Raw genomic sequence first — 57,671 nt, forward strand, 5'->3', positions numbered from 1 at the left:
GCCCGCGTCGAGCAACTGATTGATCAGCGCATCGTTGTTGCCCAGCAGGCCGGAGGTATGACCGCCCAGTGCAACCACGCATGCGCCCGTCAGGGTGGCAATATCGATAACGGCCTGTGGTTTGAAACGCTCGGCGTAGGTCAGCGCGTCGCACAGCACCAGACGGCCTTCGGCGTCGGTGTTGAGGATTTCGACGGTCTGGCCGCTCATGGTAGTGACGATGTCGCCAGGGCGCGTGGCGGTGCCGCTCGGCATGTTTTCGGCGCAGGCCAGAATGCACACCAGGTTGATCGGCAGTTTCAATTCCAGCACGGCGCGCAGGGTGCCGAACACGCTGGCAGCGCCGCACATGTCGAACTTCATCTCGTCCATGCCTGCGGCCGGCTTGATGCTGATGCCGCCGGTGTCAAAGGTGATGCCTTTGCCGACCAGTACGTACGGTTTGTCGCCTTTCTTCGCGCCCTGATAATTCATCACGATCAGGCGCGGCGGCTGGGCGCTGCCCTGTGCTACGGCGAGAAACGACCCCATGCCCAGTTCAGCGAGTTTCTTCTCGTCGTGAATCTCTACCTTCAGATTCTTGTGTGCCTTGCCCAGCGCCTTGGCTTCTTCGCCCAGGTAGGTCGGGTGGCAGATGTTCGGTGGCAGATTGCCCAGGTCGCGGGTCAGTGCCATGCCGGTGGCGATCGCTTGCGCGTGAGCAGAAGCGCGCTCGACGTCGGCCACGCTGAGTTTGTCGGTCAGCAGGGTGATTTTCTTCAGCGGGCGCGCTTCGGCCTTCTGGGTCTTGAAGCGGTCGAAGACGTATTCGCCATCGGCCAGTGCCTCGACCAGCAGGCGAGCCTTGCCGTAGGTATCGCGGTTCTTCACGGACAGGTCATCAAGAACAATCGCTGCATCGCTGCCGCCCAGGCCCTTCAGGCACGTGAGAACGCCGCCGACGAGCTTCTTCAATTGACGGTCCGACAGCTCGCCGTCCTTACCGGTGCCGACCAGCAGAACGCGCTCGGCCTTGATATTGGGCAGGTTGGTCAGCAGCAGGCTCTGGCCTGACTTGCCTGCCAGGTCGCCACGTTTCAGCACGGCGGAAAGCGCGCCGCCGCTCAGGGAGTCGACCACTTGGGCAGCGCCGGCCAGCATGCGGCTTTCGCTGACGGTGACCACCAGCGTTGCGATTTTCAAGGTTTCTGGGCTTACGCTTTTAACAACCAATTCCATGTGGGGTCCCCGAATAGGCGATGAGAGTCGCAATATGAATGATGTGCGCGGCAGGGCCTGTGTGTTTTCAAGGGCGATGGCCGCGATAAGCCTTGCAGTTTGACCCCGCTGCACGACTGCTGACAACCCCGTAAAGCCGTCTGCCTGACCGGTATGTGCGATCTATCCCCGGTGTGCAGTGACAGAAACGCACAATCACAGGATAATGCCGCATATTTTTTGATGCCCACGCCTTTTGCAGGCGTGAATTTCCGGTTGCCGTGGCTCACAATTTTCCCTGTTTGGCTGCCTGAGCCTGACAACTCTGGAGTGTCTGGTTTGATTGTCTTTCGTTATCTTTCTCGAGAAGTACTGCTTACCCTGAGCGCGGTCAGCGCCGTGCTGCTGGTGTTCATCATGAGCGGACGGTTCATCAAGTACCTGGCGCAGGCCGCTTCCGGGGCGCTTGATCCGGGCGTGCTGTTCATGATCATGGGCTTCCGCCTGCCGGGCTTTTTGCAGGTGATTCTGCCACTGGGGCTGTTTCTCGGCATTCTGATGGCATACGGCCGTCTGTATCTGGAAAGTGAAATGACCGTGCTGGCCGCGACCGGCATGAGCCAGCAGCGTTTGCTCGCCATCACCATGGGCCCGGCGGCGCTGGTCGGGCTGGTGGTCGCCTGGCTGAGTTTCAGCCTCGCTCCACAGGGGGCTGCGCAGTTTTCGCAGCTGATCAACCAGCAGGATGCGATGACCGAGTTCGACACGCTGGTGCCGGGTCGCTTCCAGGCATTGCGTGACGGTACGCGTATCACCTACACCAAGGAGCTTTCCGATGATCGCTCGCAACTGACCGGCGTCTTCATTTCCGAAAAGCGCATGTCCAGCGACAAGAGCAAGGACAACGGTATTACCGTGCTGGTGGCCGAGAAGGGGCATCAGGAGGTCCAGCCCAATGGCAGCCGCTTCCTGATTCTGGAAAACGGCTATCGCTATGACGGTAATCCGGGGGCTGCCGATTACCGCGTGATCAAGTACGACACCTATGGTGCGGCATTGCCCAAGCCGGAAATCAGTGAAGAGGTCACCGACCGCGAAGCCATCCCGACCAGCGAGCTGTTCGGTAATCGCACCGCGCGTTCCGTTGCCGAGCTGCAATGGCGTATCTCTCTGCCGCTGTCGGTGTTCATCGTGACCTTGATGGCCATTCCGCTGTCGCGCGTCAACCCTCTCCAGGGCCGCTACCTGAAGCTGCTGCCGGCGATCCTGTTGTACATGTCGTACCTGGCCATTCTGATCTCGGTGCGCAGTTCGCTGGAGAAAGGCAAGCTGCCGCTCAGTCTGGGCATGTGGTGGGTGCATGCCATCTACTTGGCCATCGGCCTTGTGCTGTTCTACTGGGAGCCTATACGTTTGAAAATGGCGAGTCGTCGTAGCGTCACGGAGGTGACTCGTGGTCAAGCTTGATCGTTACATCGGTAAAAGCGTGCTGCTGGCGATCCTGGCGGTGCTGGGGATCATTCTGGGGCTGGTTTCGCTGTTCGCGTTCATCGACGAGATGGGCGATATCAGCGACACCTACACGCTGCCGGATGCCCTCAGCTACGTCATGATGACCGCGCCGCGCAGGGTCTACGACACCTTGCCGATGGCTGCCCTGATCGGCTGTCTGATCGGTCTGGGTTCGCTGGCCAGCAGCAGCGAGCTGACCATCATGCGTGCCGCCGGTGTGTCCATCGGGCGGATCGTCTGGGCGGTCATGAAGCCGATGCTGTTGCTGATGATCGCTGGCGTGCTGGTCGGTGAATACGTCGCGCCTTACGCCGAGAACAAGGCTCAGGCGGCACGTTCGCTGGCGCAGGGGCTGGGTGATGCGCAAAGCGCCAAACACGGTCTGTGGCATCGGCAGGGCGAGGAATTCATTCACATCAACACGGTGCAGCCTAACGGGCTGATGCTGGGTGTCACGCGTTATCGCTTCGACGACCAGCGCCACATGCTGACGTCCAGTTTTGCCAAGGAAGCCCACTTCAAGACCGATTACTGGGAATTGAAGGACGTGACTACCACGCATTTCAATGACGGCCGTACCGAAGTCATCAATACGCCGGACGAGCGCTGGGATGTGTCGCTCAGCCCGCAACTGCTCAGCACCGTCATCATGCCGCCCGAGTCGCTGTCGATCAGCGGTCTCTGGAGCTACGCGCACTATCTGGCCGATCAGGGCCTGAGCAACGGCCGTTACTGGCTGGCGTTCTGGACCAAAGTATTGCAACCCGCCGTAACCGTGGCACTGGTGTTGATGGCCATTTCCTTCATCTTTGGTCCGCTGCGTTCTGTAACGCTGGGGCAGCGGGTGTTCACAGGGGTTGTGGTCGGTTTCACCTTCCGCATCATTCAGGACCTGCTGGGCCCGTCGAGCCTGCTGTTTGGCTTCCCGCCGCTGCTGGCTGTGCTGCTGCCTGCCGGGGTGTGTGCGCTGGCAGGTGTGCTGTTGCTGCGTCGCGCGGGGTAACGCGTCACAACGTCACTGAAAAAGCCGACCTCGTGTCGGCTTTTTCATGCGCAATGGTCCGCACCGCACGACGCAGAAGTTCGCTGTTTACCGGATCACAGATGCACAAAAGCCTCTGACATCGCTGCCAGAGGCTTTTGTGTAAGTGTTGCTTAGCCTTCTGCCTGAACTTCGTCAGCCTGCAGACCTTTCTGGCCCTGTACCGAAACGAAGGTAACTTTCTGGCCTTCTTTCAGGCTCTTGAAGCCGTTACCCTGAATCGCGCGGAAGTGTACGAACAGATCCGGCCCGCTCTCAGGAGTGATAAAACCAAAACCTTTCTCGTCATTGAACCACTTGACGGTACCGCTCTGACGTTCAGCCATTTTCTTATTTCCTTTGACGCTTGAATTAATGACAGCCTCTTTCACAGGAAAGAGTACTGGGGCTGGTTGCAGGAAGTAAGAAACGTAGAGCGGGTTGTAGCAACCTAGAGCTACTGCCCAGGTCCAGATTCAGCGACCCATGCAAACACAGTTCAGAAACTCTACGCCAACTCTCATTACAAAAACAAGCCCCTGTGTTTGCAGGCTTTTGCACCCGTTTTACGGGGCTTCGACGAGGGCGTACGGGTGTTCACTGATTAAGTGCAAGCGCAGGCGCCTTATAATATTTTGCACTTTATAGGTGCGTTTCGGGCATAACCCGTTCACTGTTCCCGAAAGGTTGAAGTCTTCGGGAACAGCAGTTTGGGTGCGAAACCTGTCGGTGTTTTTTTGACGCCTTTATTTAGCCACGGAAGTAACGTTGTGCAACGAAAGGCATTTTAGTTACACGCATCGGGACTTTCTTGCCACGTACCATGGCCCAGACCGGGGTATCCAGCGCTGTGTACTGGCTTTCCAGATAACCCATTGCCAATGGACCGCCCAGGCTAGGGCCGAAGCCGCCGCTGCACACGGTGCCGATGACCGAATCCTGCTCATCGACGATCTGCGTGCCTTCCCGCACCGGAGTGCGTTCCTGTGACAACAGGCCGACGCGCTTCTTGTTCACGCCTTTTTGCTGTTGCGCGAAGACCTGTTCGGCACCTGGAAAACCGCCCGCGCGGGCGCCGTCAGCGCGGCGCACTTTGGAGATCGCCCACAGCAGGCTGGCTTGAATCGGTGAGGTCTCGGTGTCCATGTCATGCCCGTACAGGCACAGGCCTGCTTCCAGACGCAGCGAGTCACGCGCGCCAAGGCCGATAGGGGCGACTTCAGGCTCTTCCAGCAGACGACGCGCCAAGGCTTCTGCCTGCTCGGCCGGGACCGAGATTTCATAGCCGTCTTCACCGGTGTAGCCCGAGCGACTGACGTAGCACTGAACGCCCAGCAGCGTGACACTGGCGAATTGCATGAACGTCATGCTCGCTACCTCGGGTGCAAGGCGCGCCAGTACCGTTACGGCCTGCGGACCTTGCAGCGCAAGCAGGGCGCGTTCTTCGAACAGCGGTTCGATCGTGCATTGACCGGACAGGTGCTGGCGAAGGTGGGCGAGGTCCTGTTCCTTGCAGGCGGCGTTTACAACCAGCATCAATTGCCCGTTACCAAGGTTGGCGACCATCAGGTCGTCGAGGATGCCGCCGGACTCATTGGTGAACATCGCATAGCGCTGCATACCGACTGGCAGATCGATGATGTCGACGGGCACCAGCGTTTCCAGCGCCTTGGCGGCACCGGCACCGCCGAGGCGGATCTGCCCCATGTGCGAGACATCGAACAGCCCCGCCTGAGCGCGGGTGTGCAGGTGTTCCTTCATCACACCGGCCGGGTATTGCACGGGCATGTCGTAGCCGGCGAAAGGCACCATCTTCGCGCCCAGCGCGCGGTGAAGGGCGTGCAAAGGGGTGATCAGCAGCTTCTCTGTGGACATTTTGATTCCTCGTAAGGCAAGCCATGCGCCTGCGCCCTGACCAACGGCGCAGGCTGGCAGCAGGCGATCAGGCTTCCTGATAGCTCTCGATGGACGGGCAGGCGCAGACCAGATTGCGGTCGCCGAATACGTTGTCGACGCGTCCGACCGGAGGCCAGTACTTGTTTTCGATCAACGAATCGACCGGATACACCGCTTGCTCGCGGCTGTAAGGGTGACTCCACTGGCCGACGATTTCCGCAGCGGTGTGCGGTGCGTTTTTCAGTGGATTGTCGTCCTTGTCCAGCGTGCCTTCTTCAACCGCACGGATTTCTTCGCGGATCTTGATCATGGCGTCGCAGAAGCGGTCCAGTTCTTCTCTGGATTCACTTTCGGTCGGCTCGATCATCAGCGTTCCGGCCACCGGGAACGACATGGTCGGTGCGTGGAAGCCGAAGTCGATCAGGCGCTTGGCCACGTCATCGACGCTGATGCCGCTGCTGTCCTTGATCGGGCGCAGGTCAAGGATGCACTCATGCGCAACCAGACCGTTGGCGCCGGTGTACAGCACCGGGTAATGCTCTTCCAGGCGCCGCGAAATGTAGTTGGCATTGAGGATCGCCAGTTGCGAGGCGCGCTTGAGGCCTTCGCCGCCCATCATGCGGATGTACATCCAGGTGATCGGCAGGATGCTGGCGCTGCCGAATGGCGCTGCGCAGACCGCGCCTTCCTTGCGTTCCATGCGTGCGTGCCCCGGCATGAACGGCGCGAGGTGAGACTTGACGCCAATCGGGCCGACGCCCGGGCCACCGCCGCCGTGCGGAATGCAGAAGGTCTTGTGCAGGTTGAGGTGCGAGACGTCGCCGCCGAACTTGCCCGGCGCGCACAAGCCGACCATCGCGTTCATGTTGGCGCCATCGATGTAAACCTGGCCGCCGTTGTCATGAACGATGCCGCAGATTTCGCGAATGCCTTCTTCGAACACGCCGTGGGTCGACGGGTAGGTGATCATCAGCGCTGCAAGCTGGTCGCGGTGCTGAACGGCCTTGGCGCGCAGGTCTTCGATGTCGACGTTGCCGCGCGCATCACAGGCGGTCACCACGACGCGCATGCCGGCCATGTTGGCGGTCGCCGGGTTGGTGCCGTGCGCCGATGACGGGATCAGGCAGATGTCACGGTGCTCGTCGCCACGGCTCTGATGATAAGCGCGGATCGCCAGCAGGCCGGCGTATTCACCCTGGGAGCCCGCGTTCGGTTGCAGCGAAATCGCGTCATAGCCAGTGGCCGCGCAGAGCATGGTCTCCAGTTCGTCGGTCAGTTGCTGGTAGCCAGCGCTCTGCTCGGCAGGGGCGAAGGGGTGGAGATTGCCGAACTCGGCCCAGGTCACCGGGATCATTTCGCTGGCGGCGTTGAGCTTCATGGTGCACGAGCCCAGCGGGATCATGGTGCGGTCCAGTGCCAGGTCCTTGTCGGCCAGCTTGCGCAGGTAGCGCATCAGCTCGGTTTCAGAGTGATAGCGGTTGAATACCGGATGGCTGAGGATGGCCGATTGGCGCTGCAGAGCAGCGGGCAGACGCGACTGAACGCTGTCTGCCAGTGCGGCGAAATCCGGAAGGCTCTGACCATCGCTGGCGAAGATTTCCCACAGCGTTTCGACCGCCGACTGTGACGTGGTTTCGTCGAGTGACAGGCCCAGACGCTGATCGTCGATTTCGCGCAGGTTGATGTGACGCGAGCGGGCGGCAGCATGCAGTGCGGCGGTCTGGCTGCCGGTGACCAGCGTCAGGGTGTCGAAAAAGAACGCTTGTTCGGCTTTCAGGCCCAGTTGGCTCAAGCCTTCGGCCAGGATCGCGGTCAGGTGGTGCACGCGGTTGGCGATCTGTGTCAGGCCGCGCGGGCCGTGATACACCGCGTACATGCTGGCGATATTGGCCAGCAATACCTGTGCGGTGCAAATGTTGCTGGTCGCCTTTTCGCGGCGGATATGCTGTTCGCGGGTTTGCATGGCCAGGCGCAGGGCCTGCTTGCCGTGGCGATCCACCGACACGCCGACCAGACGGCCCGGCATGTCACGCTTGAACGCGTCGCGCGTCGAGAAATAGGCCGCATGCGGGCCGCCGAAGCCCAACGGCACACCGAAGCGTTGCGCACTGCCGATAGCCACGTCTGCGCCGAACTCGCCCGGCGGGGTCAGCAGGGTCAGGGCCAGCAGATCGGCCGCCACCGCTACCAGCGCGTTGGCAGCGTGGAAGCGCTCGACCAGTTCGCGGTAATCGAACACGTCACCATTGCTGGCCGGGTATTGCAGCAGCGCACCGAAGTAATCGCTGACATCGCCCAGCTCGGTCTCATCGGCAACCACGACCGTGATCCCCAGCGGTTCGGCACGGGTGCGCAATACATCGAGGGTCTGCGGGTGGCAGTGGCTGGAGGCGAAGAACTGCTGACTGCTTTTGTTCTTGCTCAGGCGCTTGCAGAACGTCATCGCTTCCGCCGCTGCGGTGGCTTCGTCCAGCAGCGAGGCGTTGGCAATCGGCAGGCCGGTCAGGTCGCTGATCAGGGTCTGGAAATTGAGCAGCGACTCCAGACGGCCTTGGGAGATTTCCGGTTGATACGGGGTATAAGCGGTGTACCAGGCCGGGTTTTCCAGCAGGTTGCGCAGGATTGGCGCAGGTGTATGGGTGTTGTAGTAACCCTGGCCGATGTAGGTTTTGAACAGCTGGTTCTTGCTGGCGATGGCTTTGATGGACGCCAGCGCATCGGCTTCGCTCTGTCCGGCAGGCAGATCGAGCACGCTGGTGCCCTTGATGCTTTCCGGGATCACGCTTTCGCTCAATGCTTCGATGGAGTCAAAACCCAACGTTTGCAACATGGCCAGCTCGTCGTCGGCGCGCGGGCCGATGTGACGGGCGATAAATTCGTTGGCGGTGCTCAGTTGAATACGGTCAGTCATGGCGTGCTCCTCAGGCTTCGGCGTTGGCTTTGATCAGGCGGTCGTAGGCGTCCTGATCCAGCAGGCCGTGGATCGCGTCGGCATTTTGCGGGATGAAGCGAAAGAACCAACCGGCGCCAAGGGCGTCTGCATTGACCAGCTCCGGCGTGGCGTCGAGCGCTGCGTTGACCTCGACCACTTCACCGTCCAGCGGCATGTTGATGCTGCTGGCGGCTTTGACAGATTCCACCACCGATACCTCGGCGTGTTGAGTGTAGGCCTGCAATTCCGGAAGCTGCACAAAGACCACGTCACCGAGCGATTCTTGCGCGTAGGGGGTAATGCCAACCGTCACGCTGCCGTCGGTTTCGGCTCGCAGCCATTCGTGGTCAACGGTGAATCGCAAATCGCTCATACAGGCTCCTTAAAGAACTGGCCTCGCGTCAGGCGCGAGCATATGAGAAGGCACTTAGCAATTTCACGGCCATTTTTTATTTATTCAATAAAATCAGTTGGTTAGGCTGTTCAGACGGCATCAATCGAAGGTGCTCTGTAGCGAAAACGCTACAGTCGGTGGGCACCTTGAAATGGCTGAACGATCAAGGCCTTGAAACGAAGGGCTGTACGCGATTTGTAGCGAAATCATTCCAATGGAATGATTTCGTGACGGGTAAGGCGGCGCCCTTGACCTTCAGCGCCGCCGTGCACGGTTTCAACCGCTAGCCGACCTGCTTTTCGGAGGCGCGCAAAAACCTTTCCAGCTCTGCAAGCGGCAACGGTTTGCTGATCAGATAGCCTTGAATCTGATCGCAATGGCTTTCACGCAGGAACGCCAGTTGCTCGGGCGTCTCTACGCCTTCGGCGATCACTTTGAGACCCAGGCTGTGGGCCAGTTCGATGATTGCCCGGGCGATGGCGGCATCCTGCGGATTGCTAGTCACCTCGCGAACGAAAGCAATGTCGATCTTGAGCTTGTGAATCGGGAAGCGGCGCAGGTACGCGAGGCTTGAATAGCCGGTGCCGAAGTCGTCGATTGAAATACTCACGCCTGCTGACTTGAGCGTTTCCAGCGTCGCGATGGTGTGCGAGGTGTTTTCCATCAACGAGCTTTCCGTCAGCTCGACTTCCAGCCAGCGCGGTTCGACCCGGTGCTTGGTCAGGGCCTGACGGATGTCGGCGACCAGACTGCTGTTGGAAATCTGCTGGCCAGACACGTTGACCGCGACTTGAAACAGTCCCAGCCCAGAGCGCTGCCAGCGGGCAATCTGCGCGCAAACGCTGTCGACCACCCAGTTACCGACCTCACCGATCAGGCCAAGGCTTTCCAGGACCGGCACGAACACCGCCGGCGAAACACCTGGCTGACCGGGACGCGGCCAGCGCAGCAATGCTTCCAGCCCGCAAATCCGGTTATCGTCCAGGTTGAGCTTGGGCTGATAGACAATCTCGAATGCCTGTTTCTCTACTGCATCGCGCAAGGCGGTTTCGAGCTCCAGGCGCGCCGAAACGTCGGCGTTCATCTGCGCGGTATAGAACCGATAGCTGTCGATGCCGAATTTCTTCGCGCTGTTCATGGCGGTGTAGGCGTGCCTGATCAACTCGCGCGCGTCTTCGCCGTCTTCCGGATAAAGGGCGATGCCGATGCTGGCAGTCATGACGATGCTTTGGCCTTCGACATGAAAAGGCACCCGCAACGCCTTGCGGATACGTTCCAGCGTCTTGCGCGTGTCGGCCTGGCCGTCGCGGATCATCAGAATCAGGGCAAATTCGTCGCCGTCCACGCGTCCGAGCGTGTCGCTGGCGTTGAGGCACTCCGAGAGGCGATGGCTGACTTCCAGCAAAACCTGATCGCCCAGGACGTGGCCCCAGGTTTCGTTGATGTTCTTGAAGCCATCCAGGTTGACCGTCAGCGCCGCCAGCTTCCAGCGACTGATGGCCGCTTGAGTGAGGCCCATCTGCAGGCTGGTGAAAAACAGGTCACGGTTCGGCAGCCCGGTCAGCGTGTCGTAGTGGGCCATGGTCAGCAGACGTTGATCGCTTTCCTTGCGCCGGGTGATGTCGCGCACGATACCGACGATGACCCAGTCTTCACCGGTGCGATACGCCTGGCGATGGATTTCGACTTCAACATCATTGCCGCTCTTGTCGCGAATCTGCGTCTCGAGCGGTTCGCTGGGGCCTTTGCCGGCGATGATCTGGTCATACACGACTTCCAGGTTTTCCATGGACGTCTCGCCCAGCTCGGCCGGCGTCTTGTGTGACAGTTCCTCGGCGGTGTAACCCAGCAACTGACAGGCCCTGCGGTTGAACTCGATCAGGCTCATGGTGTTGCGATTGATCAGGAAGATCGCGTCTTCCGAGGCGTCCATCACGGTGCGGAAGCGCTCCAGATCGATAGTGCGCTGTTGCAACTGCTCTTCGAGAATCATGCTGTGGCTTTTCAGGTAATCGCCAAATGATTTGAGCCGCAACAGGTTGCGCACCCGTAGCCACAGTTCAGAGCTGTCCACGGGTTTATTGAGGTATTCCTCGGCACCGGCCTCAAGCCCGGACAGGCGCGCGCTTTGCTGATCGAGTGCGGAAAGCATGATGATCGGGATGTTGGCGGTGCTTTTATTGGCTTTCAGCTGGCTGGCCACTTCGTAGCCGTCCATGCCGGGCATCATGATATCCAGCAGGATCAGGTCCGGCGCGTGGAGTTCGACCATCTCCAGTGCGACTTCCCCCGACTCTGCTGTCAGCGTCCGATAGTTCTGATTCTGTAACAGCACTTCCAGCAGGTCCCGGACATGGACATCGTCATCGACAATCAGGATCGTTGAGGCGCTCTGGGTCATGACATGTGCTCAGGTAAGGGGCTGTTGAGCCGGGCTTTTGTCGAGGAGGGAATCGATAACCCGGTACAACTCCTGGTAGCGCAAAGGCTTGATGATGTAGGCATTGCAGCCTGCCAGGCGGATTTTCTCTTCATCTTCTTTCATCGCCATTGCGGTCAGTGCGACTACAGGAATCGCTGCGGTGCTGGCGTCTTTTTTCAACAATGAGGTGGCTTTCAGGCCATCCATTTCCGGCAACTGAATGTCCATGAGGATCAGGTCAGGCTGATGCTCGCGTGCCAGTTTCAGGCCGGTTTCGGCGTCCGTTGCGCAGAGCACGACGTGCCCGGCGCTGGTCAGTAACAGTTGCGCCAGACGCATGTTGGCCGCGTTGTCTTCGACGATCATGATCTGGGCCACTGCGCCTCCCCGGTTTCGAGCGTGCGGATCGGCAGCCAGACCACGAAGCGCGCGCCGAGGTCTTTGACGCTCGCCACCGCCACGCTACCGCCATGCAGCTCGGCCAGTTGCTTGACCATCGCCAGGCCCAGCCCCGTGCCTTCGAATTTACGTGCCAGGCCACTGTCGATCTGGCTGAACGCTTTGAACAGCTTGTTCATGTCGCTCTGGGCGATGCCTATGCCGGTGTCGCTGACGCTCAGTTCCAGAAACTGCTCGTAGTCACCAGGCGGTACCGGGAAGACATGCGTCGGCCAGTCACCCTCGAGTACGCCAGCCTGCGCGCTTGGAACCTGACGCACCGAGAGCGTGACCCAGCCTCCCGGGGCGCTGAACTTCACCGCATTGGCCAGCAGGTTGTAGACGATCTGTTTGGTCTTGCGTCGGTCCAGCTCCAGCAGGCCGAAGTCGGCGTCGGTTTCCAGCTTCAGTTGAATGCGTTGCAGCGCTGCCTGCTCGCGGACGATCAGCAGGCTGTTGCTCAACAGTTCGTCCAGATCGACCGGTTCCAGCTCCAGCGTCATCATGCCGGCCTCGACCTTGGACAGGTCGAGAATGTCGTTGATCAGCGAGAGCAAATGCTGGCCACTGTTGAAGATGTCGCCGATGTAACCACGCTGGGCGTCGCTCATGTCGCCGACCATTCCGTCCTTGAGGGCTTCGGAGAAGCCGATGATCGCGTTCAAGGGCGTGCGCAGTTCATGGGACATGGTCGCCAGAAACTCGGACTTCATGTGGCTGGCATGCTCCAGCTCGATGTTTTTCTCTTCCAGCGTCCGTTCGAAGCGCTTGCGCTCGGTGACATCGCGAGCCGCGGCAAATACACCCTTTAGCTTGCGATCCCGGTCATGGAAGGTGGCGGCGTTGTATGACACGACGGTTTCCGTGCCGTCGTAGGCGCGCACGGTCAGTTCGTAATCACTGACCTTGTGTTCGCTGATCACGCGTTTGATCGCCGCATCGGCGCTCGCCGGGTCGGTGAAGAAATTCTTGCAGGGGGCACCGATCAGTTCGTCGCGGGTGCGCCCGGTTAGCGCCATCATCTGCTTGTTGACGTCGGAAATAATGCCCTGCGGGTCGGTCATCATCAGCGCATCGATGTTCGATTCGATCAACGAGCGGGTGTAGAACTGCTGATCCCGCAGCCGCTGATCGAGCAACGCTTGGGCTTCTTCTTCCTGCTTGCGGGCCGTGTTATCGGTGCCGATGAGCAGGTAGCCGATGATGGTTTCGGTGCTGTCACGCAGCGAGGTCACCGAGACCATCGCGGACAGGCGGCTGCCGTCCTTGCGGATGTAGGTCAGCTCGTAAATGTCTTCGATACCGCGTGAGGCCTTGAACACCAAGGCTTCAAAGCCCGGTGTGATAGGCGTATTCAGCTCATGGCTGAGTGCTGCGGCGCGAATGATCAGCTCGGCAGGGTCGGAAATATCGGCCGGGGTGATTTTATCGACCACATCTTCGGAGTGATAACCGAGCATGCGTTCGGCGCCGACGTTGAAAATCTGTATGACGCCGTGCTCATCGGTGGCGATGCTGGAGAAATAGGCGCTGTTGAAAATGGCGTCCTGAAGCGCGCCGGTTTTCAGCAGGATTTTCTGCCGGCGGGATTCGACTATCGTTTCGGCACGAGACTGTGGCTCGGCGGCTTGGCGGTCTACTGGCGGGGTTTGCATGATTCTTTCCCGTTACTACGTGACCCTGTCTGCCATTACGGCCGTAATACAAACTTACGGACACCCATTCAAATGGGTGATAAGAGGTTTGTCGAACATACCAGACGCTATCGGCAGTTTATTTATTTAATGAAGCTTTTCTGAATGTTTTTTAGACAAATCTTGCTGGCAAGCTAGGGCTTGGCAGAGATTCCGTACTTTCGCAGGCGGTGCGCGATTGCGGTATGCGAGGTGTGCAGGCGGGCCGCCAACTGGCGAGTGGAGGGGAAATCGGCGTAAAGTTTTTCCAGAAGTTGCTTTTCAAACACGGCTACAGCGTTCTCGAGGCTGTCGACCGGAGCGTCGTTCTGGCGCGCCACTGCCGTACCTGCGATGTCCAGGTCGCCTATATCCACATGGGTGGCTTCGCAGATGGCGGCAGCGCGAAATATCACGTTTTGCAATTGGCGCACATTGCCCGGCCAGCGGTTGCCCAGCAGGGCAGGGTAGGTGGCGTGTGCCAGTCTGCAGACCGGGCGCTGGATCTGCGCGCAGGCCTGCTCCATGAAATAACGCGCCAGCAATAAAATGTCCTGACCACGCTCGCGCAGGGGCGGCACGTGCAGGTTGAGCACGTTGAGGCGATAGAACAGGTCTTCGCGAAAGGAGCCTTCGCTGACCATTTTTTCCAGATCGCGATGGGTTGCGCTCAAAATCCGCACATTGACCCTGATTTCCCGATCCCCGCCAACGCGTCGAAAGCTGCCGTCATTGAGAAAACGCAGCAGTTTCGCTTGCAGGTACGGCGACATTTCGCCGATCTCGTCAAGGAATACGGTGCCCTTGTTAGCCAGTTCCATCAGCCCTGGCTTACCGCCGCGCGCGGCACCGGTAAATGCGCCGGGTGCGTAACCGAACAGCTCGCTTTCCGCCAGATTTTCCGGGAGCGCTGCACAGTTCAAGGCCAGAAAGGGCTCGCCATGGCGCGCGCTGCTGGCATGGCAGGCTCTGGCAACGAGTTCTTTGCCGGTCCCGGTCTCACCCTGAATCAGCAACGGAGCGTCCAGCGTTGCGACCCGTTGTGCCCGGGCCTTGAGTGTGCGGATTGCCGCCGAGTCGCCCAGCAAGGCATCAAAACCTTCGGCGTGATCATGGTGCAGCGCCGACAGACGCTCGCCGATCCGGCTGGGCAGGTACAGCGTGATCAGCGCGCCCGCTTCGGTTATCGGGGTCGCATCGAGCAACAAGGCTTCACCGTTCAAGGTGATTTCCCGCAGCGGCAAGCGAAAGCCGTTTTCCAGCAGGGTTGTCTGCAGGCCGGGTGCGACCAGCAGTTCATCGATGGATTCACCGGCCGGCTCACGACCGATCAGCGCAATCAGCGCAGGATTGGCCAGCAGTACATGCCCGGCACTGTCCAGCGCCAGCACCGGGTCGGTCATGGCGGCGAGCAGCGCGTCCAGTTGCAGATGGCGGCGTTGACCGGGAAGAATGTCCACCACTGTGATTGCTTCCACGCCCCGAACCCGGAATAGCGCGTCCTTGAGCTCTTCGAGCATCTGATGGCTGAGGGTGGGCGCATCGATGTACACGTTGGGCGGCACCATCTCCACAGCATCCAGATTCAGGTTGCGCCCACCCAGAATCGCCAGCACTTCCTGGGTGATGCCAACGCGGTCGATGAAACTGACGTGGATACGCATGGGGCCCTGACGGTTCGCAACGAAGAGGGCGGCAAGTATGCCTTGTGGTGACGGGTTTGGTGAAATCCGGTGGCATACAGTGTGTCAGGCACAATCAATGTGGCCTGTTTCAGGTCCGCTTCGCAGCCCTTCGCTTGTCAGCGATCTGTTGGATGTGGTAGCGGACTTGTCCGCGAACTGCCGGGAACCGGCAGCGAAACCGACCGCCTCGGTGTGCCAGACACAACCAAGGCAGCTGAATTCAGGGCCGCTCCGCAGCCCTTCGCTTGTTGTGGGAGCGGACTTGTCCGCGAACTGCCGGGAACCGGCAGCAAAACCGACCGCCTCGGTGTGCCAGACACAACCAAGGCAGCTGAATTCAGGGCCGCTCCGCAGCCCTTCGCGGACAAACGAAACGTCGCCCGGTCCGCTCCCACGCCCTACGGGCAGAAGCCCGATTTTCGGGCTCATCGAGATGAGCGTCCAGTGTGGGCATGACAATCTTGGCTTGAAGCTTACCGCTCAAGCCTATTCCAGATGCTCCGGCTTGACCGGATCGCCTGATTTGACGTTCAGTTTATTGCGAATGTCGTCGAACATCTGGTCGTAGTCTTTATGTTGGGCGATGGGCAGAGCAGCGGAATTGGGCAGACCGTGTCTGATGGCAATGCGGCTGGCATCGTGAGCGAAGTTGAAGGCCTGATCGCGTGTCAGCTGGAACTGCTCTTCGAACGGTTTGCCAGCGATTTCACCTTGCATGGTGAAATGCATGGAGGTGCCTTCCTTGGGGTCTTCGTTCACGTCGTAGCGCAAGTGGATGTCATAGCTGATATCCGACGGTTGCAGCGCTACGTAGGTGAGATGCAGATGGCCTGGCTCGTACATGAAGTGACTCCATCAGATGATGAGTGTGCTCAGTCAGACACTGATCGTGCCCGGACGGTTCAGCCTTATGCATGTGGCGGCGCTCACGTGCAGCTGTCTCGGTCAATGCTCACGGTCAGCTTTGGCGGGCTCGGGTCTCGACCATATCCAGATATTGCCCAGTGCCATCCCGGTCAGGGCCAGATACAGCCACCAGGCATGACCGATCAGGCTCAGCATGACCACCGCGCACACCAGCATGCTGACGGTTGCGCTGATTTTGGCCTTGCGGGCGACCAGTCGGCCATTACGCCAGTTGTACAGGATCGGCCCGAATACCCGATGGTTTTCCAGCCAGGCGTTCAGCCGCGGCGAACTGCGTGTCGCTGCCCAGGCCGCCAGCAGAATGAATTCGGTGGTCGGCAGGCCAGGAACAAAGATCGCAACAATGCCTATGCCAAGCGCGGTGTAGGCTAGGATGCCGTATAAAAGGCGTGAAAGTCGGGAGCCGGGTGGTTTGTACGTCATGGTCTCTACAGGCAGGTTCGGAAAGCCCGGCCAGCTTAACAGCACCGGGCGCTTTTTCATGCCTGAGCTGCTTCGGCGACAGGTGCATCGATGTAGGCGTGCTGCAGCAGTACATTGAATCGCTCGAAGGCTGCAATCGCTCCTTGATCAAGTTGCGCTTCCTGCTGGGCCGTCAGCGGCAGGTCATCCAGCGTCCTGACAAACGTCTTCCAGCCTGCGGCGCGGCCACCTTCGGGTTCGCCCAGGTGGCGAGCACCGAAGCTGTCGCTCAGGTTCAACGCTTCGGCGCGCTTGATCAGGAAGGCCGCGCCCAGCTTGGAGCCCTCGGAAACGAACAACCAGCCGAGTGCCTCGGCGCTGCTTGTGGCGTGTACTGCGCCGGGCACGGGGTGAGGGATGTCCATGTTCAGGTCGGTAAGGTCTGCCTTTGCCTGTTCCGCCCGGCAGCGTGTGGGCAGGTCTTTGATGATTGCCTGCAGCGCGGGATCGTTGTACAGGCCTTGCAGTTCGCTCTGGAACAGGTACTGCGCAACCACGAAACGGGCATAACCGGCCAGGGATGCAAACGGCGCATGGGCCTTGACCGCTTTGTCGAGCTGTTCGTGTGGCGCATGGGTTATCTGGCTGAGGCGTTGCGAGCGCAGGGTCGGTCGGGTCTGGTCGAGGGGCATCGAGGTCTTCCTTGCTGAAATAGGAGGCATGTTGAAAAAAGGGCTTGTTGAATAGACGAATAGCCAGCCCCGAGAGCGTAAAAAAAGCCTGCCGCCTTTATTCGACGGCGGGCTTCGAGTCACTGTCGGGTTTAGATGTCCCACACCAGATTGACGCTGAAGTTGCGTCCCGGCTGGGTCAGGCGATCGAGATTGGCGGGCGCAGTCACGCCAGCCTCGCCCACGCCGTCGTAGCCGCGCACGACATCCCAGCGCCAGTACTTCTTGTCGGTCAGGTTGTAGAGGCCCGCGTTCACGGTCACGTCATTGCTGACTTTGTAGTACCCGGTCAGGTCGAGAATGCCGAAGCCCGGCGTCTTGAACTGGCTGGAGGTGCCATCCGGTGTGTGGAAATTGCTGTCGTCCACGCGGGTCTTGCGCTTGACCAGCGTCCAGCTCAACAGGCCGCCATAGGCGCCTTGGTCATACCCGAGGCCGAGGACGCCGGTCAGCGGGTTGACGCTGTTGATCGGTTCGCCCGTGTCCTCGTTGCGCCCGTGTACGTAAGCAATGGATGCCTGGCTGTACAGACCGTCTGGCGCGCCCAGGCTGTCGAGATTCAGACGGCCCTTGAACTCTGCGCCCTTTATGGTGGCGTGCTTGATGTTGCTGGACTGGAAAGTGAGTTCGTCATAACCGGGGGTGATTGCGTCCTCGTTGATGAAGTCGCGGTACTTGTTGTAGAACACGGCGATGTCGAACGAGCCTGATTCAAAACGGCCACGCAGACCGGTTTCATAACTTTTGCTGGTTTCCGGCTTGAGGTCCGGGTTGGGCTCGACCACGTACCCGGCAGTGGGGTTTTCAAAGCGTCCATAAAGCGCTTTGGCCGAAGGCGTGCGGAAGCCTTCGGCATACTGGCCATACGCGGTGTACTGGTCGCTCAGCGCGTAGGTCACGCCGAACTTGGGCGACAGGCGATGCCATGTCCGCGTTTCATCGTTAGCCTGGCCGGTGTCGGTCAGGCTGACCGACCTGAGAAACTCCGGCGTGAACTCCGGGTCGAGCCGGGTGTGGTCATAGCGCACGCCGGGCAGGAAGGTCCAGTCGTTCCAGCTGATTTGATCCTGAGCGAACAGCGCGTAGCTGGTGATGGTCGGGTCCGGAAAATCGCTGGTTGCGGCCAGTCGGTCGCTCGGGCTGTCTGCACCGACCACACGACACGAGCCGAACACTCGCGCACAGGTCCCGCTGCCGCTGCGCAGTCCGGTGACTTTCTGTTGTTTGAGGGTGGTGCCGTAGGTCAGCACATGATCGGTACTGGCAATGGAAAAGGCCTTGTCCAGCTGTGCATCGAAAATCCACTGCTTTTCCTGATACTCCGTATCGCGTTGGCGATACACATCGCGGGAGAACGGGAAATAGCGTTCGTCGGTGCTTTGGTCGGTCTTGGCGGTCTGGTAATTCAGGCTCCATTTGAGGTTATCCACCAGCGGGCTGTCGAGACTGAACGTGTTCTCGATACCGAAGCGTTCACGGGTGATCGTGTCGTTACCCTCGCGCGACCGATACATGCCCAGCCCGCTGCCATTGGTGAACGGTCCGCCCACTGCGCTCAGCAGGTTGGTATCGCGATCATCCTTGTACTTTTCATAGGCCAGCGCCAGACGCGCGCCATCGGCGTAGTTCCAGCCCAGCTTACCCAGCACATTGGTGCTGCGGGCGTCCTGCGGGTTGGCCTCGGTGCGAGCCAGCCCGGTGCCGCCGGTTTCGCCATAGGATTCGGTTTCGTGACCATTGCGCTGGCTCAGGTGCAGCAGGCCGTCGAACTCGCCCTGACGCCCGGCGAGGGTGGCCGAGTTCAGCCAGTTTTCGTCTGCCGAGCTGTAGCCGGTTTTCAGGCGCGCGCCGATATCCTTGCCGGGTTTGATGATGTCATCCGGGTCCAGCGTGTAATAACTGACCACGCCGCCGATGGCACTGCTGCCGTACAGGGCCGAGGCGGGGCCGCGAAGGATTTCCACGCGTTTGACGATCTCGGGGTCGACATAGTTGCGGTGGGTCTGCGCATAGGGGCCGGTGAAGAAGCTGTCGGGCACTTCAACGCCATCGACCTGGGTCAGGACGCGGTTGCCGTCGATGCCGCGAATGTTGTAACCGGTCGTGCCTGCGCGCTGGCCTGCGCCGCCCACCTACACGCCTGGCTCGTAACGCACCAGGTCGCGAATGGTGTTGATGTTCTGGCGGTCGAGTTGTTCGCGCGTATGCACACTGACTGTGTTCGGCACGGTGACCACGTCCTGAGCCTGACGCGTTGCACTGACGGTGATCTGATCGAGGGCCATGACCCCGGCAATGTGTTTTTCCAGCACCACATTGTTATTGCCGAGGTTGCGATAGCTCAGTGAGCTGCCCGCCAGCAATTTGTCCAGCGCGGCCGTCGCGCTCAGGTTGCCGCTTGCGCCACCGGTGGTTACATTTTGTGCCAGTTCCGCTGACATGCCCACCTGCCAGCCGGTGACGCGGCTGAATTCGTTCAGGGCCGATACCAGCGGCTGCTGGCTGATCGAAAAGGTGTAGGTGCCAGCCGGGCGTGGCGACGCAACATTTTCGCTGGAAGCATGGGCGGGCAGTGCCTGCAGACCTGCGCCAAGCACTGCAAGGGTCAGCAGTGAAAGCGTGAGCCGTGCGCGGCTGTGGGCGACAGGCGTGAACGTGGGTGACATCGGTAGCGCTCCCTGGGGTGTTGCTCGTTATAGTGTTTGCAAACTGCTTCCGGATGAGAATCAGTTGCATCGGCTATAACTAGACGAACGGCCAGCCGCTATCGAGTAAAAAAATTCTGCTTCAGTTGAGAATCACCAGCGCGGGCAATTCATGCACGCTCGCCGACGTGATCTGCGCCAGCGAGCGCACCACATCCAGCGGGTTGTCGAGGCGATAATTGCCGGTGACGGCCACCTGATTCAGTCGCGCATTGGGGCTGATGATCCAGCCTGGATAATAGCGACGCAGTTCAGCCAGCACTTCGCTCAACGGGCTGTTGGCGAAGACCAGTCGGCCCTGCACCCAGGCCAGGTCCCGCGCCGGATCAAGTTTTTCACGGTTTCCAAAACCGCCAGGCCCGATGCGAAGGCGTTCTCCGGCTGCCAGGCTGAGGCTTGAGTTGCCTCGCACAGCATGCACATCAACAGCGCCGCGCTGTACGTCCACTTGCGCCACACCGTCCAGATAACGCACAGAGAACGCGGTGCTGTCGGCACTCATGCGTACCGGCCCGGCTTCGATTTCGAATGGCAAGCCCGGCCGGGACGCCACATCGAAGAACGCTTCGCCTTGAAGCAGGCGGGCAGAGCGCTGCTGGCCGTCGATCCGGCTGGAAAACGCCGAGTTGGTGTTGAGCAGAACCTTCGAGCCATCGGTCAGTTCGAGCCGCTGGCGCTCGCCGACCACGGTCAGGTGATCCGCTTGCAGGCGTAACGGTAGATTGCTGAAACTGAACAGCCCAAGCAGCAGAACGGCGGCGGTGGCCAGCGGTTTCCAGTGCGGGCGGACACGCTGCCACATCGAAGGCTGGCGTGGCTGCGCGAGGGTTTCAGCCGCGAGTTGAACAGGCTGCGAGTGCCAGATCGCCCGGGCCTTGTCGAACGCGCGCGCGTGCGCTGGATCGGCATTCAGCCATGTCTGGAAACTTGCCAGCCGATCGGCATCGGCGTCTTCCAGCTCGATCAGCCAGGTCAGCGCCTGATCCATTGCGCGATCGTTCAATACGTCCTGCGCAATCGCTTGCGGACGTTCTGTTCTCGGGGGCACGGTGTTCCTCGGAATCCTGAAACTGTGTCGATAAGAGTCTGGAGCCTGCGGCAGCATTCAGGGCGGGTCAAGCCTTGAAATCACGCCCACGCAGATCGCCATGATCAGTTTCAATTCTTTTTGCACCGTGCTGGCCGAGACCTGCAACTGCTCGGCGATCTCCAGATAACTGCAGCCATCGAGGCGGCTGAGGGTGAAGATTTTCTGCTGACGCGGGCTGAGTGTGCTCAGGCTGGCGCTCAACCCTTCGAGCAGGCGCTTGGCGTGCGCGGCATCTTCGGGGGCCCCGAGTTGGGCAACGACGCGTTCCAGTTGTGCGGGGGAAACGTCCTCGATCATGGTCCGGCCATGAATGCGCCGGGCACGCAAATGATCCAGCGCCAGATTGCGGGCTGTCTGGAAGACGAAGGGTTCGAGATGATCGACGGGGTGTTCGGTCAGTGCCCGACTGACGCGTAGCCAGGTCTCCTGAAGCAAGTCCTCGGCGGCACTGTGGCTGCCAACCATGCGCTGCAACGTGCGCAACAGCACGGCACGTTGGGCCAGAAAGACGTCATTGAAGCGAGACTGCGACACAAGGAGAGCCCGACCGAAGATTCAAGCAAATGATAATGCTTCTCATCTTCTGGTCGGGTCAAGCGTGGATCGGTAAATATTTGTTCCGGCAGTGTCTCGTTGCTGCGTTCCAGTAAGAGCCGCTTGCGGTGACGCCAGCCATCACGTCCAACTGCTCATGAAACGGTTACTGCGCGTTATGCAGCGCCAGGCAGTTGTCGAGCATGCGGTTGGAGAACGCCCATTCGTTGTCGTACCACGAGAGCACCTTGAGCAATTTGCCGCTGACTTTGGTGTGATTGGCGTCGAAGATCGACGACAGCGGGTTGTGATTGAAGTCGTGGGAGACCAGCGGCAGGGTGTTGTAACCGAGCACTTTGGAATGCTGGCTGGCTTCTTTCATCAGCGCATTGACTTCTTCAGCCGTGGTCTCACGCTTCAGGGTCACGGTCAGGTCGACCAGCGAGACGTTGATCACCGGCACACGAACGGCCATGCCGGTCAGTTTGCCTGCCAGTTCCGGCAGCACCAGGCCCACCGCTTCGGCAGCCCCGGTCTTGCTCGGGATCATCGACTGGGTGGCCGAACGCGCACGGTACGGGTCGGTGTGGTAGACGTCGATCAGGTTCTGGTCGTTGGTGTAGGCATGGATGGTGGTCATCAGCCCGGTTTCAATGCCCAGTTCGCGATGCAGCACTTGAGCCACCGGCGCCAGGCAGTTGGTGGTGCACGATGCGCTGGAGATGATCTGGTGTGACTGGCGCAGCGTGTCGTGGTTGACACCATAGACGATGGTGGCATCGGCACCACTGGCCGGGGCAGAGATAATCACCTTGCGCGCACCGGCAGTCAGGTGCGCTGCAGCCTTGTCGCGGCTGGTGAACAGGCCGGTGCATTCGAACACCACGTCGATGTTCTGCGCTTTCCACGGCAATTCGGCCGGGTTGCGGATGGCGCTGACCGAAATACGGTCACCGTTGACGGTCAGACTTTCCTTGTCACACTCGACCGTGCCGCTGAAAGGGCCGTGTACGGTGTCGAAACGCAGCAGGTGCGCGTTCATTTCGCTGTCGCCCAGATCGTTGATGGCGACGACCTGCAGGTCCTGACGGTAGCCTTGGGTATACAGTGCGCGTAGGACGTTGCGGCCGATTCGGCCAAAACCGTTGATTGCGATACGAAGAGTCATACAGCCGTCCTTCTGAATTTGTTGTTGGAATTACAAGATTATTCTCATGGAAATAGAAAACAAGCCTTTTTAGTGGCAATATTTTGTTTTATCTACAACTACAAGCCTGAAAGGCCCTCCCGGTTGATCGAGATCAGGGTTCAACCTCCTGACCGTACAGCTCGATAACCGGAACCGTCTTTACGGGTGACCTTAGACGTTAGCCTGGAGTTCACCACATGCATCCCCGCATTCTTGAGGTAACCGAGCGGCTCATCGCTCGCAGCCGTGACACCCGTCAGCGTTATCTTGAATTGATTCGCGGTGCAGCGAGCGAAGGCCCGATGCGCGGCAAACTGCAATGTGCCAACTTTGCTCACGGGGTCGCTGCCTGCGGCCCGGAAGACAAGCAAAACCTGCGTCTGATGAATGCCGCGAACGTGGCGATCGTCTCTTCCTACAACGAGATGCTCTCGGCGCATCAGCCCTACGAACACTTCCCTGCGCAGATTAAACAGGCGTTACGTGACATTGGATCGGTCGGTCAGTTTGCCGGTGGCGTGCCCGCCATGTGCGATGGCGTTACCCAGGGCGAACCGGGCATGGAACTGGCCATCGCCAGCCGCGAAGTGATCGCCATGTCTACCGCCGTGGCGTTGTCCCACAACATGTTCGATGCCGCGTTGATGCTGGGTATCTGCGACAAGATCGTCCCCGGCCTGATGATGGGCTCGCTGCGTTTTGGTCATCTACCGACCGTTTTCGTGCCCGGCGGGCCGATGGTGTCGGGGATTTCCAACAAGCAAAAAGCCGACGTGCGGCAGCGTTACGCGGAAGGCAAGGCCACCCGCGAAGAGCTGCTGGACTCGGAAATGAAGTCCTACCACGGCCCCGGCACCTGCACCTTTTACGGCACGGCCAACACCAATCAACTGCTGATGGAGGTCATGGGCATGCACCTTCCCGGTGCTTCGTTCGTCAATCCCTACACGCCGTTGCGCGATGCGCTGACTGTCGAGGCGGCGCAGCAGGTCACCCGGCTGACCAAACAGAGCGGCAACTTCATGCCGATCGGCGAAATCGTCGACGAGCGCTCGCTGGTCAACTCCATTGTCGCGCTGCACGCGACAGGCGGTTCGACCAACCACACGCTGCACATGCCCGCCATCGCCCAGGCTGCCGGTATCCAGTTGACTTGGCAGGACATGGCCGATCTGTCGGAAGTGGTGCCGACCCTCAGCCATGTGTATCCGAACGGCAAGGCGGACATCAACCACTTCCAGGCTGCCGGAGGCATGTCGTTCCTGATTCGCGAGTTGCTCGCTGCAGGCCTGCTGCACGAAAACGTCAATACCGTGGCCGGTTACGGCCTCAGCCGCTACACCAAAGAGCCTTTTCTGGAAGACGGCAAGCTGGTCTGGCGCGAAGGTCCGCTGGAAAGCCTGGATGAAAATATACTGCGTCCGGTGTCGCGTCCGTTTTCGCCGGAAGGTGGCCTGCGGGTCATGGAGGGCAACCTGGGCCGTGGCGTGATGAAGGTTTCTGCGGTCGCCCCCGAGCACCAGATCGTCGAGGCTCCGGCCAAGGTGTTCGAGGATCAGCAGGACCTGGCTGATGCGTTCAAGGCCGGCGAACTGGAATGTGATTTCGTTGCCGTGATGCGTTTCCAGGGGCCACGCTCCAACGGTATGCCCGAGCTGCACAAGATGACGCCGTTTCTGGGCGTTCTGCAGGACCGGGGCTTCAAGGTCGCGCTGGTGACCGATGGACGGATGTCGGGCGCTTCGGGCAAGATCCCGGCAGCGATTCACGTTTGCCCTGAAGCGTTCGACGGTGGCCCTTTGGCACTGGTGCGCGATGGCGATGTGATCCGCGTCGATGGCGTAAAAGGCACGTTACAAGTGCTGGTCGAGGCGTCAGAATTGGCCGCCCGCGAACCGGCCGTCAATCAGCTCGACAATAGCGTTGGCTGCGGTCGCGAGCTGTTTGGATTCATGCGCATGGCCTTCAGCTCCGCAGAGCAAGGCGCCAGCGCCTTTACCTCTAGTCTGGAGAAGCTCAAGTGAAGTTGGCCCTGGTCGGTGACATCGGCGGTACCAATGCACGTTTTGCCATATGGGAAGACGACACGCTGCATTCTGTCCGGGTATTCCCGACCATTGACTACGCAGGCCCGGAAAAGGCCATCGAAGTCTATCTTCAGGACCTTGAGTTGCAGCGCGGTGATATCGGCTACGTCTGTCTGGCGGTCGCCGGGCCGGTCGACGGTGATCTGTTTCAGTTCACCAACAGTCATTGGCAGCTCAGTCGCGAAGCGTTCTGCGCCGATCTCAAGGTCGATCACCTGCTGCTGATCAACGATTTCACCGCCATGGCGCTGGGCATGACCCGCCTCAAGGATGACGAGTACCTGACCGTCTGCCATGGTCAGGGCAAACCGGATCGGCCGCGTGTCGTGGTCGGGCCGGGCACCGGTCTGGGCGTCGGTACGCTGATCAAGCTGGAGGGTGATCGCTGGATGGCGTTGCCGGGGGAGGGCGGGCATGCCGACCTGCCCATCGGCAGCCCGCGCGAAGCGTTGCTGTGGGCGCGGCTGATGGCCGAGCGCGAGCACGTCAGTGCCGAAGTGGTGCTCAGTGGTGCGGGCCTGTTGCTGCTCTATCAGGTCAGTTGCGCGCTGGATAACGTCGAGGCAGTGCTCAAGTCGCCTGCCGCGATCACCGCGGCGGCGCTGGCGGGCGATCCGGTGGCGGCAGCGGTACTGGAACAGTTCTGTGTGTTTCTGGGCCGCGTGGTGGGCAATAACGTGCTCGTTCAGGGTGGCTTGGGCGGTGTGTACATCGTCGGTGGCGTGGTCCCGAGGTTCGTCGACTTCTTCATCAACAGCGGCTTCAAGCGCGCCATGGCAGAAAAAGGCGTGATGAGCGACTATTTCAAAGGCCTGCCGGTCTGGCTGGTCACCGCCGAATACCCTGGTCTGATGGGGTCAGGTGTTGCCTTGCAACAGGCTTTCGGTTCGCAGATCTGAGCAACATCCCATAACAACAAAGCTTTGCAGCCAAACAAGGACGCCTCATTTTGAGTTCAGTCAGTAAATCGATCCTGCTGGTGGATGACGATCAGGAGATTCGCGAGTTGCTGGACACCTACCTGAGCCGCGCCGGTTTTCAGGTACGCACCGTTGGCGATGGCGCTGGATTTCGTCAGGCATTCAATGAGGCGTCGAGCGATTTGCTGATTCTCGATGTCATGCTGCCCGACGAAGACGGTTTCAGCCTGTGCAAATGGGTGCGCCAGCATCCGCGCCAACCGCATGTGCCCATCATCATGCTGACCGCCAGCTCCGACGAAGCCGACCGCGTCATCGGCCTGGAGCTGGGGGCCGACGATTACCTCGGCAAGCCCTTCAGCCCGCGCGAGCTGCAGGCCAGAATCAAAGCGCTGTTGCGCCGTGCCCAGTTCGGCCAGGAACGTGCGAGCGGCGATGTGATTGTGTTCGATGAATGGCGTCTGGACATGGTCAGCCATCGACTGTTTCACAACGATGGCGAAGAAGTGATTTTGTCCGGCGCCGACTTTGCGCTGCTCAAGCTGTTTCTCGACAACCCGCAGCAGATCCTCGACCGCGACACTATCGGCAACGCCACCCGTGGGCGCGAGTTGATGCCGCTGGAGCGCATCGTCGATATGGCGGTCAGCCGCCTGCGCCAGCGTTTGCGCGATACCGGCAAGTCGCCTCGTCTGATTCGCACCATACGCGGCAGCGGTTACCTGCTGGCGGCGAACGTCAACACGCAAGCAGGCGGCAATTATTAAGCCGCTTGCCACGGGTCGAAAAAAAGCCGGCCTGCCGCTGCCGCGCTCACTGTTGGGCCGCATGCTGCTGCTCACCTTACTGGCGGTGCTGATGGCTCAGGCGCTGTCCAGCGTGATCTGGCTGTCGCAATTGCGTGTCACGCAGATGGAAGGGCTGGTCACCAGTGCGCGGAGCCTGGCGTATTCGATGGCGGCCAGTGTCAGCTACTTTCGCTCATTGCCGCTGGCTTACCGGCCGATGGTGCTGGATCAGTTGCGCAGCATGGGCGGCACACGCTTCGTGGTCTCGCTCAACGATCACCCGCTGGATATGCCGATCATGCAACCCACGCCGCGCAAACAGGCGGTGCTGGACGTCGTCGGTGAAGTATTGCGCCAGCGGATGGGCAACGATCCGGCCATCACTGTATGGTTTGCCCGCCCGGAAGAACTGCGGATTTTCAATAGCGGCCTGAAGCTCGACGAGCTGCCGCGCTCCTGGGCGCATTACGCGCTGACGCTCGAACCGGTGAACCCGCCGGTGCTGGTGACGCAGATCGAAATGGCGCCGGGCGAATGGTTTTACATTGCCTCGCTATTGCCCGAGCCTTACACCTCGCTCGAAGAGCAGGAGCTGCCTCTCCAGCAGGTCTCGTTCATCGTCCTGACCAGCCTTTTTCTGTTGCTGTTCATCGGCTTGCTGGTGCACTGGCAAAGCCGTCCGCTAAAACGGCTGGCGCGCGCTGCGAGGGACATGTCGCTGGGTGCGGACGTGGTGCCGGTGGATGAAGGCGGCGGCAGCGAAGTGGTCGAGGTCAGCCGCGCGTTCAATGCGATGCGCACCCGGATCAGCCGCTACCTGACCGAAAGGGGCCAACTGTTCAGCGCGATTTCCCACGATTTGCGCACGCCCATCACCCGTTTGCGGCTGCGGGTCGAACTGCTGGAAGACGAGCAGCTGCAACGCAAGTTCAGCCGCGATCTGGATGAACTGGAGATGCTGGTCAAGGGCGCGCTGCAATGCGTCAAAGACACCGACATTCACGAAAATATCGAGCCGGTCGACCTCAATGCACTGCTGGACTGTCTGGTCGAACCCTGGTTGCTGGCTGATGGCAGCGGGCGCGTCACGCAGCAGGGCGAGGCGCAGGCTGCGTACCCCGGCAAGCCGCTGGCGCTCAAGCGCTGTATTGGCAATCTGATCGACAACGCCCTTAAATACGGGCATCGAGCGCATTTGAAGGTCGAAGACAATGCCCAAGCGTTTGTCTTGCACGTGGACGACGAAGGTCCGGGCGTTCCCGAGCAGCGTCTCGAACACGTCTTCGAGCCGCATTTCCGCCTCGCGGGCAATCAGCAGCAGGGTTACGGCCTGGGTCTGGGGATCGCCCGCAACATCGCCCACAGTCACGGTGGCGAAGTCAGTTTGCAGAACCTGCGCGGTGGTGGGCTGCGGGTGACGTTGTATCTACCGCGGACGGTTGAATGATTGATCGTGTAGTGGGCTTTAGACCTTTGCGGCCGGGGACTTTGCCAAATGTCACCATTCTGTGACATTTTCGCATCCCTTCGTTACTGTTGCCGCCTCCGGCTTGGTTAGACTCCCACGAAGCGCAAGCATCAGACTTGCTCAGGCATAACAACAAGAAAGGTCAATTCGATGAATTCCATGTCACGTCTCGCCGTTGTCATCTCTCTCGCTTCGTTGTTCCCTCTGAGCGCCACCGCCGCTGAATCCAAAGGCACCGTTGAAGTGGTGCACTGGTGGACATCGGGTGGCGAAAAAGCTGCAGTCGATGTCTTGAAAGCACAAGTTGAAAAAGACGGCTTTGTCTGGAAAGACGGCGCTGTTGCCGGTGGCGGCGGTGCCACGGCCATGACCGTGCTCAAAAGCCGTGCCGTTGCTGGCAACCCGCCAGGCGTTGCGCAGATCAAAGGCCCGGATATTCAGGAATGGGCGTCTACCGGCCTGCTCGATACCGACGCGTTGAAAGACGTTGCCAAGTCCGAGAAGTGGGACTCCCTGCTGGACAAGAAAGTCTCCGATACCGTGAAGTACGAAGGCGATTACGTCGCCGTGCCGGTGAACATCCATCGCGTCAACTGGCTGTGGATCAATCCCGAAGTCTTCAAGAAAGCGGGCATCGACAAGGCACCGACCACCCTCGAAGAATTCTACGCAGCGGGCGACAAACTGAAGAAAGCCGGCTTCATTCCGCTGGCACACGGCGGTCAGCCTTGGCAGGACAGCACGGTGTTCGAAGCAGTCGTGCTCTCGGTCATGGGCGCTGATGGCTACAAGAAGGCGCTGGTCGATCTCGACAAAGACGCGCTGACCGGCGAAGGCATGGTCAAATCGCTGACTGAACTGAAGAAAGTCGCCACCTACATGGATGCCGATGGCAAGGGCCAGGACTGGAACCTGGAAGCAGCCAAGGTCATCAACGGCAAAGCCGGCATGCAGATCATGGGTGACTGGGCCAAGAGCGAGTGGACCGCCGCCAAGAAAGTCGCAGGCAAGGATTACCAGTGCGTAGCCTTCCCGGGCACCGACAAGGCATTCACTTACAACATCGATTCGCTGGCGGTGTTCAAGCAGAAAGATAAAGGCACGACTGCTGCTCAGCAGGATCTTGCCAAAGTCGCGATGGGTGAGGACTTCCAGAAAGTCTTCAGCATCAACAAAGGTTCGATCCCGGTTCGCCAGGACATGCTTGCCGACATGAACAAGTACGGTTTTGACTCATGCGCACAAACCGCTGCCAAGGACTTCCTGGCTGACTCGAAAACAGGCGGTCTGCAGCCAAGCATGGCGCACAACATGGCGACTACGCTGGCAGTCCAGGGCGCCTTCTTCGATGTGATCACCAACTACATCAATGACCCGAAAGCCGACCCGGCAGCAACGGCCAAGAAACTGGCCACTGCGGTCAAGTCGGCCCAGTAATCGTCATTAACCGCCTGTAACCGCCGCCCGTGGTGTTGAAATCCCTCATTGATTTCACCCACGGCTGCGACCTGGATTCGATACACCGAATGGGATACTCCCGATGAGCTCTGTCGCTGCGCATAGCAAAGCCTCGCCAATGGATGCGCTGCAACGCTGGCTACCCAAACTGGTGCTGGCACCCAGCATGTTCATCGTGTTGGTCGGTTTCTATGGCTACATCCTCTGGACCTTCGCGCTGTCGTTCACCAACTCGACGTTTTTGCCGTCCTACAAATGGGTCGGCCTGGCGCAATATGCGCGCCTGATGGACAACGACCGCTGGTGGGTGGCGAGCAAGAACCTGGCTGTGTTTGGCGGCATGTTCATTGCCATCAGCCTGGTGATCGGGGTTTTGCTGGCGGTTATGCTGGACCAGCGCATCCGCCGAGAAGGCATGATCCGCACTATTTATCTGTACCCGATGGCGCTGTCGATGATCGTCACCGGTACGGCCTGGAAGTGGCTGCTCAACCCTGGCCTGGGCCTGGACAAAATGCTGCGCGACTGGGGCTGGGAAGGTTTCCGCCTTGACTGGCTGATCGATCCGGATCGCGTTGTGTACTGCCTGGTCATCGCTGCGGTGTGGCAGTCTTCCGGCTTTGTCATGGCACTGTTCCTGGCGGGTCTGCGCGGCGTCGATCAGTCGATCATTCGCGCGGCACAAATGGACGGTGCGAGTTTGCCGATGATCTACTGGCGTGTCGTATTGCCGAGCCTGCGTCCGGTGTTTTTCAGCGCAGTCATGATCCTCGCGCACATTGCCATCAAGAGCTTCGATCTGGTGGCGGCCATGACGGCGGGCGGCCCCGGTTACTCGTCGGACCTGCCTGCCATGTTCATGTATTCCTTTACCTTCAGTCGCGGCCAGATGGGCATGGGCTCGGCCAGTGCAATTCTGATGCTCGGCGCAATCCTCGCGATTCTGGTGCCGTATCTGTATTCCGAGCTGAGGACCAAACGCCATGACTAGCCATGTTGGAAAACCGGGCATCAGCTTCAGTCGTGTGGTTATTTATGCCGTGCTGTTGCTGGCCTGTCTGATCTATCTGGTGCCATTGGTGGTGATGTTGTTCACCAGCTTCAAGACGCCTGAGGACATCGGCACCGGCAACCTGTTGAGTCTGCCGAGCGTAGTCACCGCCATCGGCTGGATCAAGGCCTGGGACATCGTTGACGGCTATTTCTGGAACTCGATCAAGATCACGGTTCCGGCGGTGCTGATTTCCACCGCGATCGGCGCACTTAACGGTTATGTGCTGTCAATGTGGCGTTTCAAAGGCTCGCAGTTGTTTTTTGGCCTTCTGCTGTTCGGCTGCTTCCTGCCGTTTCAGACGGTTCTGCTGCCTGCTTCCTTCACGCTGGGCAAGATGGGGCTGGCCAATACGACCGTCGGGCTGGTGTTCGTCCATGTGGTCTACGGGCTCGCGTTCACCACGCTATTCTTCCGTAACTACTACGTCAGCATTCCCGATGCATTGGTCAAGGCGGCGCGTCTGGACGGTGCCGGTTTTTTCACGATCTTCGGCCGCATCATTCTGCCGATGTCGACGCCCATCGTAATGGTTTGTCTGATCTGGCAGTTCACCCAGATCTGGAACGATTTCCTGTTCGGCGTTGTGTTCTCCAGCGGCGAGTCTCAGCCGATCACTGTGGCGCTGAACAACCTGGTCAACACCAGCACAGGCGCCAAGGAATACAACGTTGACATGGCGGCGGCGATGATCGCCGGCCTGCCGACACTGCTGGTTTACGTACTGGCTGGCAAGTATTTCCTGCGTGGGCTCACAGCCGGCGCGGTCAAGGGGTAATCATGGCGACTCTCGAATTGCGCAACGTCAACAAGACCTACGGCAGCAATCTGCCGGACACGCTCAAAAACATCGAGCTGTCGATCAAGGATGGCGAGTTTCTGATTCTGGTCGGCCCGTCGGGCTGTGGTAAGTCCACGTTGATGAACTGCATCGCCGGGCTGGAGAACATCAGCGGCGGGGCGATCCTGATCGATGGCGAAGATGTCAGCGGCACCAGCCCCAAGGATCGTGACATCGCGATGGTGTTTCAATCCTACGCGCTGTACCCGACCATGACGGTTCGCGAAAACATTGCGTTTGGCTTGAAAATTCGCAAGATGCCGCAGGCCGCCATCGACGAAGAAGTCGCCCGCGTTGCCAAGCTGCTGCAGATCGAGCACCTGCTCAATCGCAAGCCGGGGCAGATGTCCGGCGGTCAGCAGCAACGGGTTGCCATGGGGCGTGCGCTGGCACGTCGGCCGAAGATTTATCTGTTCGACGAGCCGCTGTCCAACCTCGACGCCAAGCTGCGGGTCGAGATGCGTACTGAAATGAAACTCATGCATCAACGCCTGAAGACCACCACGGTCTACGTGACCCACGATCAGATCGAAGCGATGACCCTGGGCGATAAAGTGGCCGTCATGAAAGACGGTATCGTCCAGCAGTTCGGTACGCCCAAGCAGATCTACAACGATCCGGCCAACCTGTTTGTGGCCAGCTTCATTGGTTCGCCGCCGATGAACTTCATCCCGCTACGCCTGCAGCGTAAAGATGGCCAGTTGCTCGCGCTGCTCGACAGCGGTCAGGCGCGCTGTGAACTGCCGGTAGGCGTTTCGGATGCAGGGCTTGAAGATCGAGAAATCATTCTTGGCATTCGCCCTGAACAGATTATGCTGGCGTCCGACGAACAGAGTGGTCTGCCTGGCATTCGCGCCGAGGTGCAGGTGACCGAGCCGACCGGTCCGGACACGCTGGTTTTTGTAACGCTGAACCAGAGCAAGGTCTGCTGTCGTCTGGCCCCGGATGTCGCACCGCAGGTGGGCGAAAGCCTGACCCTGCAATTCGACCCTTCCAAGGTGCTGATTTTCGATTCGCAGAGCGGCGAACGTCTTGGCGTCCTGGCGAAGCAGGCGTCGGCGGAGCGGGTAAACAACGTGTCTCAGTTGAACCGCAAGTGATAAATTGCGCAACGGGTGCACTGGCCGGCCTTCGACTGCCACCGGAGCGGCCTGTCGTGAACACAAGCAGTAAATGAAGCAAGACGTCTACCAAAGCTAATAACAATAAAACGAGGATTGATGGGATGAAGAAGATCACCAAAGGTAAAACGCTTTCCCGGCTTCAGTTGGTAAGCAGGTTGTCGGTGTTGGGTGCCATGGGACTGGCCAGCAGCGTTCATGCAGCCGAACCGTTTGCTGCCGATTCACCCTGGATGACCGGCGACTGGAACGGCAAGCGTACCGAGTTGCTCGACAAGGGTTATGACTTCTCGCTGGAATACGTTTCCGAGATGGCCAGCAACCTGAAAGGCGGCTACAACGACGACACCACCGGTCGCTACAGCGATCAGTTCGCGCTGGGCATGAAGGTCGATCTGCAGAAGGTGCTTGGCTGGCAGGACGCGGAGTTCAAGCTGGCGATTACCGAACGTAGCGGACGCAATATCTCCAATGACCGGATCGGCGATCCTCGTGCCGGTACCCTCAGTTCCTCGCAGGAAGTCTGGGGTCGTGGCCAGACCTGGCGTCTGACCCAAATGTGGGTCAAGCAGAAGTATTTCGACGGCGCACTGGACGTCAAAGCCGGTCGCTTTGGTCCGGGCGAAGACTTCAACAGCTTCCCGTGCGACTTCCAGAACCTTTCGTTCTGCGGCTCGCAGGTCGGTAACTACGTGAACACCTGGTACAACTGGCCAATCAGCCAGTGGGCCTTGCGCGTGAAGTACAACATCACGCCTGAAGTGTACGCACAGGTGGGTGTCTACGAGCAGAACCCGTCCAACCTGGAAACCGGCAACGGCTTCAAACTCAGCGGCAGTGGCACCGAAGGCATGATCCTGCCGGTCGAACTGGTCTGGACACCGTCCTTCAACTCGTTGCCCGGTGAATACCGTGTCGGTTACTACAAGAGCACGCCCAACGCCGACGACGTCTATGAAGACGTGAATGGTCAGGCGCAGGCGATTACCGGCGCCGCGTTCAAGTCGCACAGCAGCAAGCATGGCTGGTGGGTCGTTGCTCAGCAGCAACTGACCGCTCATGACGGCGATGCATCGCGCGGCCTGAGTATCTTTGCCAACGCCACTGTGCATGACAAGGCGACCAACTTCGTCGACAACTACCAGCAGATCGGTTTCACGTACAAAGGTCCGTTCAACTCGCGTCCGAAAGATGACATCGGTATCGGTTTTGCCCGTATCCACGTCAACGACGATGTGCAGGATCGCGTGCGTCTGGCCAACCAGATCAGCGGTATCAACGATTACGACAACCCTGGCTTCCTGCCGGTCCAGAGCACTGAATACAACTCTGAAATCTACTACGGCTTCCACGTCACTAACTGGCTGACCGTGCGTCCCAACTTGCAATACGTCAAGCACCCTGGCGGCGTAGATCAGGTGGATGATGCGATTGTGGCGGGCATCAAGATTCAATCGAAGTTCTGAGTACTGATTGACGCGTAACGCGATCAAGGGTCGTGTGTGCTTTGCGGGCAGCCTGGCTGCCCGTTTTTTTTATGGCTGAATTCCTTTATTTCAGGGACGCGATTGGCGATGACCATTCACGACGCGCAACCGCCTGAACATCCATTGCAACGCTTCTTCCGCTCCCGACGTGCCCGACCGGTTTTCGAGTGGGAGCGCCATCAGCTGCGCGACGTACTGGTGATCGATCATCCGCAGTGCCAGGCGGTGTTCAGCCGACAAGGCGCGCAATTACTGCACTTCCAGCCGCAGGGCCAGAAACCCTGGCTATGGTGCGCAGCACAGTGGCCGCAAGTGGGCGCGATCCGCGGCGGTGTGCCGGTTTGCTGGCCCTGGTACGGCCGTCATCCCGGTGAAAGCGGTTGGCCCGCGCATGGGTGGGCGCGATTGCTTGACTGGAAGCTGATCGACAGCAGCGAGTGCGAGGAGGGCGTCAGCCTGCACTGGCGCCTGCAGCTATGGGACTGGCAGGTCAACCTGCACGCCGAGCTGGGGCAGGGCATGGAACTGCGCCTGAGCACCTGCCATGAAGACCGCGAGCCTTGTCATTTCAGTCATGCGCTGCTGGCTTACTGGCTGATCAGTGACATCGCGGACGTTGCGCTGGACGGTCTGGACGGCGCTCAGGGCTATGACGAACTCAGTCGCCAGGCTTGCTGGCAGCAGGGCGAACTGCGCGTGGCAGGTGGCTGTCAGCGAGTCTTCGAACATGCCGGATCCTTGCAACTCCAGGACCCGGCCTGGCAGCGCAGACTCAACATCGATACCGGCGACAGCGCCAACACCGTGGTCTGGCATCCTGGCAGCCGACCCCTGCTGGGCGTAGGCGGCAGCGAAGCCACCGGCTTCGTCAGAGTGGAAGCCGCCTCAGGCACCGGCGACGCCTTCAGCCTGCGACCGGGCGAACAAGTGCAACTGAAATTACAGGCCAGCCTGGCGGGGTAGCGCCGGTCACATATTGCCCATGTGGACACCTAATTACCTGGCTTTCGTGGGAGCGAGCTTGCTCGCGAAGGCGGACTGGCATCAGCATAATCTTCGGCGGTCCCAAGGGCCTCTTCGTGAGCAAGCTCACTCCCACATGGGCACCAAATTACCTGGCTTTCGTGGAAGCGAGCTTGCTCGCGAAGACGGACTGGCAGGTACACATAACTACCGTGCCGACGACTTGTGCGCTGAGGTGCAGATTTGTAACGCAGCGCAATGTCAGGCCTTGCCCGCAGTCACTGCCCATAAAAACGCTTTTTTATCACGATGGCACTGACGACGCAGAGTGCGACGTAAGTGACGGCTGAGCCTTGGCGCTGATCCGGGGGATGCGAGGCAGGACGCCGAGCAAGCTGAACCGGGCCATGGATGGCCCGTTGCAGCGGCCCCCGGATCAGCGTCAGGGCGAAGGAACCCGACGAAGTCGGGCCGGAAACGGAGCCAGGATTTTGGTTACTTTGATCCTTCAAAGTCACTCGCCGAGGGGCGAAAAGGTGCCTTGAGTCGAAAGCATATCCAACTGACCTCGCAAAACCGCTGTGTGACGCAGAGCGTCACGAAAGGCATTCCGACGCTGGAGCGTGCGGAACGATAACCTATCGTGCGACGCTCCGCGTCTGATCTTGAGCATGCGGTGCGGAGCGTCACGAAAGGCATTCCGACGCTGGAGCGTGGGGAACGATAACCCTATCGTGCGGCGCTCCGCGTCGCATGCCGTTCTGGACGCTCTGCGTCCGATCTTGACCTGTTTCAGCCCTGGTCTTCGATCGGATAGCGGCTGTCGTTCAAACTCTCCTTGATCTTGCGCAGGTGCGGCTGAAAGTCGACGCCGCGGCGCAGGGTCATGCCGGTCGCCAGCACATCAAGGACGGTGAGCTGAATGATCCGCGAGGTCATCGGCATATAAATGTCGGTGTCTTCCGGCAGCGGAATATTCAGGCTCACGGTGCTGGCTTGAGCCAGCGGCGAACCTGCCGCGGTCAGGCCGAGCACCGAAGCGCCATTGGCCCGTGCGATGCGTGCCACTTCCACCAGCTCGCGGGTGCGGCCGGTGTAGGAAATGATCACAAACAACTCCCCCGTGTGCGCCACCGAGGCAATCATCCGCTGCATCAGCACGTCGGCATGCGCCGTGACTGCCAGATTGAAGCGGAAGAATTTGTGCTGCGCATCGAGCGCCACCGGCGCGGAGGCGCCCAGCCCGAAAAAATGGATCTGCCGCGCCTGGATCAGCATGTCCACCGACTTGCTGATCAGCGCCGGGTCCAGTTGCTGGCAGGCGCTGTCCAGCGAAGCAATGGCGCTGCCGAAAATCTTCTGGGTATACGCTTCGGGATTATCGTCGGCTTCCACCGCACGGCTGACATAGGCTGCGCCGCTGGCCAGGCTCTGCGCCAGTTGCAGCTTGAGTTCCGGGTAACCACTGACGTTGAACGAGCGGCAGAAACGGTTGACCGTCGGTTCGCTGACCTTGGCAGCCTGGGCGAGCGCTGCAATGCTCAAGCGGGTCGCCATCTGCGGATTGAGCAGAATCACCTCGGCCACCTTGCGTTCGGCCTTGTTCAACTCATCGAGTCGGCCCTGGATTTGCTCCAGGAGGTTTCTTACGCGGTCCATTCAAAGTCCTTGTCGGGGCTGATTTACCAACGGTTTTTGACTCGGGCTTTTATTAGCCCTTTAGCCTGTAGCAAAGGTGGCCTATCGTACTGAGGGCCTGTGTTGATCACCACTGGAATATGCTTTTAGGCAGAATGTTGTGGTTATTACTACATATGGCCTTGAGTAACGCCTTTAAAAAAGGTATTTGTAGCCCAACTTGATAAAAGAACCAACATTATGCCCTTGATTACGGTTGAACCGTGCACATTTGCCCTGTTTGGTGCCCTGGGGGACCTGGCGGTACGCAAGCTGTTCCCGGCTCTTTATCAGCTCGATCGCGCTGGACTGCTGCATGAAGACACTCGAATTCTTGCCCTGGCGCGTGAACCAGGCGACGAACAGTCGCATCTGGCGTACATCGAAAAATCCATGCGTCGCTTCATTCCCGAAGCGGAGCTCGAGGCAGAAAATGCCCAGCGCTTTCTGGCGCGTCTCAGCTACCTGCACGTCGATTTCCTCAAGGCCGAGGACTACGTCGCGCTGGCCGAGCGCGTTGGCGATGCGCAAACCCTGATCGCCTATTTCGCGACCCCGGCCTCGGTCTACGGTGCGATTTGCGAAAACCTCGCGTCGGTGAACCTCGCCGAGCGCACGCGAGCGGTGTTGGAAAAACCGATCGGTCACGACCTGGCCTCGTCGCGCCGGGTCAACGACGCCGTTGCGCAGTTCTTCCCGGAAAACCGCGTCTACCGCATCGACCATTATCTGGGCAAGGACACGGTGCAAAACCTCATTGCCCTGCGTTTCGCCAACAGCCTGTTCGAGACCCAGTGGAACCAGAACCATATTTCCCACGTGGAAATCACGGTTGCCGAGAAAGTCGGCATCGAGGGCCGCTGGGGCTACTTCGATCAGGCCGGTCAGCTGCGCGACATGATTCAGAACCACCTGCTGCAATTGCTTTGCCTGATTGCCATGGACCCGCCCAGCGACCTGTCGGCTGACAGCATTCGTGATGAGAAGGTCAAGGTGCTCAAGGCCCTGGCGCCGTTCACGCCGGAGCGGCTGGCGACGCAAGTGGTGCGTGGTCAGTACACCTCCGGTTACAGCGAAGGCAAGGCGGTGCCCGGTTATCTGGAAGAAGAGAACTCCAACACCCAGAGCGACACCGAAACCTTCGTCGCCTTACGTGCCGATATCCGCAACTGGCGCTGGTCAGGTACACCGTTCTATCTGCGTACCGGCAAGCGCATGCCGCAAAAGCTGTCGCAGATCGTGATCCACTTCAAAGAGCCGCCGCACTACATCTTTGCCCCGGAGCAGCGCTTGCAGATCAGCAACCGTCTGATCATCCGTCTGCAGCCTGACGAGGGCATTTCCTTGCAGGTGATGACCAAGGATCAGGGCCTGGACAAAGGCATGCAGTTGCGCAGCGGCCCCTTGCAACTGAATTTTTCTGACACCTACCGCAGCGCTCGTGTCCCCGACGCTTATGAACGGTTGTTGCTGGAAGTCATGCGCGGCAATCAGAACCTGTTTGTCCGCAAAGATGAAATCGAGTACGCCTGGCAATGGTGCGATCAGTTGATCGCCGGCTGGAAGAAGGCGGGCGATGCGCCCAAGCCTTATCCGGCTGGAACCTGGGGGCCGATGAGCTCCATTGCTTTGATTACTCGCGACGGGAGATCCTGGTATGGCGATATGTGATCTGGCGCTGCCAGCAGGGCTGGTGGCACGTGACTTCGACACTCCGCAAGAACTGGCCGAGGCACTGGCCACCCGCGTGGCGGAAAGTCTGAAACAGGCTATCAGTGAAAACGCTCTGGCCACGCTGGTGGTGTCCGGTGGGCGCAGCCCGGTCGCGTTTTTCCAGAGCCTGGCCGCACAGCCGCTGGACTGGTCGAAAGTGGTCATCAGCTTGGCTGACGAGCGTTTCGTCCCTACCGAGCACGCCGACAGCAATGCCGGTTTGCTGCAACGTCACCTGCTCCAGGGGCCAGCGGCCAAAGCAAAGTTTCTGGGCCTTTACAGCGTGGCAGGCAGTGTTGAAGACGCAGCGCTGGCGGCCGATCAGGCGCTGGCCGAACTGCCGCCCATCGATGTATTGATTCTGGGCATGGGCGACGACGGGCATACCGCATCGCTGTTCCCCGACAGCCCCAACCTGAGCGAGGCACTGGACCTCGATGGCGAGCGTCGCTGCCTGCCCATGCTCGCACCGAGCGTGCCGCATCAACGCCTGACCATGACCCGTCGTCTGTTGGCGTCGGCGCGTTTGCCGATTCTGTCGGTGTCCGGTCAGGCCAAACTGGACACTTTGCGCGCTGCGCTGGCGGGCGATGACGTCGCCGAGATGCCGGTGCGTGCCTTCCTCAACCCGTCTCTCGAGATTTACTGGTGCCCATAAGCAAAGGAACCGTCGCCATGACACAGAACGAAAATAACCAGCCGCTCAACAGCATGGCGAACAAGATTGCCCAGATCGACGAACTCTGCGCCAAGGCGAAGATTCTGCCGGTCATCACCATCGCCCGCGAACAGGACGTGCTGCCGCTGGCTGACGCGCTGGCCGCCGGGGGCATGACCGCGCTGGAAATCACCCTGCGCTCGACGTTCGGGCTGAGTGCGATCCGTATGTTGCGCGAGCAGCGCCCAGAGCTGTGCACCGGCGCCGGGACCATTCTGGACCGCAAGATGCTGGCCGACGCCGAGGCCGCGGGCTCGCAGTTCATCGTCACCCCCGGCAGCACCCAGGAACTGCTGCAGGCCGCGCTCGACAGTCCGCTGCCGTTGCTGCCAGGCATCAGCAGTGCATCGGAAATCATGATTGGCTATGCGATGGGCTATCGCCGCTTCAAGCTTTTCCCGGCTGAAATCAGCGGCGGTGTGGCGGCGATCAAGGCCTTGGGCGCGCCTTTTAACGAAGTGCGCTTCTGCCCAACCGGCGGCGTCAACGAGCAGAACCTCAAGAGCTACACGGCGTTGCCTAACGTCATGTGTGTTGGCGGAACCTGGATGATCGATAACGCCTGGGTCAAGAATGGCGACTGGGGCCGTATTCAGGAAGCCACAGCGCAGGCGCTGGCACTGTTTGACTGATCGATAGTATTTCAGGGTCAGCGCTCAGCGGGCTGACTCTGGCAATGAAGTTGTTGTTGGTTGTATGGCTTTTGCGGTGCGCCCTGGTCCGGAGCACCGTTTTTTTCATCCCGGACCGTATCCCCTTTGCTTATCCCCTGTCCTTGAACGACTGACGCGGACGCGTGCGCAGCGGGTCAAGCAGCGCGCTAAGGCCGTTGTGATCGATTTCCTGCATCAGCGCCAGCAGGCCGCCCAATTCTCCTTTGGGAAAGCCCTCCCGGGCGAACCAGTTCAGATAATGCCCCGGCAAATCGGCGATCAGCCGCCCTTTGTATTTGCCGAACGGCATTTCCTGGGTGACCAGCAGTTTGAGTTTTTCCGGATTCATCTTAGCAAGTCCTGTCATCACCTTTCGGGCAGCTCGATACGTGCATTCTGCATGCAGGCCAAACGACAGTTCATGCAGAAGCCACGATCGGATAAATGTGAAAATTTCGTAAGTAATTGTTTTTAAATAACTTTTTAATCATTTGAAACTGGCACGCCATCTGCAATTACCTATTCATCGAACATTTTCGTATCAACCTGCCATTAGGAAATTATCAAATGACTGATATTAATAAAGAAGCAATCTCCGTCCTGAATGACCTGATCGAAACCAGCAAAGATGGCGAGAAGGGCTTTCAGACAAGTGCCGAAGACCTGAAAAACCCGGCGATCAAAGCATACTTCTTGGCACGATCCGCTGAAATCGCAACTGCAGTGAAAGAGCTGCAGGCAGAAGTGCGTGCTTTAGGCGGTGACCCAGAAACGTCCTCCAGTGTGTCCGGCACTCTTCACCGTGCATGGGTAGATCTGAAATCCACCCTGACCGGCAAAGATGACAAAGCAGTTCTGGAAGAAGTAGAGCGCGGTGAAGACGTTGCCAAGAAAGCCTATAAAGAGGCGCTTGAAAAAGCACACGAGCATAACTTCCCGGCTAACGTTACCTCGTTGATCGCAAAGCAGCAGGCTGGCGTTCTGGCCACCCACGACAAAGTCAAAGCACTGCGTGACGCAGCCCGCGCCGCATCGTAATTCGCTGCCCCTGCGGTAGAAAAAACGCCAGCCTGTCTGGCGTTTTTTTATGTCGGTCGACAGGCTATAAAACCGGATTCAGTGGTTCTGAATCCGAAGCAGCAGCACGCTGTTCAACGCGATTGCGACCATTGTTCTTGGCTTGATAAAGCGCCTTATCGGCAATGCCGAAGAACGTCTCCAGCTTGTCTCCCTGACGCACGCTCTCTGAAGCCACACCAATGCTGACCGTCAACGGATGTTCGGCGTCCTTGAACAGCGGCAGGGACTCGACCGAGTGGCGGATATTCTCTGCGATCATCATGGCGCCGTTCAGGTCGGTTTCCGGCAGGACCACCACAAACTCCTCGCCGCCATAGCGCGCCAGCCGGTCACCTGGCCGACGGATAGTGTGGGAAATGGTCTGTGCAATCAGCCTCAGCGCTTCGTCGCCGCCCTGATGCCCATGACGCTCGTTGAACGCCTTGAAATGGTCAACGTCGATCATCAACAATGAAAGCCGCTCGCCAGAGCGTTGGGCGCGTGCCCATTCGGTTTCCATCGCCTTGTCGAGCTGGCGGCGGTTATCGAGGCCGGTCAAGCCATCGGTGGCGGCCAGGCTGGCCAGCGCGTGTTCGGCACGGCGCCGACGACGCAACTCGCGACTCAGCAGCCAGGTCAGCCAGAGAATGCCGAGGCACAGCACGCTGGTGGCCGTCGCGACCAGCCAGGCGTTGCGTGTCCAGACGGCATAAACTTCTTCTTCGGACTGACCGATCACCACCACAAGTGGAAGATTGCCGACGCGCGAGAACGTGTACAGGCGTTGCGCGTTGAGTTGCGTCGAAAGGGCGCTGAAACTGCCATCGACTTCCTTGAGAATGCGCTGAAAGTTGGCCGTGTGACTGTAATCCTTGCCGATCAGGTCCTGGCCATCCAGCTCGGGGTGGCGGACGATCAGAATGCCGTCGGTATTGATCAGGTTGATGCTGCTTCCAGGACCCATATTCTGGCTCATGAACAGATTCTTGAAATACACTAGGCGCATGGCGGCACTGGCAATGCCCAGAAACTCACCATTGGGGCCTGACAGGCGTCGGCTGAAACTGATGCACCAGTCTTTGTAGCCCCAGCGGGTTTTATATGGCGTGCTGACATGCAGATCCAGAGAAGGATCAACCGCATGTAGCCGGAAATAGGCTCGGTCGGAAAAGTTATCGTCCCGTGGCGTCACTGACAGTGAGTCAGCCAGCAATTCGCCCTTCTTGTCGAGTAATACCAGATCGCCTTTGTAAGCGGCAGCCGTCGAGCGATCAAACAGGACAAGTTGCCGCAGTTCCGGGGAAAGATTGTTCAGGTCGCTGCGTTGCCACGCGCTGATCATGCCTTGCAGTGACGAGTCGTAGAGTTCTGCGTTATGCATCACGTCGGCATCGATCAAACGGACAATGTTCGCTGCCGCCCGCGCCGCTGTCTGAGCCGCGTCGTCGCGCTCGCGGAGCAACAGCGACGCCACGATGGCCAGAATGGCGGACACCGACAACAGGCTGCCAAGGATCAACATGAGCTCGGGACGGGGCCATTGGAACTGCGCTGGCCGAGAGGACGCGAACAACGTCATGGGGTGTGCTACCTGCAAAAAATGAGGCTGAAAGTGGTGGGGTCAGCTGTCTTTTGTTTTTATCGATTTATAGCAGGGTATATAGCACGCTCCTTATAACCCGAGATGAATGAAGTGTGAATAAACCGCTTTTATTGAACACATGGCAAACGTGCGGCCGGCAACAGCAAAGTGTTCCGTGAAAACAAACAGACGGCGCTGCGATCAACGAGGCAGTTGAATACCAAATGTATTGTTCCCCTGAGCACTTTTTACAAACACCGTGCCACCGTGCATCAGGGCAATGGCTTTGACAATCGCCAGGCCCAGCCCATGATTGGCGCCACTGTTGGCGCGCGAGGCGTCGACCCGATAAAAGCGTTCGAACAGTCTGGGCAGATGCTCCTGTGCTATCTGCACACCGGGATTGCTGACCGCAACGCTGACATGTCCGGCCTGTGATTCTATATGTACCCGAATTTCCTGCCCGGCGTCGGTGTGCTGCACGGCGTTGTGCAGCAGATTGATCAGGGCGCGGCGCAGATGGGACTTTTCAATTGGCACGCAGGCATCGCCATCGACCCGTACTTGAACCTGGGCATCTTCAAGAATGAAGTCCAGATAATCGAGCGTCGTCGCAACCTCTTCCGCCAGCGATGCGCAGTTCAGTGTCTGCACTTTGCTGCCTTGATCGGCACTGGCCAGAAACAGCATGTCGTTAACGATAGAACGTAGTCGCTCCAGTTCTTCAAGGTTCGATTGCAGCACTTCGAAATAATGTTCGGCAGAACGCCCTCGGGTCAGGGCCACCTGAGTCTGACCGATCAGGTTGGTCAGCGGCGAGCGCAGTTCGTGGGCCACGTCGGCGTTGAATGACTCCAGTCGCGAGTAGGCCAGTTCGACGCGCTCCAGCGTCGAGTTGAAGGACGCGACAAATTGTTCCAGCTCGGGCGGCAGCGGCGACAGTTGCAAGCGTCCGGACAGCCTTGGCGGCGCCAGTTTCTGGACTTCCTGCGACAGGCTTGCCAGCGGGCGCAGACCAATGCGTGCTACCCAGTAGCCGAGCGCCGATGCCAGCAGAATGCCGACGGCAGCGAGGCCGATCAGTGCCACCAGTAACGAATGCTGGGTATGCCAGAACGTCTCGGTGTCGATGGCGGTCAGAAAACGCAGCGCCGGACGCTGCTCCTTGGCAGGAAATTCGCTGACCAGCACCTTGAACGGGAAGGGGTGGTCCGTCAGCTTGAGGTCATGCATGCCCAGTGGCCCTTGGGCAAACCGACGGATATCGGCGTCCGGGTTACCAAATTCGTACTCAGGACTGGCACTGGTCACCCAGAAGCGCAAGCGTTTGTCTTCCTCGCTGAGCAGCCGCAGTTTGGCCTTGGTCTTTTCCCAGTGTTCCGGATTGCCGAAGCGCCCGACCGCCGATTCCAGCACGCTGTAGCGCGCGTCGACTTCGGCACGCGGCAGCAGGTCCATGCTTTTGTCGACCTGCAGGTACAGCGCCCAGCCGATCAGCAGGAAAACCGTCAGTGCAACCAGTGCGAACATGCCGCTCAGGCGCAACGCAATCGAGTCAACCCGCACTGCGGTTCTCCAGCACATAACCCATGCCGCGAATGGTGTGCAGCAGTTTATGTTCATGCGGCCCGTCAAGCTTGGCGCGCAGGCGTTTGATGGCCACTTCGACAACATTTGCATCGCTGTCGAAATTGATGTCCCAGACCATTTCGGCAATCGATGTCTTGGACAGGATGTCACCCTGACGCCGGGCCAGTACGCTCAGCAGGGAAAACTCCTTGGCGGTCAGGTCCAGGCGTGCGCCACCACGGGTGGCCTTGCGGCTGATCAGGTCGATCCACAGGTCGGCAATGGTGATTTGCACCGGCTCGTGGCCGCCGCTGCGCCGGGTCAGCGCTTGCAGGCGGGCCACCAGTTCCAGAAAGGAGAACGGTTTGCCGAGGTAGTCATCTGCCCCTTCACGCAGACCGCGAATACGGTCGTCGACCTGTTCCCGAGCGGTCAGCATGATCACCGGGGTCTGCTTGCGCGCCCGCAATGCACGCAGCACACCGAAACCATCCAGGCCCGGCAGCATCACGTCGAGAATGATCACCGCGTGCTCGTTTTCCAGCGCCAGGTGCAGGCCTTCGATACCGTCGCGGGCCACGTCCACGGTATAGCCCTGTTCGGTCAGGCCACGGCGCAGGTAGTCGGCGGTTTTTTCTTCGTCTTCGATAATCAGCACGCGCATCAGGCGATTCTCACTCTAAAGCAGCCAGCGCGGGCTTGGCGGGCGCTGGCTGACGGCGATGAAACAGCCGCTCCAGTTGCAGGTAGATGATCGGGGTGGTGAACAGCGTCAGCATCTGGCTCACCAGCAGACCGCCGACCACGGCGATACCCAACGGTTGGCGCAGCTCGGAGCCGACCCCGAAGCCGAGCATCAGCGGCAGCGCGCCGAGCAGGGCGGCGATGGTGGTCATCATGATCGGCCGAAAGCGTGTCGTGCAGGCCTCGTAAATCGCTTCCTGTGGCGTGAGGCCTTGCTCGCGCTGTGCCTGCAAAGCGAAGTCGACCAGCAGAATGCCGTTCTTCTTGACGATACCGATCAGCAGCACCACGCCGATCAGGGCCATGATCGAAAAGTCCTGACCCATCATCCACAGCAGCAACAGCGCCCCGATGCCCGCCGAGGGCAGGGTGGAAATGATCGTCAGCGGGTGCACGAAGCTTTCGTACAGAACACCCAGAATGATGTACACCGCCACCAGCGCCGCGAGGATCAGCCACGGTTGGTTGGCCAGCGAACTCTGGAAAGCCTGCGCTGCGCCTTGAAAGCTGCCGATGATTGCGGCCGACATGCCGATCTCGTTCTTGGCCTGATCGAGCTTGCCAACTGCATCGCCGAGCGCAACCCCGGAAGCGAGGTTGAACGACAGGTTCGCGGCCGGAAACATGCCGTCGTGGCTGATCGACAGTGGGCCCATGCGCGGCGCACTGACCTTGGCCAGCGCCGACAATGGCACCATTTCACTGGTCAGCGGCGAGCGCAGGTAAAAGTACGCCAGGCTCTCTGCCTTGCCGCGCTGTTGGGCATCCAGTTCGAGGATCACCTTGTACTGGTTGACCTCGGTCTGGTATTCGCTGATCTGCCGCTGGCCAAATGCGTCGTACAGTGCCTGATCGACGTCAGCAGTGGTCAGGCCGAAGCGGGCGGCCGCGCTGCGGTCGATGTCGATGTGCGTGACGCTGCCGCCCAGTTGCAAATCGTTGGACAGGTCACGGAAAGCCGGGTTGCCACGCAGTTTTTCGGTCAACCGTTGGGTCCAGGAGTTGAGCAACGCCCCGTCATTGCTTTTCAGCACGTACTGATACTGGGCACGGCTGGGGCCGGAGCTGAGGTTGATGTCCTGGCCGGCACGCAGGTACAGCACAATGCCGGGCACTTTTGCCAGTTTGGGGCGCAGCCGGTCAATGAATTCGCTGACTGACACATCGCGCTCGGCACGCGGCTTGAGCGAGATCCAGAAGCGGCCGTTGGCAATGGTCTGGTTGCTGCCGGATACGCCCACCGAATGCGAGAACGCCAGCACTGCCGGGTCCGCGCCAACGATTTTTGCCAGTTGCAGGTGCTTTTCGACCATGTCCGGGTAGGAAATATCGGCAGCGGCCTCGGTGGTGCCTTGCGCGAACGAGGTGTCTTGAACCGGAAAGAAGCCCTTGGGAATGAGGATGTAACCCATCACCGCAAGCAGCAGCGTCAGGCCGAAGATGCCGAGCATCAGGCGCTGATGGGCCAGAGCCTTGCGCAAACCGCGCTCGTAAGACGCCAGCAGGCGATCACCGAACCCCGGCTTCTGGTGCTGCTGGTGTTTGGGCGCACGCATGAACAAAGCCGCCAGTGTCGGTGCCAGCGTGAGTGAGACCACCACCGAAATCAGAATGGTCGCCGTCGCGGTGAGCGCGAATTCCTTGAACAGGCGGCCGACCACGCCACCCATGAACAGCAAGGGAATGAACGCCGCCACCAGCGAAAAACTGATCGACACCACAGTGAAGCCGATCTCTCTGGAGCCCTTGATCGCCGCTTCGCGCATGCCTTCACCGGCTTCGAGATGGCGATGGATGTTCTCGACCACGACGATGGCGTCGTCGACCACGAAACCGACCGCGACCACGATGGCCACCAGCGTCAGGTTGTTCAGGCTGAACCCGAACAGGTACATCGTCGCAAAGCTGGCAATCAGCGAAACGCCAAGCACTGCGCTGACGATCAGCGTGGCCGACAGTTGACGCAGAAACAGCGCCATCACCGCGACCACCAGCAACACAGCGATCAGCAGGGTCATTTCCACTTCGTGCAGCGACGCCCGAATGGTCCGCGTGCGGTCATTGAGCACCGAAACGTCGACCGCCGCCGGGAGCATTTCCTGCAAGCGCGGCAGTTCACGCTGAATGCGGTCCACCGTTTCGACGATATTGGCCCCAGGCTGACGGAAGATCGCGATATTGACGCCCTGCTGGTCGCCGGACCACGCTTTGACGTAGGCGTTTTCCGAACCGGCGACGACTCGCGCCACGTCCTTGAGCTGAACCGGGGCACCGTCCTTGTAGGAAACGATCAGTTGCGCGTAGTCCTGCGGCTTGAATAACTGGTCGTTGGACGACAGGGTGGAAATGCTGTCCTTGCCATATAAAGCGCCTTTGGCCAGGTTCAGGCTGGTCTGCTGCACCGCCAGGCGGATGTCTGCGAGGGTCAGGCCCAGTGCGGCCAGTTTTTCCGGCGCGGCCTGCACACGGATCGCCGGACGTTGCTGGCCGGTGATATACACCTGACCCACGCCTTCGATCTGGCTGAGCTGGCGCGCCAGAATGGTTTCGGTGACATCGCTCAGCTCGGTGCCGGGCATCAGGCTGGAGCTGACACTCAAAATCAGCACCGGGCTGTCCGCCGGGTTGACCTTGCGCCAGGTCGGTAGGTTGGGCATGTCGGCCGGCAGCCGTCCGGACGCGGTATTGATAGCGGCCTGGACTTCCTGAGCGGCGGTGTCGATGCTTTTGTCGAGGGTGAACTGCAAGGTCAGGTTGGTGGAGCCCAGCGCACTGCTGGAGGTCATCTGAGTCATGCCGGGTATCGCGCTGAATTGCACTTCCAGCGGCGTCGCCACCGACGACGCCATGGTTTCCGGGCTGGCACCGGGGAGCTGCGCGGTGACCTGAATGGTCGGGAACTCCGCTTCCGGCAGCGGGGCAATCGGCAGGCGCGGAAAGGCGATGACGCCCAGCAGCACTATCGCGAAGGTCAGCAACAGCGTGGCGACCGGGTGGTCGATGCACCACGCGGAAACCGAGCCCCGGCCGCTGCTCATTGCGCGCGCTCCGCATCTGCTGCCGCGACATCCGCAGTCGGCGCACTGACCACTTCGATGGTCGCGCCAGGCCGCAGCCGCGACTGTCCGTCGCTGACCAGCTCATCGCCCGCTTGAGGTCCGCTGATCAGCGCTTGCTCGCTGTCCTGATAAAGCACCTTGACCGGCACCACCTGTACTTTGTTGTCGGCCATCACCCGGTAGACGAAGTGCTGATCAACGCCGCGCTGTACCACCTGCGGCGGCACCTTGAGCGCGTTGCGTTCGATGCCGGTCTGGATTTTTACCTTCACCAGTTGCCCTGGCCACAGCTGCTCGCCGGGATTCTTGAAGTGCGCCTTGGCGCGGATCGTTCCGGTGGTCGCCGACACCTGGTTGTCGATCAACGACAACGTGCCTTCGCCCAGCAGCAAGCCGTTGGCCGCACCGTCGCCCTGATACGCCTTGACCGCTGCCGCAGTGTGCTCGGCGATCAGGCCCTGCAAGGTCGGCAGCATTTGCTGCGGCAGGGAAAACTCCACGGCGATCGGATCGATCTGCGTCACCGAAAACAGCCCTTGAGCATCGCTGACGCGCAGGAAATTGCCTTCATCGACGTTGCGGATACCGACTCGTCCGGTCACCGGTGAGCGAATCTGCGTGTAGGAAAGCTGCACCTGAGCCGAGTTGATAATGGCTTCATTACCTTGCGCCGTGGCCCCCAGTTGCTTGACCAGTGCCTGTTGCTGATCGAAGGTCTGCCGCGAAATGCCGTTGTCTTCGGTGAGCTGGCGGTAGCGCTTGAGGTCCGGTTGCGCGACGTCGAGCTGCGCCTTGCTCTGTGCAAGCTGAGCCTTGGCCTGTTCGAGCGAGGCGCGGATCGAGCGGTCATCGAGCGTCGCCAGCAGTTCTCCGGCTTTGACTTGTTGCCCTTCCCTGACCAGCACGCGGGTCAGCACGCCGTCCACCTGCGGGCGAATGACAACGCTTTGCAGCGACAGTACAGAACCGATTCCGGTCACGAACCGCGGCACATCCCCGACGCTGACGGTGATCACTTTGACCGGCACCGCCGTCGAGGCATGTCTGGGTATCGTAGCCGGACGCGTCAGGGTCCAAACGGCAAACGCAGCGCAGGCTGCCAGCAGAACGACAGCGGTGATGGTCAGGGTCTGTTTGCGCATGTGAGGGGAACGCCGGATTCGTGTTGGGCTTATGTGTTACCGCTTCTTTATAGCCTGCAAACCCGGTCAGCAGAATGACTTTCAGCTGTCAGTTTTGTCAGAAAGCCTTGGCTGACTATGACACTCGGTCAAGAAAAGTCAGTATCGGACGATATTTAGGTTGAAGGGCAACTTTGTACAGATGTTTATCGAGTCCTAGGGTAAGTCCTACATCTCCCTTCATCGGCTTCTGACGGCACGTTCTGTCGACACGCCGGTTCAATTATTGAATTCATGAGTGGAGAATGCCATGAAATACGGATCATCGAGCGGGAAACGAATGTTGAACCTTCTGTTCCTTCAGAAAGTATTGAGGGTTGCAGCAGTGTCAATGCCTTTGTTGATGCCTTTGTTGATTGCTCCGCAAGTTGCCCTGGCCAGAGACGGCGGGTTTACTCTGCACGGCAGTATCGTCAATAGCAGTTGCACCGTCATCGGCCTCAATGGTCTTGCCGCAGATGCCGGCTTTCGCGTGCTTGAAGTGGCTCCAGGGATCGCGATGCAGGTGAGTACCGAACATAATGTCTGTGGCAATCAAGCCGTTCCATTCGCCACGAGCCGAACCAGGCCAGTGCGGCGTTGGTGACCCTGAGTTATCAGTAATACTTCATCTGTATGGTTTTTTCTCGACAACTGTCGCGTGTTATAACGTGGCAGTCGATTGTCCTACACTTTTTCCGGACTCGCCACCGGTGTAGCCCTTGTCACGTATTTAATAAATGGCATCGAAGCCGGACATTTGTCTGATCTTTGCGCTGGGTTATCACGTGACAGGCCTTCCTGTCGTCGTCTGCCTGCTGATCATGGTTATTCCTACAGACCCATCCTGCGCGTCATGTCGTGTTATCGGCGGTTGCAAAGTTACTGGCCTGACAGCGCTCGAACAGCGATGGTTCTATAGTGCTGGTCGTCCGATAGTGGGCACACACGAAATAACAGGGAAGGTAGTTGGCATGAAAAAGATGGCTCTTACATTGGCAGTTCTGGGCGCAATGGGCATGGTCAGTACGGCCACGGCCGCGAACAACGGTAAATTGGTTTTTAACGGTACGTTGACCAATATCTCTTGCGATGTAGGTCCGGGCTCGGGCGTCAGCGCAGGCACCAATCCGGGCGAAATCAATGTGGATCTGGGGAACGTCTCCTTCTCCGACATCGGCATTGCCAGCGAAAGTCGTTTTGAAACGGCAACGCCTATTCAGTTGCTGGTCAACTGCAGCGCAGGCGCGGAACAATACAATACGGTCAAGATGCGCCTTGTTGCCCGTAACGGCAGTGGCCTGGACAATAACGATGCCAAGCTTCTGCGCACCACCGGTGCTGCCGACGGCGTAGGCATCGGTTTGCTGGATGCCTCGAACGCGCTGATGGATCTCAGCGCGGGCGAGACGATCGATACGGCACTTGTCAAAGAGGGCACCGGTGGTGCGCCGGCGGAAATCAACTTTGGTGCGGTGTACGTGCTTAACGGCACGCCCGCCAACCCGGGTAATGCCGACGGCTTCCTGCCGTTCGTGATGGATTACGAGTAACAGGACCGGACAGGGCGGGCTTATGGCTCGTCCTGTCATCTATCGAATTCAAGGCGATTGCCAGTATGTTTCCTGACTTTTTTCGCTACGCAGCGTTAATTGCCGTGCTGTCCTGCGCGGCCAGTGCTCAAGCGGGCATTGTGTTGAACACCACCCGGGTCATTTATCAGGGCAGCGAGAAGGAAGCCAGCCTGGGTGTCCACAACAGTGGTGCTCGGGAAATTCTTTTGCAGTCCTGGCTTGAACCACCGGCTGGCGCTGCCAGCCCTGATGAAGCCACAAAGAACCTGCCATTCATTGTCACGCCCTCACTGGCCCGGATGGCCGGGGGCGGCAGGCAGTTGCTGCGCATTATTCATTCCGGCACCGGCATGCCCGATGACCGTGAATCGGTACTCTGGCTCAATGTTCAGGAGATACCGCAGACCGCCGCAGAAAACACCTTGCAAATCGCAATACGGCAGCGCATCAAAGTGTTTTTCCGGCCGGACGGTTTAACGGGAGATTCCCTTCAGGCGCCTGAGAAGTTGCAGTGGCAATTACAAGGTCACGACAGTTTACAGGTGAATAATCCCGGACCTTATCACGTGTCCATGCTCAGAATTTCTATACGTCAGCATAACGTGGAGCTGGCCAGTGTCGAAAGCCAGATGCTCGCGCCGAAGCAAAGTCTGCGTGTTCCGTTAATCAACAAGGCCAGTGCCGCGCCACTGACCCTGAGCTTTGTCAGTATCAACGATTACGGCGGACAAGTGCGTTATCAGGCAACACTGACCGATAAACAAGCCGGTTACGCCAGTAAGAAAGTGCCTTGATTAACTGAACAATCAGTGTCCACGTTCAATATTAAACATTCGGGCTCGATCACGTGTCGTCCCGCTGGTTCTGCGTGTGTGTAAAGGACTGCGCTGCGCGAGTCGAAGTAGAGTGAAGTCAGCTAAGGAGACGCTGATTTATTCTAAAACCCAGCTGTTGCCCCCAGATAAATCAAGGCCTCCAGAGCGTTGCAGGGACGAAAAATCGAATAAATCAGCGCCTCCCTAATGGAATGGCATAAAAAATACAACAGGGGTTTCGTTGCGCAGCGCGTGTTCCCCTGTCCACGACGCTATTCGCTGTGCATCGGTTTTGCGCTGACGTTGACCTGTTCGCTCAGCGCATTGGCCGCTCAGTCAGGCGCTGCCGATGGCAGCGTACCGGTCAGATTCAACACCGCGTTCATTCAAGGCAGTGACCAGCCGCCTGATCTTCAGGAATTCATGCGCAGCAACAGTGTGTTGCCTTGCACTTACCGGGTGGATATCTACGTCAATCGCACCCTGAGCGGCAGGCGCGATGTCACGTTTTCAAAAAAACCGCTGTCGGGTCTGATCGAACCCTGTCTGTCGCTGGACATGCTGAAAGGCTTTGGTCTGGACATCACGCGATTGCCTGTGCAGGCCGAACCCGATGAGGCCTGTTTCGATCTGCCAGCGCAGGTCGAGTTTGCCCGAGTCGATTATCAGCCCGCCGCACTGCGACTCAGCATCAGCATTCCGCAGGCGGTGATGGCGCGTGGGAACCGGGGCTATGTTGCTCCCGAGTTGTGGGACCAGGGAGAAACGGCGGGCTTCATCAATTACAACTTCAATGGCAGCAAGCGGCGCAACAAGGGGCTGGAAACCGACCAGTATTACCTCGGCCTGCGTAATGGCCTGAATATCGGGGCCTGGCGCTTGCGTAACGAATCCTCACTGGTCCAAGGCAATGACCAGCCCTGGTGTTATCGCAGCAACCGCACGTTCGCGCAGCGCGACATCACGCTGCTCAAGAGTCAATTGACGATTGGTGAGACCTTCACCGATGCGCAGGTGTTCGACAGCGTCCGTTTTCAAGGCGCTACGCTGGTATCTGACGATGGCATGCTGTCTGACAGCGAGCGTACGTATGCGCCGGTGATTCGCGGGATCGCCGAAACCAACGCCACGGTGGAGGTTCGTCAGAACGGCTTTCTGCTGTACAGCGGCAGCGTGTCGCCCGGGCCTTTTGAAATCACGGATATCTACCCCAGCGGCTCCAATGGTGACCTGTCCGTGACGGTCATCGAAGCAGACGGACGCGTGCGCTCATTCACTCAGGCCTACGCGTCGCCGCCGATCATGGTGCCCTCCGGATCATTTCGTTACAGCCTGGCGGCAGGGCAGGTCGACAACAACAACGACGATCTTCAGGCAGCGCCGGGTTTCGGCAGCGTCGCGCTGATCTATGGGCTCTCCGAAATCGTGACGGCTTTCGGTGGCCTGCAACTCGCCGAGGGCTATCAGGCCGCGAACGCAGGCGCCGGGGTCAACACCGGGGTGGGCGCGGTGTCGGTGGATATCACTCGCTCCGTCAGCCGTCCTGATCAGCAGGCATCGCGCAGCGGGCAGAGCCTGCGCGTGCGTTACGCCAACACGCTGGACGTGACCAATACCACGTTGGCACTGGCCGGTTATCGGTATTCGTCCGAGGACTATCGAACCCTTGACCAGCACGTCAGTGAGACCCGTCCGCAAACTCTTTCGCGCAGCACCGGCCGCGCTCGCGACAGGCTTGAACTCAGTGTCACGCAGATAGTGCCGGTCCACGCGGCCTCGCTGAGCCTGACCGCTTCCGAGCAGCGTTACTGGAACCTGCCGGGCAAGACCCGGCAGCTTTACCTGGCGTGGAATGCGGCCTGGCACACGTTGAATTACAGCCTGTCCATCGAGCGCAACGAGGATTTCGGGCGCAGCGGCGAAGCGAGTACCGATAATCGGCTTGCCTTGAGCGTGACCTTGCCGCTGGGCGCAAGTGCTGCCTCTTCGCGGCTGTCGTTCAATGCGGTACGCGACAGCACGGGTCAATACAACGCACAGATCGGGCTCAACGGCCAGGTATTGGGCGAGCGCAACACCTTTTATTCCATGCAGGCGGGGCACGACAGCAGTTCGGGAAGCTTCGGGGCAGGCAAGATCAACACCACCACCGGGTTCGGTCGCTTCGAGGCCGGTTTCAGTCAGGGCCAGGATTACGACGCCTTCAGCCTGGCTGCGTCCGGCTCGCTGGTGGCGCATGCCGGAGGCGTGAATCTGGGTCAGACGCTGGGTGAAACCTTCGCTCTGGTTCAGGTCCCGGAGGTCAAAGGTGCCCGGTTAAGGTCCTTCAGCAATGTCGAGACCACTGGCAACGGCTATGCGGTTTTGCCCTACGTGCAGGCCTATCGCATCAATTGGGTCAGCTTGGATACCCGGCAACTGGGTGCGGATGTCGATCTCGGCAGCGCCATCACGCAAGTCGTACCGCGTCGTGGCGCTGTGCCGGTGGTCCGTTTCAAAGCGTCGGTGGGCAGGCGCGTGCAGTTCGAGCTGGTGCTGAGCGACGGCAGCCGGTTGCCGCTGGGGGCCAGCGTCGAAGATGAACAGGGCAGGGCACTGGCGGTGGTTGATCCGACCAGCCAGGCGCTGGTGCTCAGCGAGCGCGACCGCGGCCATTTACGCGTGCGCTGGGCCGGCAAGCAGTGTCTGGCCGCGTACTCGCTGCCGCCCAGAGACCCGGCCCGAGCTTACGAGCGTATGCGGGTGACATGCCAATGAGTGTTGTGACTGGCTGGCGCCTGACGCTGTTATTGCTGCCCTTGACCGTCAGTGTGAGCGTTGAGGGCGCCTTTGCGCTGACCGGCACACGGCTGATCTTTGATGGCCAGTATCGCGAGGTCAGCATCGAGGTGCGTAACGCGGGCAAGACCGAAACGCTGCTCCAGACCTGGCTCAGTGATACGCGCGATGGCGATGATACGCCGCCTGATCAACGCAGATCGCTACCGTTTGTAGTGACGCCACCCTTGTCACGTCTTGCGGTGGATGGCCGTCAGGCGCTGCGGATTTTGTATCACGGCTCGGGCATGCCGCAGGACCGTGAATCATTGATGCACCTGTATGTGCTGGAAGTGCCTCGCCGTGAAGAGAGTCATCGTCAATTGAATATCGCGGTGCGCCAACGCATCAATGTGTTCTATCGGCCGCAAGGGCTCGCTGGTGACCCGGCTGAAACGGCCAGCCAGTTGCAGTGGCAGGTGTTCCAGGCCGCGTCGAAGGCTGGGGTACTGAAAATCAACAACCCCACGCCTTATTACGCCTCGCTGGAGGCGGTGCGCCTGGATGGCGTGCCGCTCGAACGCTACGTGCTATTGGCACCGGGCGGCCAAGTGGAGCTGACATTACCCGGTCGGATTTCATCGTTTATGCAACATCGACTTCTGTACAACGCGCTGACCGATTACGGCGGACGGCGCGCCTATTGCGCGCGTATGAACGGGCAGGGGGGCGTTATGGCCCGCCTGTTGGAGAACACCTCTTTTCAGGAAGAATGCTGATATGAACCCCCCTTCGGCCAGTCGCTGGCTGCGATCTGTCTTGTTAACGCTGATGCTGTCCCCGACCTCAGGCTTTGCGCTGGTCTACACCGTTCAGAACTCGGGGGCAACCGAGGTCCACGATAGCCTGAACAGCACCGTCGCGATCCCCGCGTCACTGGCTGACGGGGAAGTGGTCTGGCGTTCCGAACCGCTGAACATTCAAGTGGAGTGCGCCAGGGATAGCCTGCAGCCGGGCGAAGAAGAGGTGTTCCTCTATCCGAACCCGGACAACCAAGTGATCGGCCAGGGCATTCGTGCCGGATTGACGCTCGATGCCAGCGATCATCTGCAAAGCAACGGGCGAGTCGGCACCGGGCATTTCTTACCGGTCTGTCGCGAGGAGGAAGCCAGTCTCGACCAGTGCCCGAAGGTACGCTTTAACCTCGGATTTTCCGTGCTCATCCAGAAGTCTGGCGCTACGCCGCCTTCTGGCGTGGCAAGCCAGCTGGCGGATTACCGGTTCTTCCAGCTGGGCGGTTCGACAGGGCCAGACCGGCTGCCGGGGCGTAGCCTGAGTTATGTCATCAATAACCTGAGCGGGCTGCGTTTTGTCGCCTGCGATGCGCAATTGTACGTGAGCCCTGAGACGGTGGATTTCGGCGAGGTGGGCATGCAGCCGGTGGGCGACGGCGAACCGTTTGCGACGCAGCCATTTTCGCTGTCGACCAGTCGCAGCTGTGATTCGCCGTTCAGCATCGATGCCCGGTTCCGGCCGGTGACCGGCCGTGTGTCTGAAGAGCTGCTGGTTCCTTCGAACAACGACTCGGTCGGCATTCGCATTACCAGTGCGGTCAACCGCAAAGCGTTGCCGTACAACCAGCCGTTCCATCTGGCCGAGCTGCTAGGGGAAACACTGGAGGCGCGGGCTGACTTCAATGCCGAGCTGGTCTGGACCAAGGCGCCGCCGAAGCCGGGACCGTTCGAAGCCGAGATCATGATCGATCTGTTCTACAAATGACGGCGACAGGAGGCTTGAGCAGTTGCCCGGTGATTGAGGTATGCTGCGCGACCGCGGGCGCTCGCCCGGCCATTTCGACTTTCTGGTGACACCATGACCACGCCTGAACAATCTCCTGTTCAAGACGCCGCAACCGACGCTGCAGCCGATTCCGACAAGCAGGGGGCTGTCGCGCCGTTCAGCTTTCCGTTCAAGCCTGCGGAGTTCGCTCAGGCCAGGAAAGATCAGGCCTGGTATCAGAAAGCCAACAAACACGGCCATCACAAGACGCCCGGCGTTGCACCGGCGGGCACCCGCAGGTCGATGGGCAAGCGCTGACAGCACGCTTTTGTTCGTTCAGGCGGCCTGCAGTGGAATGAACAGGTAGGACTCCGGCTGGCGGTCGGTCACTTCGGCACCTTCGTCTTGCAAGGTGCTCAACGCCAGTTGCCCGGCGACATGAAATCCCCAGCCGGCGTTTTCGAACGACACGTCAGCCTCGCTGGTCAGCTGCTCGATGGCCGCCGCGAACGCGTTCATGTCCGGCAGATAAGCCACAAAGCCGTTGCCCTTGAGCGCCGTGGTGCGAATGCCCAGTTTCTGACAAATCAGCTGTTTGACCACGATCTCGTCGCGGTCGGCCTGCCGCGACTGCTCTATGAGGGCCTTCAGCTGGGTATCGACCAGCCGGTCGCTGACAATCAGGTCCGGACCCTGTTCCCATGATTCCGGCGGGCAGCCTTTGTTTTCCGGGCGTAGCGGGATGTGCGGATTGATCTCCATCGGATAGATGCGGCACACCAGCGGCCGACGCTCGTAGATGCGGCAGAGATTCTGCTCGCCAAGATTCCGGCAGCGTCCGACGTTGTAGGCCGCGAAGGTGATCGCCACATAAGCCGTGGTACTGCCGCTGCTTACTTCGGTCGAGCGTCGAGTAGCGTGGGTCAGTTGTTCAGCAGGCACACCGAAGCCATTACTCAGAAACGCCTCGGTCAGGACGATCACTTTGCCGCCGTCTGCTGCCCATTGTCTGGCTTCGACCACGGTGAGAGGAACGTGGTGATCGGTACAGCAACCGCCGCAACCTACGCAGGTAAACTGGATATTCATTGTGTCGATGACCCGATCAGAAATGCGCGACGGACGACAATATTTGGTCGTTTGCCCGGCTTGTAACGGATATGAAGCAAGTACTGCGCCACCGCTGGGGCGCGAAAGGTGGCTATACCGCCCGCAGCGACCGCTTCAGGATGCAGGAATAGCGATGCGTTTTACGTAGGACATGCCTGATTTTTCGTAAAGACGTCGCGCCGCCAGGTTGTTTTCCATGACGTATAAATCAGCGACTGCTTCGTGGCGGCGGGTCAGGTGGGCGAACAGATGATGCAGCAGGGCGAAGCCGACTCCACGGTTGCGGGCATCGGGATGCACCACCAGGTCTTTGATGAATGCGCTGGTCCAGCCAGTGATAACACCGATGACTGCACCGTCGCGCAGGGCCAGGAAGCACAGCGACAGGTCGCATTCGGCATCCCGTTCGAACGCGGACAGCCAAGTCGGATAATCCGGGACGTTGCCTGCGCCACCCAGATAACCTGACGTCAGCAAGTGGTGAGTTTCAGCGGCCCGGTCAAGGGTGAGGGGGGTAACCACGACATCAGTTGGCCAGCGAGTCCGCGGCAGCGAGTCGCCAAGATTGCGGCGCATCAGCCAGTAATGTTCGGCCGATGCGTCGGTGGGTTTCGGCTGTGACGCGGGTACGGACGCTGGCAGCAGCGTCCGTAGGGTCAAGACCTCTGTCGTTGAAACGTCGGTCGTTAAAGCCCTTTGGAGACGACGGTGCGTGCGGCCTCGATCAGGCATTTGGTCAGCTCGGGTGACGAGAACTTGGTCAGCACGGC

General features: G+C 59.6%; 48 protein-coding genes and 1 pseudogene (2 of these 49 only partly in view). 23 read left to right on the top strand and 26 right to left on the bottom strand.

All coding sequences use genetic code 11. The features are described from left to right. Positions 1-1,218: the 5' portion of a leucyl aminopeptidase gene (locus tag BLT55_RS01105; protein WP_007252997.1), read on the bottom strand. It extends 273 nt beyond the left edge of the window; 1,218 of the gene's 1,491 nt are visible here — the first part of the coding sequence; its start codon is at positions 1,216-1,218; the stop codon falls past the left edge of the window. A 318-nt stretch (positions 1,219-1,536) separates the two neighbouring features. Here BLT55_RS01105 and lptF point away from each other — a divergent pair, with 318 nt between their 5' ends. Then, positions 1,537-2,664, top strand: coding sequence for an LPS export ABC transporter permease LptF (lptF, locus tag BLT55_RS01110; protein WP_054999138.1), 1,128 nt, complete (start codon positions 1,537-1,539; stop codon positions 2,662-2,664). Continuing rightward, positions 2,651-3,712: an LPS export ABC transporter permease LptG gene (gene lptG, locus BLT55_RS01115; RefSeq protein WP_007252999.1), complete on the top strand. Its 1,062-nt coding sequence runs from the start codon at positions 2,651-2,653 to the stop codon at positions 3,710-3,712. Before lptF ends, lptG begins: the two co-directional genes overlap by 14 nt. 152 nt (positions 3,713-3,864) lie before the next feature. Here the strand turns inward: lptG and BLT55_RS01120 are convergent, their stop codons facing one another. The 15 genes and pseudogenes from BLT55_RS01120 to gap form a co-directional block, all read right to left on the bottom strand. Continuing rightward, the gene (locus BLT55_RS01120; RefSeq protein WP_007253000.1) at positions 3,865-4,077 is read right to left on the bottom strand and encodes a cold-shock protein; all 213 of its coding nucleotides are present in this window, start codon (positions 4,075-4,077) and stop codon (positions 3,865-3,867) included. A 403-nt stretch (positions 4,078-4,480) separates the two neighbouring features. Further along, on the bottom strand, positions 4,481-5,605 hold the full coding sequence (gene gcvT / locus BLT55_RS01125; protein ID WP_054999137.1) for a glycine cleavage system aminomethyltransferase GcvT: 1,125 nt from the start codon (positions 5,603-5,605) through the stop codon (positions 4,481-4,483). 67 nt (positions 5,606-5,672) lie between these two features. Beyond that, positions 5,673-8,537 carry an aminomethyl-transferring glycine dehydrogenase gene (gene gcvP / locus BLT55_RS01130; protein ID WP_054999136.1) on the bottom strand — a complete coding sequence of 955 codons (2,865 nt, stop codon included), beginning with the start codon at positions 8,535-8,537 and terminating at the stop codon, positions 5,673-5,675. 10 nt (positions 8,538-8,547) lie between these two features. Further along, positions 8,548-8,931 carry a glycine cleavage system protein GcvH gene (gene gcvH / locus BLT55_RS01135; protein WP_007253003.1) on the bottom strand — a complete coding sequence of 128 codons (384 nt, stop codon included), beginning with the start codon at positions 8,929-8,931 and terminating at the stop codon, positions 8,548-8,550. Between the two features lie 304 nt (positions 8,932-9,235). Further along, the gene (locus BLT55_RS01140; RefSeq protein ID WP_054999135.1) at positions 9,236-11,353 is read right to left on the bottom strand and encodes a putative bifunctional diguanylate cyclase/phosphodiesterase; all 2,118 of its coding nucleotides are present in this window, start codon (positions 11,351-11,353) and stop codon (positions 9,236-9,238) included. Positions 11,354-11,362: 9 nt separating this feature from the next. Further along, on the bottom strand, positions 11,363-11,752 hold the full coding sequence (locus BLT55_RS01145; protein ID WP_007253005.1) for a response regulator: 390 nt from the start codon (positions 11,750-11,752) through the stop codon (positions 11,363-11,365). Continuing rightward, the gene (locus tag BLT55_RS01150) at positions 11,737-13,467 is read right to left on the bottom strand and encodes a PAS domain-containing sensor histidine kinase (RefSeq protein WP_054999134.1); all 1,731 of its coding nucleotides are present in this window, start codon (positions 13,465-13,467) and stop codon (positions 11,737-11,739) included. The genes BLT55_RS01145 and BLT55_RS01150 overlap by 16 nt, the downstream gene beginning before the upstream one ends. A gap of 173 nt (positions 13,468-13,640) precedes the next feature. Then, on the bottom strand, positions 13,641-15,149 hold the full coding sequence (locus BLT55_RS01155; RefSeq protein WP_054999133.1) for a sigma-54-dependent transcriptional regulator: 1,509 nt from the start codon (positions 15,147-15,149) through the stop codon (positions 13,641-13,643). A 507-nt stretch (positions 15,150-15,656) separates the two neighbouring features. Then, complete coding sequence (locus BLT55_RS01165; protein WP_054998924.1) at positions 15,657-16,013, bottom strand: DUF5064 family protein; 357 nt, start codon at positions 16,011-16,013, stop codon at positions 15,657-15,659. Between the two features lie 102 nt (positions 16,014-16,115). Beyond that, positions 16,116-16,580, bottom strand: coding sequence for a YbaN family protein (locus BLT55_RS01170; RefSeq protein WP_007253009.1), 465 nt, complete (start codon positions 16,578-16,580; stop codon positions 16,116-16,118). Then, positions 16,577-17,191 (bottom strand): biliverdin-producing heme oxygenase, encoded by a 615-nt coding sequence (locus BLT55_RS01175; protein WP_054998923.1) that lies wholly within the window; start codon positions 17,189-17,191, stop codon positions 16,577-16,579. The genes BLT55_RS01170 and BLT55_RS01175 overlap by 4 nt, the downstream gene beginning before the upstream one ends. A 131-nt stretch (positions 17,192-17,322) precedes the next feature. Beyond that, positions 17,323-19,896 (bottom strand): annotated as a pseudogene (locus BLT55_RS01180) (TonB-dependent receptor). 121 nt (positions 19,897-20,017) lie between these two features. Beyond that, a complete protein-coding gene (locus BLT55_RS01185) occupies positions 20,018-20,983 on the bottom strand; it encodes a FecR family protein (protein ID WP_007253012.1) in 966 nt (321 codons plus the stop codon). A 57-nt stretch (positions 20,984-21,040) separates the two neighbouring features. Further along, entirely contained in the window at positions 21,041-21,559 is a 519-nt protein-coding gene (locus BLT55_RS01190; protein ID WP_054998922.1) for an RNA polymerase sigma factor, read from the bottom strand. A 166-nt stretch (positions 21,560-21,725) separates the two neighbouring features. Further along, the gene (gene gap / locus BLT55_RS01195) at positions 21,726-22,727 is read right to left on the bottom strand and encodes a type I glyceraldehyde-3-phosphate dehydrogenase (protein ID WP_007253014.1); all 1,002 of its coding nucleotides are present in this window, start codon (positions 22,725-22,727) and stop codon (positions 21,726-21,728) included. Positions 22,728-22,945: 218 nt separating this feature from the next. Between gap and edd the strand changes: the two genes are divergently transcribed. The 10 genes from edd (at position 22,946) to BLT55_RS01245 (ending at position 34,932) form a co-directional block, all read left to right on the top strand. After that, entirely contained in the window at positions 22,946-24,772 is a 1,827-nt protein-coding gene (gene edd / locus BLT55_RS01200) for a phosphogluconate dehydratase (protein WP_007253015.1), read from the top strand. Then, positions 24,769-25,734, top strand: a complete 966-nt coding sequence (locus tag BLT55_RS01205) for a glucokinase (RefSeq protein ID WP_007253016.1) — start codon at positions 24,769-24,771, stop codon at positions 25,732-25,734. Before edd ends, BLT55_RS01205 begins: the two co-directional genes overlap by 4 nt. A 50-nt stretch (positions 25,735-25,784) precedes the next feature. Then, positions 25,785-26,522 carry a response regulator gene (locus BLT55_RS01210; RefSeq protein WP_007253017.1) on the top strand — a complete coding sequence of 246 codons (738 nt, stop codon included), beginning with the start codon at positions 25,785-25,787 and terminating at the stop codon, positions 26,520-26,522. Between the two features lie 61 nt (positions 26,523-26,583). Then, positions 26,584-27,990 carry an ATP-binding protein gene (locus tag BLT55_RS01215; RefSeq protein ID WP_054998921.1) on the top strand — a complete coding sequence of 469 codons (1,407 nt, stop codon included), beginning with the start codon at positions 26,584-26,586 and terminating at the stop codon, positions 27,988-27,990. Between the two features lie 171 nt (positions 27,991-28,161). Continuing rightward, positions 28,162-29,448, top strand: coding sequence for an ABC transporter substrate-binding protein (locus tag BLT55_RS01220; RefSeq protein WP_054998920.1), 1,287 nt, complete (start codon positions 28,162-28,164; stop codon positions 29,446-29,448). Positions 29,449-29,551: 103 nt separating this feature from the next. Continuing rightward, the gene (locus BLT55_RS01225) at positions 29,552-30,460 is read left to right on the top strand and encodes a carbohydrate ABC transporter permease (protein ID WP_054998919.1); all 909 of its coding nucleotides are present in this window, start codon (positions 29,552-29,554) and stop codon (positions 30,458-30,460) included. Next, the gene (locus BLT55_RS01230) at positions 30,453-31,298 is read left to right on the top strand and encodes a carbohydrate ABC transporter permease (protein ID WP_054087443.1); all 846 of its coding nucleotides are present in this window, start codon (positions 30,453-30,455) and stop codon (positions 31,296-31,298) included. Before BLT55_RS01225 ends, BLT55_RS01230 begins: the two co-directional genes overlap by 8 nt. Before the next feature lie 2 nt (positions 31,299-31,300). After that, positions 31,301-32,461: an ABC transporter ATP-binding protein gene (locus tag BLT55_RS01235; protein ID WP_054998918.1), complete on the top strand. Its 1,161-nt coding sequence runs from the start codon at positions 31,301-31,303 to the stop codon at positions 32,459-32,461. Positions 32,462-32,586: 125 nt separating this feature from the next. Further along, positions 32,587-33,948, top strand: a complete 1,362-nt coding sequence (locus BLT55_RS01240) for a carbohydrate porin (protein WP_054998917.1) — start codon at positions 32,587-32,589, stop codon at positions 33,946-33,948. A 108-nt stretch (positions 33,949-34,056) separates the two neighbouring features. After that, on the top strand, positions 34,057-34,932 hold the full coding sequence (locus BLT55_RS01245) for a D-hexose-6-phosphate mutarotase (protein WP_054998916.1): 876 nt from the start codon (positions 34,057-34,059) through the stop codon (positions 34,930-34,932). 792 nt (positions 34,933-35,724) lie between these two features. On the opposite strand, the gene BLT55_RS01260 is transcribed toward BLT55_RS01245, so the two are convergent. Further along, a complete protein-coding gene (locus BLT55_RS01260; protein ID WP_054079498.1) occupies positions 35,725-36,591 on the bottom strand; it encodes a MurR/RpiR family transcriptional regulator in 867 nt (288 codons plus the stop codon). Between the two features lie 219 nt (positions 36,592-36,810). Here BLT55_RS01260 and zwf point away from each other — a divergent pair, with 219 nt between their 5' ends. Genes zwf through BLT55_RS01275 form a run of 3 tightly spaced genes read left to right on the top strand, consistent with a single transcriptional unit; the run spans position 36,811 to position 39,672 of the window. After that, positions 36,811-38,280 (top strand): glucose-6-phosphate dehydrogenase, encoded by a 1,470-nt coding sequence (gene zwf / locus BLT55_RS01265; RefSeq protein WP_007248391.1) that lies wholly within the window; start codon positions 36,811-36,813, stop codon positions 38,278-38,280. Then, positions 38,267-38,980, top strand: coding sequence for a 6-phosphogluconolactonase (gene pgl, locus BLT55_RS01270; RefSeq protein WP_054999628.1), 714 nt, complete (start codon positions 38,267-38,269; stop codon positions 38,978-38,980). Before zwf ends, pgl begins: the two co-directional genes overlap by 14 nt. A 17-nt stretch (positions 38,981-38,997) precedes the next feature. Next, positions 38,998-39,672 (top strand): bifunctional 4-hydroxy-2-oxoglutarate aldolase/2-dehydro-3-deoxy-phosphogluconate aldolase, encoded by a 675-nt coding sequence (locus tag BLT55_RS01275; RefSeq protein ID WP_054999627.1) that lies wholly within the window; start codon positions 38,998-39,000, stop codon positions 39,670-39,672. A 130-nt stretch (positions 39,673-39,802) separates the two neighbouring features. Here the strand turns inward: BLT55_RS01275 and BLT55_RS01280 are convergent, their stop codons facing one another. Then, positions 39,803-40,042 carry a DUF3820 family protein gene (locus BLT55_RS01280; protein ID WP_007248394.1) on the bottom strand — a complete coding sequence of 80 codons (240 nt, stop codon included), beginning with the start codon at positions 40,040-40,042 and terminating at the stop codon, positions 39,803-39,805. Between the two features lie 218 nt (positions 40,043-40,260). Between BLT55_RS01280 and BLT55_RS01285 the strand changes: the two genes are divergently transcribed. Next, positions 40,261-40,731, top strand: coding sequence for a PA2169 family four-helix-bundle protein (locus BLT55_RS01285; protein ID WP_007248395.1), 471 nt, complete (start codon positions 40,261-40,263; stop codon positions 40,729-40,731). Between the two features lie 64 nt (positions 40,732-40,795). Here BLT55_RS01285 and BLT55_RS01290 read toward each other — a convergent pair whose 3' ends face one another. The 5 genes from BLT55_RS01290 to BLT55_RS01310 form a co-directional block, all read right to left on the bottom strand. Continuing rightward, on the bottom strand, positions 40,796-42,331 hold the full coding sequence (locus BLT55_RS01290) for a sensor domain-containing diguanylate cyclase (protein ID WP_054999626.1): 1,536 nt from the start codon (positions 42,329-42,331) through the stop codon (positions 40,796-40,798). A gap of 204 nt (positions 42,332-42,535) precedes the next feature. After that, complete coding sequence (locus BLT55_RS01295; protein ID WP_074799859.1) at positions 42,536-43,900, bottom strand: heavy metal sensor histidine kinase; 1,365 nt, start codon at positions 43,898-43,900, stop codon at positions 42,536-42,538. Further along, positions 43,890-44,567: a heavy metal response regulator transcription factor gene (locus tag BLT55_RS01300; protein ID WP_007248398.1), complete on the bottom strand. Its 678-nt coding sequence runs from the start codon at positions 44,565-44,567 to the stop codon at positions 43,890-43,892. Before BLT55_RS01300 ends, BLT55_RS01295 begins: the two co-directional genes overlap by 11 nt. A gap of 10 nt (positions 44,568-44,577) precedes the next feature. After that, the gene (locus BLT55_RS01305) at positions 44,578-47,685 is read right to left on the bottom strand and encodes a multidrug efflux RND transporter permease subunit (RefSeq protein ID WP_054999624.1); all 3,108 of its coding nucleotides are present in this window, start codon (positions 47,683-47,685) and stop codon (positions 44,578-44,580) included. Next, positions 47,682-48,848, bottom strand: a complete 1,167-nt coding sequence (locus BLT55_RS01310) for an efflux RND transporter periplasmic adaptor subunit (protein ID WP_054999623.1) — start codon at positions 48,846-48,848, stop codon at positions 47,682-47,684. The genes BLT55_RS01305 and BLT55_RS01310 overlap by 4 nt, the downstream gene beginning before the upstream one ends. 289 nt (positions 48,849-49,137) lie before the next feature. Between BLT55_RS01310 and BLT55_RS01315 the strand changes: the two genes are divergently transcribed. The 7 genes from BLT55_RS01315 (at position 49,138) to BLT55_RS01345 (ending at position 56,109) form a co-directional block, all read left to right on the top strand. Next, complete coding sequence (locus tag BLT55_RS01315; RefSeq protein WP_235810159.1) at positions 49,138-49,473, top strand: hypothetical protein; 336 nt, start codon at positions 49,138-49,140, stop codon at positions 49,471-49,473. Between the two features lie 367 nt (positions 49,474-49,840). Beyond that, a complete protein-coding gene (locus BLT55_RS01320) occupies positions 49,841-50,419 on the top strand; it encodes a fimbrial protein (RefSeq protein WP_054999622.1) in 579 nt (192 codons plus the stop codon). A gap of 65 nt (positions 50,420-50,484) precedes the next feature. Then, positions 50,485-51,234: a fimbrial biogenesis chaperone gene (locus BLT55_RS01325; protein WP_054999621.1), complete on the top strand. Its 750-nt coding sequence runs from the start codon at positions 50,485-50,487 to the stop codon at positions 51,232-51,234. A gap of 228 nt (positions 51,235-51,462) precedes the next feature. Continuing rightward, positions 51,463-54,012 carry a fimbria/pilus outer membrane usher protein gene (locus BLT55_RS01330; protein WP_074799863.1) on the top strand — a complete coding sequence of 850 codons (2,550 nt, stop codon included), beginning with the start codon at positions 51,463-51,465 and terminating at the stop codon, positions 54,010-54,012. Beyond that, positions 54,009-54,791: a fimbrial biogenesis chaperone gene (locus tag BLT55_RS01335; protein WP_054999620.1), complete on the top strand. Its 783-nt coding sequence runs from the start codon at positions 54,009-54,011 to the stop codon at positions 54,789-54,791. Before BLT55_RS01330 ends, BLT55_RS01335 begins: the two co-directional genes overlap by 4 nt. A 1-nt stretch (position 54,792) precedes the next feature. Beyond that, positions 54,793-55,791 carry a fimbrial protein gene (locus BLT55_RS01340; protein WP_054999619.1) on the top strand — a complete coding sequence of 333 codons (999 nt, stop codon included), beginning with the start codon at positions 54,793-54,795 and terminating at the stop codon, positions 55,789-55,791. A 93-nt stretch (positions 55,792-55,884) separates the two neighbouring features. Then, positions 55,885-56,109, top strand: a complete 225-nt coding sequence (locus BLT55_RS01345) for a hypothetical protein (RefSeq protein ID WP_007248407.1) — start codon at positions 55,885-55,887, stop codon at positions 56,107-56,109. Between the two features lie 18 nt (positions 56,110-56,127). On the opposite strand, the gene BLT55_RS01350 is transcribed toward BLT55_RS01345, so the two are convergent. The 3 genes from BLT55_RS01350 to BLT55_RS01360 form a co-directional block, all read right to left on the bottom strand. Beyond that, complete coding sequence (locus BLT55_RS01350; RefSeq protein WP_054999618.1) at positions 56,128-56,880, bottom strand: YkgJ family cysteine cluster protein; 753 nt, start codon at positions 56,878-56,880, stop codon at positions 56,128-56,130. A gap of 135 nt (positions 56,881-57,015) precedes the next feature. Continuing rightward, entirely contained in the window at positions 57,016-57,477 is a 462-nt protein-coding gene (locus tag BLT55_RS01355; protein ID WP_054999630.1) for a GNAT family N-acetyltransferase, read from the bottom strand. Between the two features lie 110 nt (positions 57,478-57,587). After that, positions 57,588-57,671 carry the 3' portion of a chemotaxis protein gene (locus tag BLT55_RS01360; protein WP_054999617.1) on the bottom strand. The gene runs 813 nt beyond the window's last position, so only the last 84 of its 897 coding nucleotides appear in the window; the start codon falls outside the window, past its right edge — the gene reads right to left on this strand; it ends in the stop codon at positions 57,588-57,590.

The sequence above is a fragment of the Pseudomonas cannabina genome (genome assembly GCF_900100365.1).
In the GTDB taxonomy this organism is placed as follows: Bacteria; Pseudomonadota; Gammaproteobacteria; order Pseudomonadales; family Pseudomonadaceae; genus Aquipseudomonas; species Aquipseudomonas cannabina.

Coding starts and splice junctions, on each gene's coding strand:
- BLT55_RS01120 (WP_007253000.1), bottom strand. CDS start 4,077: ATGGCTGAACGTCAGAGCGGTACCGTCAAGTGGTTCAATGACGAGAAA.
- gcvT (WP_054999137.1), bottom strand. CDS start 5,605: ATGTCCACAGAGAAGCTGCTGATCACCCCTTTGCACGCCCTTCACCGC.
- gcvP (WP_054999136.1), bottom strand. CDS start 8,537: ATGACTGACCGTATTCAACTGAGCACCGCCAACGAATTTATCGCCCGT.
- gcvH (WP_007253003.1), bottom strand. CDS start 8,931: ATGAGCGATTTGCGATTCACCGTTGACCACGAATGGCTGCGAGCCGAA.
- BLT55_RS01140 (WP_054999135.1), bottom strand. CDS start 11,353: ATGACCCAGAGCGCCTCAACGATCCTGATTGTCGATGACGATGTCCAT.
- BLT55_RS01150 (WP_054999134.1), bottom strand. CDS start 13,467: ATGCAAACCCCGCCAGTAGACCGCCAAGCCGCCGAGCCACAGTCTCGT.
- BLT55_RS01155 (WP_054999133.1), bottom strand. CDS start 15,149: ATGCGTATCCACGTCAGTTTCATCGACCGCGTTGGCATCACCCAGGAA.
- BLT55_RS01165 (WP_054998924.1), bottom strand. CDS start 16,013: ATGTACGAGCCAGGCCATCTGCATCTCACCTACGTAGCGCTGCAACCG.
- BLT55_RS01170 (WP_007253009.1), bottom strand. CDS start 16,580: ATGAAAAAGCGCCCGGTGCTGTTAAGCTGGCCGGGCTTTCCGAACCTG.
- BLT55_RS01175 (WP_054998923.1), bottom strand. CDS start 17,191: ATGCCCCTCGACCAGACCCGACCGACCCTGCGCTCGCAACGCCTCAGC.
- gap (WP_007253014.1), bottom strand. CDS start 22,727: ATGACTCTTCGTATCGCAATCAACGGTTTTGGCCGAATCGGCCGCAAC.
- edd (WP_007253015.1), top strand. CDS start 22,946: ATGCATCCCCGCATTCTTGAGGTAACCGAGCGGCTCATCGCTCGCAGC.
- BLT55_RS01215 (WP_054998921.1), top strand. CDS start 26,584: ATGCTGCTGCTCACCTTACTGGCGGTGCTGATGGCTCAGGCGCTGTCC.
- BLT55_RS01220 (WP_054998920.1), top strand. CDS start 28,162: ATGAATTCCATGTCACGTCTCGCCGTTGTCATCTCTCTCGCTTCGTTG.
- BLT55_RS01225 (WP_054998919.1), top strand. CDS start 29,552: ATGAGCTCTGTCGCTGCGCATAGCAAAGCCTCGCCAATGGATGCGCTG.
- BLT55_RS01230 (WP_054087443.1), top strand. CDS start 30,453: ATGACTAGCCATGTTGGAAAACCGGGCATCAGCTTCAGTCGTGTGGTT.
- BLT55_RS01235 (WP_054998918.1), top strand. CDS start 31,301: ATGGCGACTCTCGAATTGCGCAACGTCAACAAGACCTACGGCAGCAAT.
- BLT55_RS01240 (WP_054998917.1), top strand. CDS start 32,587: ATGAAGAAGATCACCAAAGGTAAAACGCTTTCCCGGCTTCAGTTGGTA.
- BLT55_RS01245 (WP_054998916.1), top strand. CDS start 34,057: ATGACCATTCACGACGCGCAACCGCCTGAACATCCATTGCAACGCTTC.
- BLT55_RS01260 (WP_054079498.1), bottom strand. CDS start 36,591: ATGGACCGCGTAAGAAACCTCCTGGAGCAAATCCAGGGCCGACTCGAT.
- zwf (WP_007248391.1), top strand. CDS start 36,811: ATGCCCTTGATTACGGTTGAACCGTGCACATTTGCCCTGTTTGGTGCC.
- pgl (WP_054999628.1), top strand. CDS start 38,267: ATGGCGATATGTGATCTGGCGCTGCCAGCAGGGCTGGTGGCACGTGAC.
- BLT55_RS01275 (WP_054999627.1), top strand. CDS start 38,998: ATGACACAGAACGAAAATAACCAGCCGCTCAACAGCATGGCGAACAAG.
- BLT55_RS01280 (WP_007248394.1), bottom strand. CDS start 40,042: ATGAATCCGGAAAAACTCAAACTGCTGGTCACCCAGGAAATGCCGTTC.
- BLT55_RS01285 (WP_007248395.1), top strand. CDS start 40,261: ATGACTGATATTAATAAAGAAGCAATCTCCGTCCTGAATGACCTGATC.
- BLT55_RS01290 (WP_054999626.1), bottom strand. CDS start 42,331: ATGACGTTGTTCGCGTCCTCTCGGCCAGCGCAGTTCCAATGGCCCCGT.
- BLT55_RS01300 (WP_007248398.1), bottom strand. CDS start 44,567: ATGCGCGTGCTGATTATCGAAGACGAAGAAAAAACCGCCGACTACCTG.
- BLT55_RS01305 (WP_054999624.1), bottom strand. CDS start 47,685: ATGAGCAGCGGCCGGGGCTCGGTTTCCGCGTGGTGCATCGACCACCCG.
- BLT55_RS01310 (WP_054999623.1), bottom strand. CDS start 48,848: ATGCGCAAACAGACCCTGACCATCACCGCTGTCGTTCTGCTGGCAGCC.
- BLT55_RS01315 (WP_235810159.1), top strand. CDS start 49,138: ATGAAATACGGATCATCGAGCGGGAAACGAATGTTGAACCTTCTGTTC.
- BLT55_RS01320 (WP_054999622.1), top strand. CDS start 49,841: ATGAAAAAGATGGCTCTTACATTGGCAGTTCTGGGCGCAATGGGCATG.
- BLT55_RS01325 (WP_054999621.1), top strand. CDS start 50,485: ATGTTTCCTGACTTTTTTCGCTACGCAGCGTTAATTGCCGTGCTGTCC.
- BLT55_RS01330 (WP_074799863.1), top strand. CDS start 51,463: ATGGAATGGCATAAAAAATACAACAGGGGTTTCGTTGCGCAGCGCGTG.
- BLT55_RS01335 (WP_054999620.1), top strand. CDS start 54,009: ATGAGTGTTGTGACTGGCTGGCGCCTGACGCTGTTATTGCTGCCCTTG.
- BLT55_RS01340 (WP_054999619.1), top strand. CDS start 54,793: ATGAACCCCCCTTCGGCCAGTCGCTGGCTGCGATCTGTCTTGTTAACG.
- BLT55_RS01345 (WP_007248407.1), top strand. CDS start 55,885: ATGACCACGCCTGAACAATCTCCTGTTCAAGACGCCGCAACCGACGCT.
- BLT55_RS01350 (WP_054999618.1), bottom strand. CDS start 56,880: ATGAATATCCAGTTTACCTGCGTAGGTTGCGGCGGTTGCTGTACCGAT.
- BLT55_RS01355 (WP_054999630.1), bottom strand. CDS start 57,477: ATGCGCCGCAATCTTGGCGACTCGCTGCCGCGGACTCGCTGGCCAACT.